Origin of the sequence: Paracoccus wurundjeri (assembly GCF_030678915.1) — a bacterium.
Classification (GTDB): Bacteria; Pseudomonadota; Alphaproteobacteria; order Rhodobacterales; family Rhodobacteraceae; genus Paracoccus; species Paracoccus onubensis_A.
Genome location: NZ_JAUUTZ010000017.1, coordinates 1 through 56,861, shown reverse-complemented (window position 1 = coordinate 56,861; position 56,861 = coordinate 1). Strand labels below are relative to the sequence as shown.

Sequence of the window (56,861 nt, the reverse complement as noted above, 5' to 3'; positions counted from 1 at the left end):
TTCAACAACCTCGTTCCCGGCGCGTCAATGCCAGTGAAAACTTCTGTGTTGGACTCGGACGCCGACTCGCGTATAAATAACTCACTGCTCGATAGGTTTCTTGCCTGTATGAAACCTGCCTCATGACTTGCGCCCGCCTTGTGCGGGCGCTTTTTTTATTGGTTTTTCATTCAACCGAACTGCCAGCCGGTTAACGGGTTCCGGCTTTTTGCGGCAATGCAATTGATCGTGATCCTTGGTGATCCGGCCGGCTGGCGGGGTCCGATTTTTCGGGCTGCAGGCTCGGAGCGAAAGGGCTAAGCTCGAGTCGGGTAAAACACAAGTTCGAGGATTTCGATGTTTGAGAAATTTCTGACAGGCAAGACCGCGATTGTGACGGGATCCAATTCGGGTATCGGGCTGGGCGTGGCGCATCGATTGGCGCGAGCGGGTGCCGATATGGTTCTGAACAGTTTTACCGATCGGGATGAAGATCATGCCCTTGCCGAGGAAATGGCCCGCGAACATGGCGTCACTGTGCGCTATATCAAGGCCGATATGTCGAAGGGTGACGAATGCCGGGCATTGATAGAGCAGGCCGGGACCTGCGATATTCTGATCAATAATGCCGGTATTCAGCATGTCGCGCCAATTCCCGAATTCCCGGTCGAGAAATGGGATGCGATCATTGCGATCAATATGAGCTCGTCCTTCCATACGACGGCTGCGGCCCTGCCGATGATGCGCAAGGCGGGCTGGGGCAGGATCGTGAATATCGCCTCGGCGCATGGCCTGACCGCCAGCCCGTTCAAATCCGCCTATGTCGCGGCCAAACATGGGGTGATCGGTCTGACCAAGGTGACAGGGCTGGAAACCGCCCGGGAAAATATCACCTGCAATGCGATCTGCCCCGGCTATGTCCTGACGCCGCTTGTCGAGGCGCAGATTCCCGACACGATGAAGGAATATGACATGAGCCGCGAGGACGTGATCACGAAGGTCATGCTGGAGCGTCAACCCTCGAAAGAATTCGTGACGGTTGAAGAACTCGGGGATACGGCGGTTTTTCTTTGCAGCGATGCGGCGGCGCAAATTACCGGCACCTCGATCAGTGTGGATGGAGGCTGGACGGCCCTTTGATATCGGTTATGATCGATGCGGGCGTTTTACCCGTCAATGCTGCGATCACATGCGCATCATTGGCCATCGGCGCAGGCCGTCCCGTATGGAAACCCTGAATCGCCTTGCAGCCTTCCCTGACGACAAGACGCAACTGATCCTGGGTTTCGACCCCCTCCGCAACAGTGGTGACGCCCAGCCTTGCGCCGAGGCCCGCGATGGCACCGACGATCGCGGCGGCTTTCTTGCGCTGCACGGCATCCTGTACGAAGCTGCCATCAATCTTGATCTTGTCGAAGGGAAAAGACAGCAGATGCGTCAATGATGAGAACCCGGTCCCGAAATCATCCAGGGCGACCCGTACGCCCAGATCCCGGATCTGCAGCAAATCCCTGATTGCACCGGCTTCGTTGTTGAGTACCGCCGTTTCGGTCACTTCGATCTCCAGCCGGTCATGAGACAGGCCAGATTTGGCCAGGGCTGCCCGAACCATGGATGTAAGCGTGTCACGGCCAAGCTGTGCGGCGGAAACATTCACGGCGACCGGGAGGCCATCATCCCAGTCGGCCGCGTCGCAACAGGCTTTCGTCAGGACAAATTCACCCAGCCGATCGATCAGATCGCTGTTCTCGGCAACCGGAATGAAATCTGTCGGGGATACCCAACCTCGATCCGGCTGATACCAGCGGATCAGGGCCTCTCGTCCCATGGTTTGTCCGGTTTTTACATCGATAATTGGCTGATAATACAAAAAAATATTACGATTATCCCGCAGAGCACTACTTAACCGCTCTTGCAGGCGTAGGCGCTCGTACATGTCGATCCGCATCTTTTCCGAGAACATGCGATAGCACCGTTTTCCGGCCTTTTTCGCAGCATACAGCGCAATATCCGCATTTTTCTGCAACTCTTCGCCGGTTGTGCCATGTGCCGGCGCGTAGGCAATCCCTATTGAAGCGCTTATATGTATCTTCCGGTGATATTCGATACTGCGCGGAGAAGAAAGTTCGGCAATGACGCGACTGGCGAATGCCTCCATCCTTGCCGGATCGTTATACGGGACTAGTATTGCGAATTCATCGCCGCCCAACCGTCCGATGGTGATGTCTTCATCCTCACCTAGATTGCGAAGTTTTTCCGCTACGCATTTCAAGAGTTCATCACCGATATTATGCCCTCTGGTATCGTTGACCAGTTTGAAGCCATCCAGGTCGATATAAAGCAGGCCCGGCCCATCATCCGACGCATTCAGCCGCTCTTTCAGCCGTTCGTTGAAGGTGGTCCGGTTCGCAAGGCCAGTCAGCGTATCGTAATGGGCAAGCTGTCGGATTTTTTCTTTAGCGGCGACCTTTTGGGTTACGATGGCCCAGGTGAGCATTGGTCCAAGGAAACTGCCGTCATCCGCCGTGATCGCGGAGATCTTGAGATCCAGCAATTCTGGTCCGAGTGAAATCCGGGCATTGAATGGAAGGTTTGCCGGGTCGCGCAGGATTTGCCGCTGCCTTTCGGGATTTTCATGAAAGACATCGATCGATGAACCAACCAGATCATCGGTCTTGATCGGCAGAAGATGTTCGATGCTGCGAACAAGTTCTTTTGAAGTTTTGTTTACATAATCAATTTTATAGGTGACAGGATCGACGGTCATGACGGCAAGTGGGATATTGTCGATCATTCGATAAAGCCGATTGTTCGGATCTTCCTTCTGAAGAGGAAATATCTTCGTTTCATCGAAACCTGTGGCTTGCATGGTCATGAACGGCAACTCTCGATGATGGGCGATAAGAACGGTGATTGCCGGGATCATGACCAGCAGAAGTTAATAAAGCCTTGCCGCTCAATGCCGGATATAAGGCATTTGAGACAATATCGACCGACTTGCCCATTGATGGGTAGCGGAATCGCGGATCATATGCAGGAAGCGGGCCGAGCCCCGCCAGAAGCGATCAGCTTCCGGCGATGACGCGGACATAGTTGCGGGTTTCGCGGTAGGGCGGGATGCCGCCATATTTGGAAACTGCCGCCGGACCGGCATTATAGGCTGCCAATGCAAGCCGCCAGTTGCCGAACTGGTTATACATCATGCGCAGGTAACGCGCGCCGCCATTGAGGTTTTCCACCGGATCATGGGGATTAACCCCCAATCTGGCCGCCGTACCCGGCATAAGCTGGGCCAGCCCGGTTGCGCCCTTGTGTGATCTGGCCGCCGGATTCCAGCCGGATTCCTGCTGAACCAGGCGCAGGAACAGATCCTCTGGAATGCCATAGCGCCGGGCGGCAGCACGGGCATGCGGTGTATATTCGCTTTTCCTGCCCTGATAGGCGGGAATATTCGTGGAAAGGCCAAGTTCGATGATGCTGCTGTCGCCATCTCCGGGGCGCAGCCTCGCGGATTGCTGATATTGCGACGCCAGCCGCGAATCCATCAGCCGGGTTTGCCGGGCAAACTGATCCGCCCGCGATTTCGACGAGCTTCCCGAAAGGCGCAATCCCTCAGCCGCGGCGGGAAGTCCGGTTCCGGCAAGCAATACTGCGCCGATCATGGCCTTGATCGCAGTGGTGACCTTCATATTATCCGTCCCTCGTTAACCGGATATTATTTTGTTGCACTATACAGCAAATTTCTCTTATCGCCAGCAAGGCCTTTCTTGTGAATAATGCTTATGCAAGCGACAGCGGAAATCAGCTTATCGCCGGTTGCGTATGGAACCGGAGAAAAAGCGCAAGGCAGTGTGATTTGCTTGCACGCCGGGTTGCCGCTGGGATAGACCGGCGAAACACACGGAAACAGCGGAGAGCCCACCATGGCAGGTAGCGTCAATAAGGTCATTCTGGTCGGAAATCTGGGACAGGATCCCGAGGTCCGGACCTTTCAGAATGGTGGCAAGGTGGTCAACCTGCGGATAGCGACCTCCGAGCAGTGGAAGGATCGCAATAGCGGTGAACGGCAGGAACGGACCCAGTGGCATTCCGTCGCCATTTATTCCGAGCCGTTGGCCCGGGTGGCAGAACAATATTTGCGCAAGGGCAGCAAGGTCTATGTCGAAGGTCAGCTCGAGACCCGCAAATGGCAGGATCAGAACGGGCAGGATCGCTATTCGACCGAAGTCACCTTGCGCCCATTCCGCAGCGAATTGCATATGCTGGATGGCCGCGGTGAAGGTGGCGGTGGAGGTGGTGGGAGCCGTGGCGGCTATAGCGGGGGCGGCTCCGATAACTATGGCGGTTCATCCGGCGGCGGCGCTCCATCGGGTGGCGGACGCAGCGATTATGACGATGAGATCCCGTTCTAGGGGCTGCCTTTCACACAGATACCCGCATCGCCGCACAGGACTCAGGCTTCGGCAGCATCCTCAAGCCGCAGCCGCACCCGGGTCCTGTTGCCCCAAGTCGAAAGTTCCAGCCTGCCCGCCAGATGAAAGCGACGCCCCTTCGCGCCGATCAATCCGGGGCCAAGAGGCGTGTTCATCGCACCCCACGCCACGGCTTCGAGTGCCGGGGCGCCGGGGCTGCGGAATGAAAGCCGCAGATGGCTGTCGCCCATTGTCGAGGCACTGTCGATCAATTGTTGCGCAAAGGCGAAGCGGGGCGCGGGGGAGGCTTGCCCAAACGGGCCGGCGGCTTCCAGTTGATGAAACAACTCTGGTGTCGCGGCGGGGGTTTCGAGCAGCCCTGAAATCCGCAGATCGCTCAACCCGCTGCGTCCGGCGATATCGCGGGCAAGCAATTCGCTCAGTCGCGCCATCGCGGCATTGATATGTTCCCGGGCCACGGTAAGCCCTGCGGCCATTTCATGCCCGCCGCCCTTGATCAGCAATCCTTCACCGGCAAGCCGTTGTATCGCCCGGCCCAGATCGACACCGGGAACAGATCGCGCAGAGCCCTTGCCGATATCGCCATCAATGCCGATGACCACCGAGGGCAAATCCGTCGCTTCCTTGATCCTTGCCGCAACAATGCCGACCACGCCCGGATGCCAGCCATCGCCCGCCGCCCATGACAGAGTGCTGTCGCCGCGCGCTTCCACCTGCGCCAATGCTTCATCGCGAACCGCAGCCTCGATCGCGCGGCGTTCACGGTTCAGCCCGTCAAGCTCACCGGCCAGCCGGACCGCTTCCGCAGGATCGCGTGAGGACAGGCAAAGCGCGCCCAGATCCGCACGTCCGACCCGTCCGCCGGCATTGATCCGGGGCCCCAGCAGAAACCCAAGGTGAAAGGCGTTCGGAGGCCCGTCCAACCGCGCCACATCCGACAGTGCCACCAGTCCCGGCCGTTGCCTGCGCGCCATGACCGCCAGACCCTGACGCACGAAGGCCCGGTTCACGCCGATCAGCGGCGCGACATCGGCCACGGTCGCCAACCCGACCAGATCCAGCATCGCCATCAGGTCGGGCTCCGGCCGTTCCATGCGCCGCAATACGCGCCCAGCCTGCACCAATGTCAGAAACACCACCCCCGCGGCGCAAAGATGGCCAAGCGCGCCATCCTCATCCGCCCGGTTGGGATTGACCACGGCAAGCGCGGGGGGCAGGGTTTCGCCGCCAAGATGGTGGTCCAGTACGATGATATCGGCCCCCGTCGCTGCCGCCAGGGCATCATGACTCAGCGTACCGCAATCGACGCAGATGATCAGGTCATGCCCGCCCGCCAGTTCCGCCATCGCCGGCGCGTTCGGCCCGTAGCCCTCATCGATACGGTCCGGGATATAAAGCGTGGCATTCCGCCCTTGCTGGTGCAGCCAGTCCAGCAACAGGGCGGCAGAAGAACCACCATCCACATCGTAATCGGCGAATATGGCGACGCGTTCGCCGGTCGTGGCCGCGGCGACCAGCCTGCCGGCCGCTTTCTCCATGTCCCGCAAGCTCAGCGGGTCGGGCAGAAGGTCGCGCAGCCGGGGCGTCAGATAGCCTTCGGCCAGTTCGGCCTCCACCCCGCGATCTGCAAGAACCCGCGCCACCGAAAGCGGCAGAGAGCATCGCTGGGCCAGACCTTCGGCCAGCCGTTCGATACCCATATCGGGGCCAAGCCAGCTTCGTCCGGTCAGCGAATTCTCAACCCCCAGGAACGCCACGACTTCCCTTCTTCATGAAAATATCCCGGGAGAGCCGCGCATGGCGCGGCGGGGGCAGAACCCCCATATTCACCGGATCGGATTGCGATAGATCATCCGCCGGACCGATCCGGTCTTGGAACGCATCAGGATCGTTTCGGTTTGCAGATAATGCGGTTCGCGCTTGACGCCTGCCACGATCGAGCCATTGGTGACGCCGGTTGCCGCAAAGATCACGTCCGCGGTCACCAGTTCATCACGCGAATAAATCCGATCCAGATCGGTGATGCCCGCGCCGCGGGCCCGGCCTTTTTCGTCATCGTTGCGGAATAGCAGCCGGCCCCACATCTGGCCGCCCATGCATTTCAGGGCCGATGCCGCCAGAACGCCCTCCGGCGCGCCGCCGCTGCCCATATACATGTCGATCCCGGTCAGTTCGGCTTCGGCGGTATGGATCACGCCCGCAACATCGCCATCGGTGATCAGACGGATCGCCGCGCCGGTTTCGCGCACTGCGGCGATCATGTCTTCATGCCGGGGGCGTTCAAGAATGCAGACAGTGATATCGCTGTCCTTGCAGCCCCGCGCCTTGGCCAGCGCCCGCACCCGCTCGGCGGGGGACATGTCCAGGCTGACCACGTTTTCCGGATAGCCCGGTCCAATGGCCAGCTTGTCCATATAGACGTCCGGCGCATGCAGCAGGGTGCCGCGTGGCGCCATGGCGATCACGGTCAGGGCGTTCGGCATGTCCTTCGCGGTCAGGGTCGTCCCTTCAAGCGGATCAAGTGCGATATCAACTTCGGGGCCCTTTCCGGATCCGACCTCTTCGCCGATATACAGCATCGGAGCCTCGTCACGCTCGCCTTCGCCGATGACGACAACCCCCTTGATGTCCAGCATGTTGAGCTGATCGCGCATGGCGTTGACCGCTGCCTGATCGGCGGCTTTTTCATCACCACGCCCGATCAGGCGGGCCGAGGCATGCGCTGCCGCCTCGCTGACGCGCGCCAGCCCCAGCGAAAGTAGTCGATCGTTGAAATCCGTGCGTCCGCTCATGGAAGGCCCTTCCAAATTACTGTTTCATATTCATTTGACCGGCTTCTACGCGGCGGTCAGGGCAGGGGCAAGACCGAGGGCGCTAACGGTTCAGCTTTCCGCGAGTTCAAGCGCAAGCGCATGGATCCGTGGCACTATATCGCCGAGCGTGTCGTGAATCAGCCGATGTCTCTGCAATCTGCTGAGCCCTGCGAAAGAGGAACTGGCCATTCGGATGCGGAAATGGCTTTGCCCGCCTTCTTGATATCCGGCGTGGCCACGATGACCTTCGCTTTCGTCGATAATTTCCAGTTTCGAAGGGGTCAGCACGGCCAACCTCTCGCGCATTTCATCCGCAATCATACTCATATTCTCCGTCAAGATCTTCCATGTCGCGTGAAATAGCCTAAACTGCCGCCTCCGAGTCGCAAAGGTGCCCTGAACCATGAGCAGTAACGACCCGTTTGGATTTGATATTTCCGCCGCCCGTGACAAGAAGCGGCGCGCAAAAGGACGGCGTGGAATGTCTGGCGCGTTCGAAACCTCGACCCGCATTTGCGAGAAAGAGGGATGCAACGAGCCGGGCAAATACCGTGCCCCGAAAAATCCGCGCAACCTGGATGATTATTTCTGGTTCTGCAAAGAGCATGTGCGTGAATACAACCAGAACTGGAACTACTTTCAGGGTCAGAGCGAAGAGGAATTCCAGAGATTTCTGGACAATGCGACCGTATGGGATCGCCCCACGAAGCCTTTCGGGCGTGCCGGGAAGGAACAGGCCTGGGCGCGGCATGGCGTCAGTGACCCGCTCGAGATATTGGGGGCGAATGGAACCTCGCCGGAAGCGCGTGCGAAAACCGGCCGGAAACTGCCCCCGACCGAGCGTAAGGCGCTGGATATCCTTGAGGCGAAGGATCATTGGACGCGCGGAGAAATTCGCAAGCAATACAAGTCACTGGTGAAGGATCTTCATCCAGATATGAATGGCGGCGACCGCTCGGACGAGGATCGGCTGGCAGAGGTTGTCTGGGCGTGGGATCAGGTCAAGGACAGCCGTAATTTCCGCGACTGAAGCGCGGCGAAATCAATATCAGGCACGACCGTGAAGGAAGAATAGGCGCGAGGCCGGAAGAAAGAAAGGCCGGGCAAATGATGCCCGGCCTTTCTGTTTCTGTCCAAAGTAGCCTGCTCAGTCGAGCGCCTTGTTCAGATACTCGTCGATCTTCTCAAGGAAGCCCATGGTGGTCAGCCATTTCTGGTCCGGACCAACCAGCAGAGCCAGATCCTTGGTCATGAATCCGTCTTCAACCGCCTGCACGGTCACTTTCTCAAGCGTATCCGCGAATTTGGCCAGTGCGGCGTTGTCGTCCAGCTTGGCGCGATGCTTCAGGCCGCCCGTCCAGGCGTAGATCGAAGCGATCGAGTTGGTCGACGTGGCATTGCCCTTCTGATGTTCGCGGTAGTGGCGGGTCACGGTGCCATGGGCGGCCTCGGACTCGACGATTTTCCCGTCGGGCGTCATCAGTACCGAGGTCATCAGGCCAAGCGAGCCGAAACCCTGCGCGACCGTGTCGGACTGGACATCGCCGTCGTAGTTCTTGCAGGCCCAGACATAGCCACCCGACCATTTCAGAGCCGAGGCGACCATATCGTCGATCAGCCGGTGTTCGTAATGGATGCCCTTCTTCTTGAACTCGGCTTCGAATTCCTGTTCGTAGACTTCCTGGAACAGATCCTTGAAGCGGCCGTCATAGGCTTTCAGGATCGTGTTCTTGGTCGACAGATAAACCGGCAAGCCACGGTTCAGGCCATAGTTCAAAGATGCGCGGGCGAAATCCCTGATCGAATCGTCAAGGTTATACATCGCCATGGCGATACCGGAGCCCGGTGCCTGGAATACCTCGTGTTCGATGGTTTCGCCGTCATCGCCGACGAATTTGATGGTCAGTTTGCCTTTGCCGGGGAACCGGAAATCGGTCGCGCGATACTGATCGCCATAGGCGTGACGGCCAACGATGATCGGCTGCGTCCAGCCCGGAACCAGACGCGGCACGTTCTGGCAGATGATCGGCTCACGGAAAATCACGCCGCCAAGAATGTTGCGGATCGTGCCGTTGGGGCTACGCCACATCTTTTTCAGGCTGAATTCCTCGACCCGCGCTTCATCGGGGGTGATGGTCGCGCATTTGACGCCCGCGCCATATTGTTTGATCGCTTCGGCCGCATCGACGGTGATCTGATCGTCGGTCCTGTCACGCTCTTCGATGCCAAGATCGTAATATTTCAGGTCGATATCCAGATAGGGCAGAATCAGTTTTTTCTTGATGAAATCCCAGATGATCCGGGTCATCTCATCGCCGTCGAGCTCGACGACGGGGTTCTCTACCTTGATCTTCGACATGGAGGGTCCCTTCGGCTGTTGGATTCGCTGAGGCGGCTATAATGGATCGCCGGTTAAAAGGAAAGTGTAGTATGCGATTGCATACCGTTGAGGCGATGATGCCGGAAAGCTACGGGCGTCGTCATCACGCGCATAGTTTATGCGAACACCTCGTTTCAGCTGTGCCAGGATTCCAAATAATGCGCCATAACAGCTTGGCATTTTAGAATTTAATTGCGCGGTGTGAATAGCTCATGAGACGTATGCAATGAGTTTCCTCTTGCAGATTTTATCTCCCGGCACTGCTGCTTATCGCGAATTTTCCGTCAGCCGCCTGCGCACATAGGTCTGCACCATGTCGATCATCGGTTTCATATGGGCATCTTCGTCCCGGAAGAAGTGATCTGCGCCCTCGATTTCTTCGTGGGTGATGGTGATGCCCTTCTGCTCGCGCAGTTTGGCGACCAGAGAATGCGTGTCCTTCGGAGGGGCGACGCGATCGGCAGTGCCGTTGACGATCAGCCCGGAATTGGGGCAGGGGGCGAGAAAGCTGAAATCATACATATTCGCAGGCGGCGCCACGCTGATGAAACCGGTGATCTCGGGGCGCCGCATCAGAAGCTGCATCCCGATCCATGCGCCAAAGCTGAAGCCGGCAACCCAGCAATGCTTGGAATTCGGATTCATCGCCTGCAGGTAATCAAGCGCCGAAGCGGCATCCGACAATTCGCCGATGCCCTGATCGAATTCGCCCTGCGACCGACCCACGCCACGGAAATTGAACCGCATCGCCGTAAAGCCCATATTGTGGAAGGCATAATGCAGGTTATAGACCACCCGGTTATTCATCGTGCCGCCATATTGCGGATGGGGATGCAGGATGATGGCGATAGGGGCGTCCGGTATGCCGGGCTGGGGATGGTAACGACCCTCTAGGCGGCCCTCGGGGCCCGGAAAAATCAACTCTGGCATCGTATTCCTTCAGCGGCTTTCTGGGTTTCTTGACGCATTCCTGCGAGGCTTCTAGACGATTATCTGGTAAGCCGGTACCGCAGACGCAAGAAGACGGGCATAAGGGGCATAACGTAGTGTCAAGGGGGCCGTCAATCTGTGGCGGGATTGCCGCAGGGGCACAGGAAGGGAAATAGCGATGAAACTGTCAACAAAAGGCCGTTACGCCATTATTGCACTGGTCGATCTTGCCATCGCCCGAGGTGACGAACTGACCTCGCTGGCCGAGATTTCGAACCGTCAGGATATTTCGCTGCCCTATCTGGAGCAGCTTTTCGTTCGCCTGCGCCGGGCAGAGCTGGTTACCTCGGTACGCGGTCCGGGCGGCGGCTATCGTCTTGCCCGCGCATCTGAAACCATCCGGGTGGCCGAAATTCTCGAGGCGGTGGACGAAACCGTCAGCGCCATGCATGTGGGCGCAGGGGCCTCGGGCGGCGTATCGGGTTCCCGTGCGCAGACGCTGTCGAACCGCCTGTGGGAAAGCCTGTCCGCGCATGTCTATGTGTTTCTTCACAATCATACGTTGGCGGATGTGGCGAAGAATCAGCTGTTGCCCTGTCCGGCATTGCCGCAAATCCTTAACGTGGTGGATGAATAACAGCGGTTCGGTTTTACGCGAGGCCGGAAAGTGCCACGCCGCCCAGCGCACCGGCAATCACCACCTGCCAAGCGGGTCTGCTCCATAAACCAAGCATCAGGAAAAGGGTCACGGCCAGCGCGAGATCCGCATCGCCACGGATTCCCGAGGTGAAAACCGGATCGTAAAGCGCATGTCCCAGGATGCCGACGACTGCAGCATTCGCGCCGGCCATGGCATGGCGCGCATTGCCTATCCGTGACAGCACGGCCCAGAACGGCATTGCGCCGGCCATCAGAAGAAATCCGGGAAGAAAAATCGCGACAAGCGCGATTAATGCGCCGGGCAATCCGCCCGTTACCTGACCCAGCCAGCCCGCAAAGGTGAATAGTGGCCCCGGCATCGCCTGCGCTGCTCCGTATCCCGCCAGAAAGCTTGCGTCGGAAACCAGTCCCTGAGTGCCGTTTTGCAGCAGCGGCAGGACGACATGCCCTCCGCCGAAAACCAAAGCCCCTGCGCGATAAAAGATATCGGCGAGTTTCACCGGCCAGCCGATTGTCGCCAAAAGGGGAAGCCCGATCAGCAGGATGGCAAAAGCCGCAAGACAATATGCCCCGCCTTTCCGGGTCAGTGCGCGCAGGGGCGGGGTGGCCATTTCCCGCAAAGCTGGCGCAACCCGAAAGACGAAGCCAAGCCCCGCACCCAGCAGGATGGCGGCGACCTGCACAACGGCTTCCGCGGGCAGCAATGCGATCATTGCCAGTGCCGCAAGCGCAATCCCGGCACGGGCGCCTGTCGGAGCAAGGCTTCGCGCCATGCCCAGAACCGCATGCGCGACGACCGCCACGGCAGTGATCTTCAGCCCCGCAACCAACCCTCCGGCCAGCCCTGTTTCCGGCGGCGTCGATCCGGCAAACGCCGCAAGCAGGACCATCGTCAAGGCGGATGGCAGCGTAAACGCCAATGTCGCGAGCAATGCTCCGGCAAAGCCGCCGCGCTGCCAGCCCAGCGCAAATGCGACCTGCGAGGATGCCGGTCCGGGCAGGAACTGACTAAGCGCAAGGATTTCGGCATAGCTGTCATCGCTGATCCAGCGCCGCCGCTGGATCAGTTCAGAGCGAAAATAGCCAAGATGCGCAATCGGCCCGCCAAAGCTGGTTACACCAAGCCGCAAAAAGGCCGAGACGATTTCCAGAAGAACGGGGCGGTTGATTTGTGTCATCGGGGTATATTGGCGCATTTATATGACAATGCTACAAAATCCTGTCTCTTGTCATGCGAGATAGGGACATTTCGGCGTCGAGCCTGCGTCGATCGTCCCGATTCCAGCTGGTCATGGCAGAGGCCAGATACAGATTTTCCATGGACTTCACACAATAGGTAGTGGCGCGGCGATGGAAATCGCGCTATGCTTTCTCCCAGATCCGGAAAACCGGACATGGCAGAGGCAGTGACGGCAGGATATCCATGACCGAGATGGTCTTTGGCACGGCTCAGGTGCGGGCAGGCGATCCGATTCTTCCCAGATGGTGGCGAACCGTCGATAAATGGTCATTGGCCTGTGTGCTGGGGCTGTTTGCGATGGGCATCCTGCTGGGACTGGCGGCGTCGGTGCCTTTGGCGGAAAAGAACAATCTGCCCAGGTTTTACTATGTCGAACGACAGGCGATGTATGGCGGTCTTTCGCTGTTCGTCCTGCTGATCTTCTCGATGATGTCGCCCCGGCAGGTGAGGCGTTTCGGCGTCATGGGTTTCGCTGTGGCGTTGCTGATGCTTTTCGTCCTGCCGGTACTTGGGACGGATCACGGCAAGGGCGCGGTGCGCTGGTTGAGTATTGCGGGATTTTCCTTGCAGCCGTCGGAATTCCTCAAGCCGGGTTTCGTTGCGCTCTGTGCATGGTTCATGGCGGCAAGTCAGGAAGTGGGTGGCCCGCCGGGCAGGCTTTATTCCTTCATAACAGCCGGGATGATCGTGCTGCTGCTGGCGATGCAGCCTGATTTCGGGCAGGCGTCGCTGGTGCTGTTCGCCTGGCTGGTGATGTATTTCGTCGCGGGTGCGCCGATGGTGCTGTTGATGGGCGTGGCTGGCATGGCGGTGCTGGGCGGCTTTTTCGCCTATGGCGCGTCCGAGCATTTCGCCCGTCGGATCAACGGCTTTCTGTCGCCCGAGATCGATCCCCGCACCCAGATCGGCTATGCAACCAACGCCATTCAGGAAGGCGGATTTTTCGGAGTCGGCGTGGGCGAAGGTACGGTGAAGTGGTCGCTGCCGGATGCGCATACCGATTTCATCATCGCCGTCGCCGCCGAGGAATACGGGCTGATTATGGTGCTGGCGATCATTGCGCTGTACTGCACCATCGTTGTGCGCAGCCTGTTCCGTCTGCTGAAGGAACGTGATCCTTTCACCAGAATTGCCGGTGCCGGGCTGGCCTGTTCTTTCGGAGTACAGGCGCTGATCAATATGGGTGTCGCGGTCCGGCTGCTGCCGGCCAAAGGCATGACATTGCCCTTTATCAGCTATGGCGGCTCGTCGATCATCGCGTCAGCCGTTACGCTGGGGGCGCTGCTGGCGCTGACGCGCACTCGTCCACAGGGCGAAATCGCTGAAATCCTTCGGCGGAAACGCTGATGTCCGCACCGCTTGCACTGATTGCTGCCGGGGGAACCGGCGGGCATATGTTTCCTGCGCAGGCGCTGGCTGAGTTGCTGCTTGCCGAGGGATGGCGGGTGAGGCTGTCCACCGATGAGCGCGGCGCGCGCTATGCCGAGGGATTTCCTGGGGCAGTCGAGCGTTCGGTGGTGCAATCCGCGACCACGGCGCGGGGTGGGGTCATCGGTAAGCTGACCGCGCCATTCAAGATCGCCGCAGGGATATTGGCGGCACGTGCCGCGTTCCGGCGTGACCGGCCCTCGGTCGTGATCGGATTCGGCGGCTACCCGACCATTCCGGCGCTTGCCGCAGCGGTTAGCATGGGCCTGCCGCGCATGATCCATGAACAGAACGGTGTGATGGGCCGGGTGAACCGGCTGTTCGCGCCACGGGTTCATCGCGTGGCCTGCGGTATCTGGCCAACGCGGCTGCCTGATCGTGTCGAGGCCGTCCATACCGGCAATCCCGTTCGCGCCTCGGTGCTGGAGCGGGCAGGGGCGGTCTATGATGCGCCGGGCGATGGAGAACTGTACCTTCTGGTGATCGGTGGCTCGCAAGGAGCACGGATATTGTCGGATATCGTGCCGGGCGCGATTGCGGCCTTGCCGGCAGAGATGCGCGCGCGGTTGCATGTCAGCCATCAGGCCAGGGCCGAGGATGGGGACAGGGTGACCAAGGCTTATCAGGCTGCGGGTATCCGCGCCGATGTACAGCCCTTTTTCACCGACGTTCCCCAGCGGATTGCACAGGCGCAACTGGTGATCAGCCGGTCGGGCGCCTCTTCGATCGCCGATATGACCGTGATCGGGCGTCCCGCGATCCTGATTCCTCTGGCGACCGCTGCCGGAGACCATCAGACGGCCAATGCACAGGCGCTTGCCGATGCAGGGGCGGCATTCGTCCATCCGGAATCGGCGCTTGATGCCACGACCCTGACACGCGACATCCGCGCCATACTGACGGATCCCGTACAGGCAGGAAAAATGGCCGCTGCCGCAGGCGGACTTGGCCGCCCGGACGCGGCGCGGCGGCTTTATGATATCGTGATGGAGATCAAGGAATGAACGCGGCGACCAAACTGCCCGGAGAACTCGGCCCGATCCATTTCGTCGGCATCGGCGGCATCGGCATGTCCGGCATCGCCGAAGTGTTGCTGACGCTTGGTTATGCGGTGCAGGGCAGTGACCTGAAACGCTCGAAAATCACCGACCGGCTGGAAGGGCTGGGCGCCACGATTTTCGAGGGGCAGGAGGCCGGAAATATCGAGGGCGCCGGTGTGATCGTGATCTCGACCGCGATCAAGAAGGGCAATCCCGAACTGGAAGAGGCCCGCCGCCGTGGCCTGCCCGTGGTGCGCCGCGCCGAGATGCTGGCCGAGCTCATGCGGATGAAATCGAATATCGCCGTCGCGGGCACCCATGGCAAGACGACGACGACGACCATGGTCGCAACTCTGCTGGATGCGGGCGGGCTGGATCCGACCGTAATCAATGGCGGGGTGATTCACGCCTATGGCTCGAACGCTCGTGCCGGTGCGGGCGAATGGATGGTCGTCGAGGCGGATGAAAGCGATGGCAGCTTCAATCGCCTGCCCGCCGATATCGCCATTGTCACGAATATCGACCCCGAGCATATGGAGCATTGGGGCAGTTTCGATGCTCTGCGGAAGGGTTTTTATGATTTCACCTCGGGGATTCCGTTCTACGGTCTGGCGGTGTGCTGTACCGATCATCCCGAGGTGCAGGCGCTTGTCGGCCGGCTGACCGATCGCCGGGTGGTGACGTTTGGCTTCAATACGCAGGCCGATGTGCGCGCGGTCAATCTGCATTACGACAAGGGTATCGCGCATTTCGATATTGCGCTTCAGGCCGAGCGGGACGAGACCGGCGAGGGTTTCCTGACGATCGAAGGCTGCACCCTGCCGATGCCGGGGGACCACAACGTCTCGAACTGTCTCGCAGCGGTTGCCGTCGCGAGACATCTGGGCATGAAGAGATCCGAGATCCGCGAGGCGCTGGCGAATTTTGGCGGGGTGGGACGGCGTTTCACGCGTGTGGGCGAAGTGGACGGCGTCACCATCATTGACGATTACGGCCACCATCCGGTCGAGATCGCAGCAGTGCTGAAGGCCGCGCGTCAGGCAAGCTCGGGCCGGGTCATCGCCGTGCATCAGCCGCATCGCTATTCGCGTCTGTCCAGCCTGTTCGATGATTTCTGCACCTGTTTCAACGAAGCCGATGTAGTCGCGATTGCCGAGGTCTATGCCGCCGGCGAAGATCCGATCCCTGGCGCCACGCGGGACGATCTGGTCGCTGGATTGATTGCCCATGGCCACCGGCATGCCCGCGCAATCCTGAGTGAAGAGGATCTGACGCGGCTAGTCCGGGAACAGGCCCGGCCCGGTGATATGGTCGTCTGCCTGGGTGCAGGTACGATTTCGGGCTGGGCCAATGCCCTGCCTGAACGCCTGCGGGACCAACCGGCATGAACAGCATGTACTCGATCTCGGGCGGGTTGGCATTGCTTTGGCTTTTTCTGGCATGCTTTCTGCCGCGGCGCTCGCCCGTGGGTCAGGCGCGTCTTGTGGCGGGCATGATCGCTATAGGTGTTCCGATCCTGGGCTGGCTGACCCTGCATTGGGGGCCTGCCGTTGGAATATGTGCGTTTGCGGCTGGGCTCGGCGCGATCCTGCATCGCAACCGGCAGGATATGCGCGAAAATATCGATCAAGGGGATGACGGGGCAGATTTGTCGAAAAGAGTGCTTCGCTGAACTTCCGACAGATATCTGGCCCGGGCCATGGCTTGCCGGTGCAGATTGACCTTCGGCAAGGCCCTGTTTACCAGCATGTCATGACATTAGAACTTCCTATCCCCCGCGGTGTCCTCACACCAAACCGCCCCCTGGACAGCCTGACATGGCTGCGGGTAGGTGGCCCGGCAGACTGGCTGTTTCAGCCCGCGGATACGGAGGATCTTGCTGGATTTCTGCGCGATCTCGCCCCGGATATGCCGGTTTTTCCGATCGGTGTCGGCAGCAATCTGATCGTGCGGGATGGCGGGATCCGGGGTGTGGTCATCCGGCTGGGGCGCGGGTTCAACTCCATCACGGTGGAGGATGACCGGGTCATCGCCGGGGCCGGCGCACTGGACGCCCATGTCGCCCGCCGGGCAGCGGATGCAGGTCTGGATCTGACATTTCTGCGCACGATTCCCGGCTCGGTCGGCGGCGCGGTCAGGATGAATGCGGGATGCTATGGCTCCTATATCGCCGATCATCTGCTTGAGGCCCGGGGCGTTTCGCGTGACGGAAGGCCGGTCGTCCTGACCCCGGACGATCTGCGTTTCGCCTATCGCCATTCCGAATTGCCCGAAGGATGGATCATCACCGAGGCGGTTCTTGGGGCCGGGAAGGGCGATCCGGATGCATTGCACGCGAAAATGGCGGCACAGCTGGCCAAGCGGGATGAGACCCAGCCCACGAAAGAACGCAGCGCCGGTTCGACCTTCCGCAATCCGGCCGGGTTCAGTTCGACGGGCAAGGCGGATGATACGCATGAGTTGAAGGCATGGTCGCTGATCGACCGTGCGGGGCTACGCGGCCATAGCTGGGGTGGCGCGCAAATGTCCGAGAAACACCCGAATTTCCTGCTGAATGCGGCGGGGGCAACGGCCGCCGATCTTGAGGCTTTGGGCGAACTGGTCCGTCGTCGCGTGCTTGAGGATAGCGGTCAGGAGTTGCAATGGGAGGTGATCCGCGTCGGAGAACCCGCAGCCGAGCGGGACGAGGCCTGATTTTCCGCTGTTGTCCTGCTGGGATCCTGCCGCGAACAGGCGGCAATCAGATCATTCTTTACACTGACAGGATCATAATATCCGCCCAACCATAAAAAGGCCCTTTTGTGATTCGGTCTTTGCGGTTATCCTGCAGAAACAATGATTACGGGATCGGGGAAAACCCGGCCGCATCGAACCAGACAAGGCCCGGATCAACCGGGTGGCAAGAGGCAGAAACGTGACGGGCAGGTCGAGCAGGACAGCCCATACCGTAGCCGTTCTGATGGGTGGCCCCTCGGCCGAGCGCGAGGTGTCACTGTCATCGGGGCGTGAATGCGCTGCGGCGCTGCGGGTGGCGGGCTATGATGTGATCGAGATCGAACTCGGTGCAAGCCGGGGCGGCGATATCGTTGCCCGGCTGGACGAGGCTCATCCCGATGTCGTTTTCAATGCATTGCACGGCCGCTGGGGCGAGGATGGCTGCGTGCAGGGCATCCTTGAATGGCTGGGGCTTCCCTATACGCATTCCGGAGTGATGGCCTCGGCCATGGCCATGGATAAATCGGTGGCCAAGGCGGCATTCCGCGCAGCCGGTCTGCCGGTGGTCGAAAGCGTGATCGCCGATGCCGTGGATGTCGGCCGCAGACATGTTCTGGTGCCGCCATATGTCGTCAAGCCGAATAACGAAGGCTCCTCGGTCGGGATCTATATCGTGCATGATGGCGCGAATGCCCCGCCGCAACTCGCCGATACGATGCCTGCAAGTGTCATGGTCGAGACTTATGCCCCCGGGCGCGAGCTGACGACGACGGTCATGGGCGACCGGGCGTTATGCGTGACCGAGATCATCACCGATGGTTGGTACGATTATGATGCAAAATACAAGGAGGGCGGATCGCGGCATGTGCTTCCGGCGGAACTGCCGGATGAAATTACCGAGGCCTGCCTTGATTATGCCCTTCGGGCGCATCGCGCGCTTGGTTGCCGCGGTCTGACGCGGACGGATTTCCGGTGGGACGAAGCGCGCGGGCTGGACGGGCTGATCCTTCTGGAGGTCAATACCCAGCCGGGTATGACCCCGACATCGCTGGCTCCTGAACAGGCGGCGCATAAGGGAATCGACTTTCCCGCGTTGATGCGCTGGATGGTGGAGGATGCGTTGTGTCATTCGTGATCGACCATCGTCCCGGGCGTCAGTCAGAACCGCCTTTGCCGCGGCCAAAGCGGGATCCTGCGCCTTCTCGCCTGAAATACCGGCTCGAGCGGATGTGGCTGACACCGCTTTACCGGCGGGTGGTCCGGGTTGGCTTGCCCGCTTTTCTGATCGCCATGACCGCCGGGTTGTGGATGGCGGATGAGGGGCGCCGTGCAATGCTGACTGACGGGATCGCCGGAGTGGTCGAGAAGATCCAGAGCCGCGATGCCTTTCAGGTCAAGATGATGACGATCGAGGGCGCCTCGCCTGCGGTTGACAAGGCGTTGCGGGGAATGTTGCCGATCGATCTTCCCGCTTCCAGCTTTGATATAGATCTGGTGGCGCTGCGCCTGCAGGTTCTGCAACTCGACGCCATTGAAGATATTGATTTGCGGATCAAGCCCGGCGGTGTGCTGTCGGCGGTGGTGAAAGAGCGCGTCCCTGCATTGCTTTGGAGACATCCCCGCGGGATCGAGATGTTGGATGCCACAGGGCACCGGGTGGCCGGGGTTACGTCGCGTGATGTTCGCCGGGATCTGCCATTGATCGCCGGCGTGGGCGCGGATCAGGCCAGCGAGGAGGCATTGGAACTGATCGACGCTGCCGGGCCGATCCTTCCGCGTGTGCGCGGACTGGTACGCCGGGGCGAGCGCCGCTGGGATTTGGTTCTGGACAAGGGACAGCAGATCAAACTGCCTGCGGAAGGCGCGGTAACGGCTTTGGGCGCCGCAATCGCGATGCATCAGGCGGAGGATATTCTGGGTCGGGATATCCGCGTGGTCGATCTGCGGAATCCGTCGCGTCCGATCGTCCAGCTTGGGATCGATGCACAGAACACGATCCGTTCGGCGCGAGGGCAGCCTTTGCTGGGGCCGGATGGAAAGCCATTGGAAGAAGAAAAGGGGGGCTGAACAGTGGCGGAACTGTATCAGACGCAGCGGGCTATGCGGAACATGCGGCGGGCGGCCCTGCAACGCGGGGTGATCGGTATCCTGGATATCGGCACCTCGAAGATCGCGTGCATGGTGCTGAAATTTGACGGTTCAGGAACCATGCGCGAAACCGATGGCGTCGGACCCATGGCCGGGCAGGCGAATTTCCGGGTGATCGGGGCTGCCTCGACCCGTTCGCGTGGAGTGCGCAGGGGCGAGATCGAGACCATGGCCGAGACCGAGCGTGCGATTCGCACAGTAGTGGCGGCGGCGCAGAAGCTGGCCGGCGTTCGGGTTGATCATGTCATTGCCTGCATGTCGGGGGGGCGCCCGTCATCTTATGGGCTGGATGGCCAGATCGTGCTCGAATCCGGCAAAGTGACCGAACATGACGTCGCCTCGGTACTTGCATCCTGCGAGGTTCCCGACTTCGGGCGGGGGCGAGAGGTTCTGCATGCCCAGCCAGTGAATTTCGCAGTGGATAACCGCAGCGGTCTGTCGGATCCGCGGGATCACGCGGGCAATAAACTGGCCTGCGACATGCATGTGCTGACGATCGACGGCGATCTTATCGGCAATCTGGTGCAATGCATTCGCCGCTGCGACCTTGAATTGGCCGGCATCGCCTCGGCTTCCTACGCGTCGGCGCGGGCAAGTCTGGTCGAGGATGAGCAGGAACTTGGGGCCGCATGTATCGATTTTGGCGGTGGCGGTACTGGTGTTTCAATTTTTGTTAAGAAACACATGATCTTCTCGGATAATGTTAGAATTGGCGGGAATCTTGTCACCCAGGATCTTGCTCAGGGGCTGCGGGTTTCGTTGCCGGTGGCAGAGCGCCTGAAGACGCTGAACGGCGGTGTCGAAGCGACCGGGCGAGATGATCGCGACATGATCGAAGTCGGCGGCGATACGGGTGATTGGGAAGCGGATCGCCGTACCGTCAGCCGGGCTGATGTCATTGGAATCATGCGTCCACGGGTTGAAGAAATTCTTGAAAATGTACGCCAAACCCTTGATGCAGCAGGATTTGATCATATGCCCAGTCAGCAGATCGTCTTGACTGGTGGAGGCAGCCAGATTCCGGGACTGGACGGGCTGGCGACGCGAATCCTTGGACCGAATATCCGTTGCGGGCGTCCCTTGCGTATAGATGGGTTGGCGCATCAGCTGACGGATCCCAGTTTTTCAAGCGCGGTCGGGTTGGCCTTGTTTGCCGCCCATCCGCAGGACGAATGGTGGGATTTCGAGATGCCGGCGGACAGCTATCCGGCGCGCAGCCTGCGCCGCGCATATCGCTGGTTCCGCAACAACTGGTAGACGCGCCCGCCTTGATGCGGCGTGGAATTGGTGGAGTGCTGCGCTTAACCACCATATTCGGGTAGTTTGGCAAGATACCGCCGAGAGTTGCGGTAATAACCGCAATATTTTGCGGTCGAATTGTGTTTTTCGGGTGACGGGGAAAGCCATATTCGTTACGATCATCCTAATAACAGGGATTCGGACGGGTGAATTACACCCGCGAAGATCAGCGACAGACAGGCGGAAACCATGAACCTCAATCTGATGATGAACGACGAACAAGAGCTGAAGCCTCGCATCACCGTTTTCGGTGTCGGTGGCGCGGGCGGCAACGCGGTCAACAACATGATCGAGAAACAACTCGACGGGGTCGAGTTCGTGGTTGCGAATACCGACGCGCAGGCGCTTGCCCAGTCCCGGGCGACCAGTCGCGTGCAGATGGGGCCGAAAGTGACAGAAGGTCTTGGCGCGGGCGCTAAACCTGTCATCGGCGCAAAGGCTGCTGAGGAAACGATCGAGGATATCGTCGATCATCTGATGGGCGCGCATATGTGCTTTATCACTGCCGGGATGGGCGGCGGCACCGGCACCGGGGCCGCGCCGATCATTGCGCAGGCCGCGCGCGAGATGGGTATCCTGACCGTCGGTGTGGTGACGAAACCGTTCCAGTTCGAGGGAACGAAACGGATGCGTCAGGCCGAGGAAGGCGTCGAATCGCTTCAGAAGGTCGTCGATACCCTGATCATCATTCCCAATCAGAACCTGTTCCGGCTGGCGAATGAAAAGACTACCTTCACCGAAGCCTTCGCCATGGCCGACGATGTTCTTTATCAGGGTGTCAAAGGTGTGACCGACCTGATGGTTCGTCCGGGCCTGATCAACCTCGACTTCGCCGATGTTCGCGCCGTCATGGACGAAATGGGCAAGGCGATGATGGGAACTGGCGAAGCTTCGGGCGAAAACCGGGCGCAAGAGGCCGCAGAGCGTGCCATCGCCAACCCGCTTCTGGACGAGATCAGCCTGAATGGTGCCAAAGGCGTTCTGATCAACATCACCGGCGGCTATGACATGACCCTGTTCGAACTGGACGAGGCCGCCAATGTCATCCGCGACAAGGTGGATGGCAACGCGAATATCATCGTTGGTTCGACGCTGGATCCGGATATGGAAGGATCGCTTCGCGTATCGGTCGTGGCGACCGGTATCGACGCATCGGCGGCAATCGAGGATGTGCCCGCGCCGCGTCGTAGCATGGCAGAGCCATTGACCCAGAACCCGCCGGTCATGCGCGAGGCGAATGCAGAGGCGGATGCCGATCTGGCCGTGCCGCCGCGCCGCACTCCGGCTCCCGTCGGTGAAAAAACCGAACTTGCCGCGAAGAAAGTCGTCGATGACGACCTTCCGCCTCCGGCTTGGCAGGGTCGTGCGCCGGCCCGTGCGGCGGCGGTTCATATCGACGACAATCCCGATGATTTCGTCGCCCCCAGTCGCCCGGCGGGCCAGCCCCGGCCAGAAGTGCAGGAGCGGCTGCGCAGAGCGGTCGAGCAGCAGGGCGCGCCCATGGCCGAGCGTAAGGAGCGCAAGCCGCAGCAACAGCCCGAAGCCGATTCCAAGGGCATTCAAAGCCGGATGAGCGGTCTGGGCCGGATGCTTGAAAGAATGGCCGGACATCAGGATCAGGGCGGACAAACGAAACCTGCGGCATCCTCGATCGCAGAGCGCGTCAACGAGCGTGTGGCGGCCCGCAGCCGCCAGCAAGAAACGGATTTCGATGACCTTGCCAGCCCCGATCATGCCGAGGACAATGTCGAGATTCCCGCTTTCCTGCGCCGTCAGGCAAATTGAGCGCATCACAAATTTAACCGATAACGATTCAGGAAGAGCCGCAATCAGCGGCTCTTTTTTTATTCTTAATCAGATGGCTAGGAGGGGTATATGTGTCGGTACTTCCGAAGCGGCTGCGAATGTTACAAACGTTCATAATTCGTTAATTGAACCTCTGTGTGGCTCGTCTTAGCTGGGTAGCTACCGGAAGAATTCTGTTTCCGGAAAAGAACAAAGGCAGGCAGACCATGCAGGCAACGCTAAAAACGAATGTGATCTTTGAAGGAGTCGGCTTGCACTCGGGTGCCCCGGCTCGTCTGGAGATTCGTCCCGCACCGGCTGGTCATGGCATCGTGTTTCGCCGGATCGATCTGAAGCCGTCGGTTGATATCCCTGCAAGATGGGATTTCGTGACGCCGTCGAAACTGTGCACTTTGCTTGATAACGGGCAAGGTCAGACGCTTTCCACCGTTGAACATATCATGGCGGCGCTGGCGGGGACGGGTATCCATAACGCTCTGATCGAAGTCGACGGACCTGAAGTGCCGATTCTGGATGGCTCTGCTGCGCCCTTTGTGGCGGGCATCCTGCGCACAGGCATCGAGATGCATCCCGAACCGCTGCGTGCAATTCGCGTCTTGCGCGCTGTCGAAGTGCGCGATGGCGAAAGTTTTGCGAGTCTACGTCCTGCCGATCATCTCGAGATCGAGTTCGGTATCGATTTCGTGGACGAGGCAATTGGTCATCAGGAAAAGCGGCTGGACATGGCCAATGGCGCATTTCTGCGCGAATTGGCGGACAGCCGGACCTTCTGCCGACAATCGGATGTGGATGCGATGCGCAAAAGCGGGCTGGCTTTGGGCGGTACCTATCTGAACGCAGTGGTTGTCGATGGGGCACAGGTGCTGTCGCCTGGCGGATTGCGCCATCGGGATGAGGCCGTACGGCACAAGATGCTTGATGCGATGGGCGATCTGGCGCTTGCCGGCGCCCCGCTTCTGGCGCGTTATACCGGGCATCGGGCAGGTCATGCGATGACTAACCGGCTGCTGCGCGAATTATTCGCCGATCCAACCGCGTGGGAGTGGGAAATCTGCTCACCCTCGCTTGAAGAACGCCTGCCCGGCGCGGGTGTCGCTAATTATCGCTATGCGGCTGAAGGCGAGCTTCTCGTGCGGTGATGCGTGGGTTTTTACGCATGTTTCGACCCCTAATGGCCCTGTCAGCGACAGGGCCATTTTTCACCGGAAAATTCTTTTGTGATTTTCAAAGGATTGCCATTTTGCGCCCCCTGATGTTCTGTGCTAGGAGGTTGCGGCTGCCAGACCTAAAAGGCGGCGGCACAGCAGAATCGTTGGGCAGGTGAAGATGGTGCGCTCGAAATTCTCGGCTTCCTTGATGGCTGCTGTTCTGGCAGGCATGACTCTCGCAGGATGCTCTGTCCTGCGTGATTCGGATGATGACAAGCAGAATCTGGAACGCTTCACTGCCGAGCAGATCTATAAACGTGGCGAATACGAGCTTGAGAACAATCGCAAGCCCGAAGACGCGGTTCATTATTTCAGTGAGGTCGAACGGCTTTACCCCTATTCCGAATGGGCCAAGCGGGCATTGATCATGCAGGCCTATGGGTATCATCGGGCAGGGGATTACGAAGAGGCGCGGGGCGCCGCCCAGCGTTTCATCGCAACCTATCCGGGCGATCAGGATGCGGCTTATGCGAAATATCTGCTGGCGCTGTCCTATTACGATCAGATCGATGAAGTCGGGCGTGACCAGGGACTGACCTTCCAGGCGCTGGTGGCGCTGCGCGAGGTGATCGAGGAATATCCCGATTCGGAATATGCCCGCAGCTCTATTCTGAAATTTGATCTCGCCTTCGACCATCTGGCCGCCAAGGAAATGGAGATCGGGCGCTATTATCTGAAGCGCGGCCATTACACGGCCGCGGTCAACCGGTTTCGCGTCGTGGTCGAGGAATATCAGACGACCACACAGACGCCCGAGGCATTGATGCGCTTGGTCGAGGCCTATCTTGCGCTTGGTCTGACGGATGAGGCGCAGACTGCGGGCGCCATTCTCGGGCATAACTTCCAGTCTTCCCCATTCTATACGGATGCATATCGTCAATTGCGTGGGCGCGGCCTGACGGCCGAGGCGCGCGGGGATAGCTGGCTGACCAATGTCTATCGTCAGGTGGTTCAAGGGAAATGGCTGTGATCTGCTAAGCCACAGCAGCCGGAAAGAAGCCATGCTTCAATCGCTGGATATCCGCGACATGCTGCTGATCGACCGGCTGGCTCTGGGGTTTCAGCCGGGGCTGAACGTACTGACCGGCGAAACCGGTGCCGGCAAGTCGATCCTTCTGGATTGCCTGGGCTTTGTTCTGGGTTGGCGGGGGCGTGCCGATCTGGTTCGACAGGGTGCGGCTCAGGGTGAAGTGACGGCGGTGTTCGACCTTCCGAAGGATCATCCGGCGCGCGGGATACTGGCCGAGGCCGGGATCGATTGCGAAGAAAATGAGCTGATCCTGCGCCGTGTGAATGGCGCGGATGGACGAAAGACCGGCTGGATCAACGACAGGCGAAGCTCTGGCGAGGTATTGCGCAAGCTGTCGGAATATCTTGTCGAGTTGCACGGTCAACATGATGATCGCGGCTTGCTGAATCCACGCGGGCATGCCGCGCTGCTGGATGCGTTTGCGCGGATCGACAAGGGGCCGGTCCGGCAGGCATGGGCGGCCCGGCGCGATGCAGGGCGCAGACTGGCCGAAGCTGAGGCAGCTTTGACCAAGGCCCGTGAGGAAGAGGATTTCCTTCGCCATGCGGTGGCGGAACTGGACGAATTTGCCCCGCAGCCTGGTGAAGAAGCAGAACTGGATACACGCCGACGCAGCATGCAGGCCGCTGCGCGAATCCGGGACGATGTATCCCGCGCCTTGCAGCTGCTTGGGGTCGAGGGCGCCGAATCCGCGATTCTGGACGCAAATCGTTGGCTTGAAGGGGCGGCGGACTCGGCAGAAGGGCGGCTGGATGCCGCGATTTCCGCTCTGTCTCGTACGCTGGTTGAACTGGGCGAAGCTCATGCCGGTGTGGAAGCTGCGCTTTCGGAGATGGAATTCGACCCTCACGAACTGGAAGCCAGCGAAGAGCGGCTGTTTGCGCTGCGGGCTCTTGCCCGAAAGCATGATGTTCTGCCGGACGATCTGGCAGGTCTTGGCGATGAATTGCGTGCGCGGCTCGAGCGAATCGATTCGGGCGCGCAGTCACTGACAGAGCTGCGCAAACAGGCCGAGGCGTCGGAACGTGAATGGCAGGCCGAGGCGGATGCCTTGACGGCGATACGTCGTGAAGCCGTAGTCCGGCTTGACAAGGCCGTGATGGCCGAGCTTGCGCCGCTGAAGATGGAACGCGCGGTCTTCCAGACCGGCATTGCCCAGGGCGATCCGGGCCCCGATGGTCAGGACGAGATCGCGTTTACAGTGGCGACCAATCCGGGAGCGCCTGCCGGCCCCCTGGACAAGATTGCTTCGGGGGGCGAGCTGTCGCGGTTTCTGCTGGCGCTGAAAGTATGTCTGGCGCGGGGAAACGATGCGCTTGTGCTGATTTTCGACGAGATCGATCGGGGTGTCGGCGGCGCAACGGCTGATGCGGTCGGAAGGCGATTGAAAAAGCTGGCACAGGATGCGCAGGTTTTGGTCGTTACCCACTCTCCGCAGGTGGCCGCTCTGGGCGACAGGCATTTCTTTGTCTCGAAATCGGTCGAGGACGGTATCACAACCTCGGTCGTTACAGAGTTGAACCCCAAGGCACGGGTGCAGGAGATTGCCCGGATGCTGTCAGGAGACAAGGTGACCGATGCCGCGATGGCAGCCGCGCGATCCTTGCTGAACGGCTCGGAATGAGCCTCGGCGCGATGCGTGTGGCGCAGAATCGCACGAACATATAGGCCCTTGCCAGGATGTCCCGATCGCGGCTGAAATCTTTGGCCTCAGGCTTCAAATTCGTGATGGATGTCCTTATTGGATGCTCGTCGGATGGAACCATCCATCCGGGCAGGTTGGTGATGAAAGAGATGACTGGGAATATGGTGCATCGTAGGTCTGACTGAACGGCGCGGGAAAAATAGGGTGATCAATTTCCCGAAGGCCCGGCTGTCACTCACTCACGCCGACACATACAGGGGCGATGCATCTTGAATTCTGAACAATGGCTTGAAGTTACGGCATGCGAGGTTTCGAAACCCGCTGAACGCTGAAAGAATCCGATCCGGTTTGTGAAGGAAGATGAAAAATGGACATACAGGCTGAAACCTATCAGGTAACCGCGGACGAGTTGCGGCAATTCGTCGAGCGTATCGAAAGGCTGGAGCAGGAAAAGAAGGATATCGCCGATCAGATCAAGGAAGTGTTCGCAGAAAGCAAAAGTCGCGGCTACGACGCCAAGGCGCTCAAGTCGATCATTTCCCTGAGAAAGAAGGACAAGGATCAAGTGGCCGAGGAAGAAGCGGTGCTGGAACTCTATAAGGAAGCGTTGGGAATGGCTTAGGGGGCGTTCCCCGATCGGCCGGTGTTTCCCGAAATGATCCCGGGAATTGCCCTGCCGGACATGCGTTAGTTCATCGATGCCGTGCGCGTCACCGTTCCGGCGGTGGTCCGGCTTACAGGATCGCGTTGATCCTGAGCCGCGAAAAGCCGCGCCTCTCTGGGCAGCAGTTCCTTCAGCTTGCGCATGGCGCGATAGGCGTTATTCGCAACTGCATGCTCACTTGCTGCGGTCAGGAGAAGGCGGCTGTCACGGTCATCGAAAACCTGGCTAAGCTGTTCTATCGCGACGATCAGCTGCTTGCGACCCTGATCGGGATCCGTGGTGCCGGCGATCAGAAGCTGTGCGATATAGCAGGCGCGGGAAACGGGGGTTTTGGCGTCGTCCGGATGAATTGCGTCTTTCAGGCGCAGAATATGGGTATTTGGCGTCTTGATCGTAAAGCTGGTTCTACGGGCGCCGTTTTCGATGACCGCGCCATTGATCAGGATGCGTTCATTCGGGCTCAGTTTGAGAGTAAGACCGCTCATGCCTGCACCTCGCCACGCAAACCTTTCATGATCGACATATTGATATCGATCAAAACCTCGACCGAAAGCTTTCGAAGCATGACAGCGCGGCCGTGTCGAAGCGAAAAATCGGCAAGCGACAACAGCCCGGCCTTGGCATTATCCGGAAGCTTATTGCCTTCACTGAGCAGATCCGAGGACAGAATGGTCCAGAGACGATTATTGTGATCCACGGCATCGATGATCTTCAGGCGATCGTTATCTGCGGATGCGTTTCGCAAAAGGCGGGTGACGCGGGCAAAGGCGTCGTATTCCGTGTCACGGGGGATGCGCGTAATCTGCGCGCCGTAACCATGCGATGAAGATGTTGCAATCGCGTTCACGTCTGTCGTTCCCCGACTGAAATTTTAGGGGGCCGGGACGCCGATCTGCGTCCCGGACGTTCTTGAGAGGGTTCCGATTAGCGGAACAGGGCCAGAACCGCGCCCGGCGCCTGGTTGGCGATCGACAGCGACTGGATGCCAAGCTGCTGCTGAGTCTGCAGCGCCTGCAGGCGGGCCGAAGCCTCTTCCAGATTGGTGTCGACCAGAGCGCCGATCCCGGCGGTCAGGTTGTCCGCGATTTTTCCGACCGATTCTTCCTGGGCTTCGATGCGATGCTGCTTCGCGCCCAGCTTTGCCGCTTCCTTGATGGCCACATCGATTAGGGTATCGATCGTATCGGTTCCCGTTGCGCCTCCCGTTGCGCCTCCCGTTGCGCCGCCGGTCGCACCTCCGGTCGCGCCGCCGGTTGCACCTCCCGTTGCGCCGCCAGTTGCACCGGCTTCTGAAGTTCCCTCGATGACATTGCCAAGATATTTTTTGGCATCGTCGGAACTGGTCAGGGCCCAATCCTTGATCTTGTCGTAAATCTTCGTCGCAAGATCCGCAGAATCAACGGTAATCGTGGTCGTCGCAGTCTGGGCTTCGCCATAAGTCCGGTTGCTGGAGGCAACAACGGTATAGGAGGTCTTGTCACTGCCACCACCCGCGCCGTCTTTATTCAGCAGATTGACACCATTGATCTGTGCCGAGTCGATCTTTTCCTTGATCCCGGCGATCAGTTCCTTGACCTCGTCCGAGTTCTTGGCTGCATCCTGATCATCCCCCGCCGAAGCCTCAAGGCGCGTTTTGATTTCCTTCAGGTCGTCGACGATACCGCTGGCGAATTCCGCTGCTGTCGAGGTGACCTTGGCGGCGACATTCAGACCCTGCTGAATGGTCTTGAACGAGTCGCGGTCGATTTCCATCGTCTTGGCAACAGCCCAGACAGCGGAACCGTCGGCAGCGGTGTTGATGCGCTTGCCGGTCGAGATCTCACGCTGGGTCATACCCAGCATCTTGTTGGTGTTTTTCAGCGTTTGTAGCGCAACGATGGCGCCATTATTGGTCAGAATGCTGGTCATTCACATGATCCTGTAAAAAAGGCGATTATCCGCCAGAGTTTCGGTAACATGGCCTTCTGACCGGGCTGGGTATCCCCACGACTTCTGTTCGGGATCAGTTCTAACGGGCTGTGATTGACGGTTCGTGAAGAAAACCGCGCCATAAACCCAAGAAACAATACAATTTTATCGAATTCTGGAGTTGCGGTGCCTGCTGGATGCGGTTTGCAACCAAAACGGCCGCGCGCGAGGCACGGCCGTTATGATCCGGTGACTTGAGTGCCGGACCGGCTTTGTAGATTTCATAAATCCTGGACTTGCATCCGTTTGGAGGCTGGCCGGAACGGTTTACTCGGCTTCATCCGCAGGGCTGGCGTTGAGCTGGCCATAATTCTCGGCCCCGATCGTCCCGTAAAGCTCAAGCTGAGTTTCGAGGAAGTCGATATGGCCTTCTTCATCGGCAATCAAATCTTCGAACAACTGCTTGCTGACGTAATCCCCGACTTTTTCGCAGTGATCGCGCGCCTCGATATACAGGGTACGCGCGTCATGTTCGCCCGCAAGGTCGGCCTCGAGCGTCTCCTTGAGGCTCTGACCGATTCGCAGCGGGTCGAGTTTTTGCAGATTCGGGTGACCTTCAAGAAAGATGATTCGTTGGATCAGACGATCCGCGTGGTTCATTTCCTCGATCGACTCGGCACGCGATTTGCTTGCAATCTTGCCGTAACCCCAATCTTCCTGCAGGCGATAATGCAACCAATACTGGCTGACCGCCGTCAGTTCAGACCGCAGTGCGGCGTTGAGATATTCGATGACTTTTGCGTCGCCCTTCATTTGGGTGGCCCTCCATGCTGCCTGATGCTGCCCGCAAAATCGGCGGGGCGACACCTAGACTATCGCAGTGGCGCATGGTGTCCAGAAACAGTGGCATGCAACTGCCACAATCTGCACGTTTTCCCAGGGCGTGGTAGATTTTACCCGGTGTGATGATCGTTTGCGGATCCGAGGCGCGCATCCAGTCGATAGCGGCGTGGATGTCGTGATCCGAAATCTGTGTGCAGTGGCAAACGATCATGAAAGGCTCCTGTACCACAAACACTTATCAAACTTGTCAGGTATGTAAAGACCAAGTTTTTCACTTAGCTTTTCACATTGCCGCTATCGGCTTTGGTCCAGCCATCTTGACCGGGCAGGCATAGCGGCGCAAAAGCCCGGATATGAACTTGTCGGATTTCGATTTTCACCTGCCCGGGCACCTGATTGCGACCCGCCCCGCGCGGCCGCGAAGTTCGGCCCGTCTGCTGCTTGCCGAAGGCGGGAGGATTGCGGACCGGCATGTCTTCGATCTGCCGCAGATCCTGCGTGCGGGTGACCTGCTGGTGCTAAACGACACCAAGGTGATTCCGGCAAGGCTGACGGGCGTGCGCCGGCGTCAGACCGGGCAAGGCGAAGTGGTGGCGAAAGTCGAGGTAACACTTCTGGAACCCGCCGCCGATGGCTGGCACGCGATGGCAAGGCCGCTGCGGAAATTGCGCGAAGGAGAAGTGATCAGTTTCGGCGATGAGCTATCCGCAACGGTTGCCGAGATTGCCGAAGGAAACCTGCGTCTGCGCTTTGATGCCGAGGGTGACGCTTTCGATGCGGCGCTGGCCAAGGTGGGGGCGATGCCGCTGCCTCCGTATATCGCCTCATTGCGGGCACCGGATAAGCAGGATCACCGGGACTATCAGACCGTCTGGGCGCGGCGGCAAGGCGCGGTTGCTGCGCCAACGGCCAGCCTGCATTTCGACACGCCTCTGCTGAAGGCTTTGGAAGAACGTGGCGTCGAATTCGTTCACGTCACCCTGCATGTGGGCGCCGGCACCTTCCTTCCCGTCAAGGTCGAGGATGTAACCACGCACCGGATGCATGCCGAATGGGGAGAGGTCAGCGATCAGGCGGCCGCCCGGATCAATGCCGCGAAGGCCGAAGGACGGCGCGTCATTCCGGTCGGGACAACGGCGTTGCGATTGATCGAATCAGCGGCCGGGACAGATGGCCGGATGGGGGCTTTTGCCAGTTCGACCGAGATTTTCATCTATCCCGGTTATCAATTCCGGGTGAGTGATGGGCTGATGACCAATTTTCATCTGCCGAAATCAACGCTGCTCATGCTGGCTTCCGCGCTTATGGGAATAGATAAAATCAAACAGATTTATATGCATGCCGTTTCCGAAGAATACAGATTCTTCAGTTATGGAGATGCCTCGCTTCTGTTACCTTAGGCGCGAATCCCACTGGCAAACCGGAGCATTCGCAGTTAGGGGCGGTCGCTTGGTCTGATCGATTCGATATTACTGGAGCGGGTGTCGGCATGACGTCGGTAATGCGCAGCACATGGCCCCTGTTGATGGGCGTTCTCTTCCTGATGGTAGGTAACGGGATGCACGGCACCTTGCTGGGTATCCGGGGCGAGATCGAGCATATCGGCACGTTCCATATGTCCGTCGTCATGTCCGGATATTACGGCGGTTTCCTGCTGGGCAGCCTGATCGTACCTAATATCATCCACAATGTCGGCCATGTGCGGGTCTTTGCCGCCCTGGGCTCGATGATCTCGGCGATATTGGTGCTTTTTGCCATCGGGCCGAACTGGATTTCATGGACGATTTTGCGCTTCCTGATCGGGTTCTGCTTTTGCGGTGTCTATATCACGGCGGAAAGCTGGCTGAACGAATCCTCGACCAACGAGAATCGCGGCAAGACGCTGGCCGCCTATATGATCATGCAGCTTCTGGGTATCGTCGCGGCGCAGGCCTTGCTGAATGTCGGCGACCCGGCTGGATTCTTGTTATTCGCCATTCCGTCGGTGCTGGTATCGCTGGCTTTCACGCCGATCCTGCTGTCGGCCAGCCCGGCGCCCCGGTTCGAGACGATCAAACGGATGTCCTTTTCCCGCCTTTACCGCGCATCCCCACTTGGTTGCGTGGGGGTTTTCCTGATGGGAGGGGTGTTCGCGGCACTTGCAGGCATGTCGGCGGTCTGGGGCGCAAGGGTGGGTCTGTCGGTCGCCGAGATCTCGATTTTCGTGGCGGCGATATATGCCGGGGGACTGGTGCTGCAATATCCGTTGGGATGGGTGTCGGATCGCTATGACCGGCGCAAACTGGTGATGCTTCTTGCCGCGACCGGCGCGTTGACCACAGTTTTCGTCGTGGTTCTTCAACCGGGCGGTGCGGGGCTGGTTCTGGCCGGCGCGGTGCTTGGCGGCGTATCGCATCCGATCTATGCGATGTTGCTGGCATATACGAACGATTATCTGGATCAGTCCGATATGGCTGCAGCCTCGGCGGGGCTTCTGTTTATCTACGGGCTTGGCTCGTTGGGCGGTCCGATCATCACCGGCTGGCTGATGGGAGTTACGGGGCCGGACGGATACTGGATTTACATGGGTGTCCTTCTGGTTGCCGTGACCGCTTATGCAGGATGGCGGATGACCCGGCGTCCTGGATTGACCGCAGACGAACAGGGCAGTTATGCCGCCATCGGCACCAACGCCACGGCGCTGGTTGTCGAGGCCGCTCTGGACGAGGCGCAATCCGATACTCCTTCCGACGAAAGCGGGGACGGGCAGGCCGAGCCGATTGCAGAGCGGAAACCGGATGACGCGGAGCCTTCGGATACAGTTTGACGGAACTCTTTCCCGGCTGTGCTTGCCGCCTTTGAGATAATGGTTTAACGCTGAACTATCTTCAGTGATCGGGGGACCGGATGGCTCAGAATTTCGATATGGTGGTGATCGGCGCAGGGCCGGGCGGTTATGTCGCCGCGATCCGGGGCGCTCAGCTTGGTCTGAAAGTGGCCTGTATCGAGCGCGAGCATCTGGGCGGCATCTGCCTGAACTGGGGCTGTATCCCGACCAAGGCCCTGCTGCGCAGCGCTGAAGTATTTCACCTGATGCACCGGGCCAAGGATTTCGGTCTGAGCGCTGAGAAGGTCGGCTTCGATCTGGAGAAGGTGGTTGATCGTTCTCGTGCTGTTGCCAAGCAATTGACGGGCGGGATCGGACATTTGTTCAAGAAGAACAAGATCACGACCATCATGGGTGAGGCGAAGATCACCGGTAAGGGAAAGATCACCGTCAAGACCGACAAGGGTACCGAAGAGGTGACGGCGAAATCCATTGTTCTGGCGACGGGCGCGCGGGCGCGGGAATTGCCGGGGTTGGAACCGGACGGAAAACTGGTCTGGAACTACAAACATGCGCTGAAGCCGCCGCATATGCCCAAAAAGCTGCTGGTGATCGGCTCTGGCGCGATCGGAATCGAATTTGCCAGCTTCTTCAACACGCTGGGTGCGGATACAACGGTGGTCGAGGTCATGGACCGTGTGCTGCCGGTCGAGGATGCCGAGATCAGTGCCTTTGCGAAGAAACAATTCGTCAAGCAGGGCATGAAGATCAAGGAAAAGGCTTCCGTCAAGAAGCTTGACCGTTCCGGGGCGAAAGTCACCGCTCATATCGAGACCGGCGGCAAGATGAAAAAGCAGGAATTCGATACCGTGATCTCGGCGGTCGGCATCGTCGGTAATGTCGAGGGGCTGGGTCTGGAAGAGCTTGGCGTCAAGATCGACCGTAGCCATGTCGTGACCGACGAATATTGCCGCACCGGGGTCGAGGGGCTGTACGCCATTGGTGACGTGGCCGGTGCGCCCTGGCTTGCGCATAAGGCCAGCCACGAGGGCGTTATGGTGGCCGAACTGATCGCCGGACAGCATCCGCATCCGGTCAAACCCGATTCGATTGCCGGTTGCACCTATTGCCACCCGCAGATTGCCAGTGTGGGCATGACCGAGGCGCAGGCAAAAGAGGCGGGGCATGACGTAAAGGTCGGGCGGTTTCCCTTTGTGGGCAACGGCAAGGCGATTGCGCTTGGCGAGCCTGAAGGGATGATCAAGACGGTGTTCGATGCGAAGACGGGCGAACTTCTGGGCGCGCATATGGTCGGCGCAGAGGTGACGGAACTGATTCAGGGCTATGTCATCGGCCGCACGCTTGAGACGACCGAAGTCGAATTGATGGAAACGGTCTTCCCGCATCCGACCCTGTCAGAGATGATGCATGAGTCCGTTCTGGATGCCTATGGCAGAGCGATCCATTTCTGAGCTTTTGTCCTGTTGGTGACGTGGCGGGGGCCTTGCGCCCCCGTTGTCGTTTCAGTGACGACTCCCGCTGCAGGATATTGGCCTGAAAAAGAAATGGATCGAGCGGGATGCATCAGCGACCTGTCAGTTGCGCATGAAAAAGGCCGGGCGATTGCCCGGCCTTTGCGTGTTTGGATAGGGAGCGGTTATTCGCGGTTGCCAAGGAACTGCAGCAGGAACATGAACAGGTTCAGGAAGTCCAGATACAGTTGCAGAGCACCCATGATGGCGGTCTTGGCCAAGAATGAACTGTCCGAATCCGCCATCCGCAGGTAGGTGTTCTTGATGTTCTGCGTGTCGTAGGCGGTCAGCCCCGCAAAGATCAATACGCCGAGGATCGAGATCGCGAATTGCAGCCCGCTGGACTGCAGGAAGATATTGACGATCGAAGCGACAATCAGCCCGATCACGCCCATGATCAGGAAGCTGCCCCAGCCGGAGATGTCTTTCTTGGTCGTATAACCCCAAAGCGACAAGCCAGCGAATGAGATGGCCGTGACAAGGAAGGTCTGAACGATCGAGAAATTCGTATAGGCGATGAAGATCCAGCTGATCGAGACGCCCATCAAAGCGGCGAAACCATAGAAAACCATGGTCGCAGCCTGAACGGACAAGCGGTTCAGGGCGGCGCCGAAGCCGAAGACGACCAGCAGCGGAGCGAACATGATCACCCATTTGAGCGGCGTCTGATAGATCGTCACGCCAAGCGATGTAAGCTGGCCATCGGGCGCGACCGCCAGCATGTTGGTGCCCCAGGCAAGGATGGCGGTCACAAGCATTCCGACCGACATCAGCCCATACACGCGGTTCATATAGGCCCGCAGGCCCTGATCGATCACCGCTGAGCGGGTGCCGACGCCCTGCGCGGTGCGGTAAGTGTTGTAGTCTGCCATCAATATCTCCCCTGTAAGTATGGCATGGAGTTCATGGCAGTTATATTGGCAGGAACCCGCCGTGAATCAACCTCGGAAGGCGCGATATTTGCAGCATTTTACATGCTGATGAGAATTTTACCGACAGCTTTGCGGCTGCGCAGCATCTCATACCCGTCGGCCAGCCGTGACAGCGGCAGGATCTCTCCGGCGACGGGGGTAAGTTTTCCCTTGTCAAACAACGCAAACAGCTCTTCCAGGCTTTGCCGCAATGCTGTTGGGTTCAATTCGCGGTAACCGCCCCAGTAGAAGCCGTGAATGGCGATATTTTTAACGAGCGCATGGTTAAGCGGCAATTCCGGAGGCGTTCCCGACGCAAAGCCTATGACCAGAAAGCGGCCCCCGCGCCTTAACGCCCCGAAGGCCTGTTTTCCTGACATGCCACCTACCGGATCGTAGACGACATGAACGCCGCCTGCCTTGCGCAGCTCGGCCCTGAGATCGGTGCATTCGGCGCTGTCGATCGCCATCTCTGCTCCGGCATCCGTAACGGTCTGCAATTTGTCGGCGCCACGGACTACACCAATGACCCGCGCGCCAAGGGCATGGCCGATTTCGACCGCGGTCAGTCCGACTCCGCCTGCCGCGCCCAGCACCACCAGCGTTTCATCCGGCTGCAATCGCGCCAATCCGGTCAATGCCAGATGACTGGAGCCATAGGCGATCTGGAAGCCGGCGGCCTGTTCGAAACTCATCCGGTCGGGGATCTTCAGGCAGGCGTCCCGTGGTGCCGCGATGATCTGGGCCAGCGTCCCCGGATAGCAGACCGCAACCCGGTCGCCGGCGATCAACCCGCTGCCTTCCGGCGCCTCGAGAACCTCGCCCGCACCTTCCAGCCCCGGAACGAAGGGCGGCTGGATCCGCTCCTGATATTCACCCCGCGCCTGCAGCAGATCCGCAAAGTTCAGCGCGCCGCAACGCATGCGCAGCAGAACCTCGTCCTGTGGGCGAATTGGCGGGGAAAGCTCTTCTATAGCGGGATCCTGCCCATAAGAATTCACGCTTGCGGCACTGATTTTTTCGAGCATACCTGCCTCGGGGAAAAGCTTTATTATTTCATTTAATTACACAGTTATATTCAAGGAAATTCAAGCCGCATAACTTTTTCTGTATTTTCATCCAGCTTTTGGTATGCTTTCCGAACTAACAGCCGTAGATTGCGCGGCTATGTGTAGTTCAATTTGGGATTGTAGTGAGGGTTTACAATGAAACACAGTGTAGATGTCCATGTTGGCAAGCGAATTCGTCATCGTCGGTGGATGATCGGGGTTACTCAGCAACAGCTTGCGGATAAGGTCGGGATCAAATTTCAACAGATCCAGAAATACGAAACCGGGATGAACCGGGTTTCGGCATCCCGCTTGTGGGACATTGGGCACGCACTGGACGTTCCGGTGAATTTCTTTTTCGAAGGACTGCACGAAAATGCGATGGCTGACGTCGAGGGGGATATCCTCGCCGACAAGGAGGCATTGCAGCTCGTGCGTGCATATTATTCGATTCCCGAGGCGCAGCGGCGGCAGATTTTTGAGCTGGCGCGGGTGCTTTCCAATGTGGCCTGATTTGTGAAATTCCGGTGACCGGTGTTTCTCCGGGGCTGGAAGCCATAAGCCATTGATGCTAAACCGTCATTACGGGGCAGAGCGGCGGAGGCATCCATGCAGGACACGCAACGGATCATAGATACGGCGCATGAAATGGCGGATGCGGCAAGGCAGGCGATCCTGCCGCATTTTCGCGACCGGGATCTTGCTGCCGACAACAAGCGTCCGGCGGATTTCGACCCGGTGACGATAGCCGACCGTGCCGCCGAAAAGGCGATGCGCGAGATATTGTCCCGGCGTTGCCCCGATGATTCGGTTTTGGGCGAGGAATATGGTCATAGCGAAGGGCGCAGCGGGCTGACCTGGATCCTCGATCCGATTGATGGCACCCGCGCATTCATCTGCGGCGCAACCAGCTGGGGGGTGCTGATCGGTCTGAAGGATGGCGATTCCATCCGCTACGGCATGATCGATCAGCCCTATATCGGTGAGCGTTTCGAGGGCGGATTGGGTATTTCGCGCTTTACCGGCCCCTCGGGCCAGAAGCCGCTTGCCGTGCGGCGGGGGGTAGAGCTTGGGCAGGCGACGCTGTTGACGACCTTTCCCGCGATCGGCACCCCGCAGGAGGGCGAGGCGTTCCGGCGTGTGGCAAGCCGGGTCAGGCTGACGCGATATGGGCTTGATTGTTATGCCTATGCCCTGCTTGCGCTTGGGCAGGTGGATCTGGTGATCGAAGCGGGATTGCAGCCCTATGATATTGCCGGACCTCTGGCCGTTGTCGAAGCGGCAGGGGGAATCGTCACTGATTGGCAGGGCGGCTCTGCCTCCTCCGGCGGGCAGGTCATTGCGGCGGCATCGGAACTTCTGCATCGACAGGCGCTTGAGTTGTTGAACGCCTGAAATCCCGGCTTTACACGAATTGAAACCCGACATCATTGCCTGACAGGAGATTCCGGATGAGCGAAGACGAGCGTCCCGAAACCGAAGAACTGGTTACCGAGGCGCCGTCGGAGCGCGAGGAGGATGAATTTCTTCCCCGGCGCGAATTGCTGGATCAGATCCACGAAGCGATTGCGACGGGGGACAAGGCGCGGCTGAACGACTTGCTCGAGCCGATGCACCCCGCAGATATCGCCGATATCATCGAGCGGCTGGACCCGTCGCGGCGCCGGGATTTTCTCGAGCTTTATGCGGGTGAGATCGACGGAGAAATCCTGTCCGAAATCGACGAGGCGATCCGCGAGCAGGTGCTTGAGCAGCTTCCGCCCGAGGTTCTGGCCGATGCTGTCCGCGAGATGGACAGCGATGATGTCGTCGATCTGGTCGAAGATCTGGACGAGGAAGACCGCGAAGGGATTCTGGCCGCTCTGGATGATTCCGACCGGGCCGCGGTTCAGCAATCACTGACCTATCCGGAATATTCTGCCGGGCGCCTGATGCAGTCCGAGGTGGTTACCGCGCCCGAGCACTGGACCGTGGGCGAGATGATCGACTTCCTGCGAGCAGAGGAATGGCTGCCCGAACAATTCTATCATGTCGTTCTGGTCGATCCGCGGCGGCATCCTGTCGGCTATGTTCAGCTTGGCCGGATGCTGTCCGCAAAACGCGACGCGCCGCTTGGCACATTGCGCGAGGACAGCTTCCGCACCATCAGCGCCTATGCCGAGGAAGGTGATGTGGCCTATGCCTTTAACCAGTATCACCTGATTTCGGCGCCGGTCGTGGACAAAGATGAGCGGCTGGTCGGTGTCATTACCATTGACGATGCGATGGCTGTTCTGGACGAAGAACATGAAGAGGATATCCTTCTTCTTGCCGGTGTCGGCGAGGATTCGTCCATTACCGACAGCGTGACGGAAACCCTGCGTCGGCGTATTCCGTGGCTGATGGTGAATGTATGTACGGCGATTGTCTCATCACTGGTGATTTCGATTTTCGAGACGACGATCAAGGATTTCGTGGCGCTCGCTGTGCTGATGCCGATTGTTGCCTCGATGGGCGGGAACGCGGGAACACAGACATTGACGGTCGCAGTTCGGGCGCTTGCAACCAAAAGCCTGACCACCGGCAATGTCTGGCGGGTCGTCCGGCGCGAAGCGATGGTGGGTTTGCTGAATGGACTGACATTCGCCGTGGTGATGGGAGTGGTGGCATGGTTCTGGTTCGGCGGCATGTCTCTGGCGGGCGTGATCGGTATGGCCATGATCGTGAATCTGGCGATTGCGGCGCTTGCCGGCGTTCTGATCCCGCTTACACTTGATAAACTGGGTGCCGATCCGGCTCTTGCATCAGGGACTTTTGTAATGACCATGACGGATGTGGTCGGTTTTTTCACCTTTCTCGGTCTTGCTTCGATGGTGCTGGTATGAATGTCACAGATAAAGCTGCGCTGCGTGCCCGGGCATTGGCGGCCCGCCAGCGTGCAGGCGGCGATCAGGCGGGGATCACGCGGCATCTTTCCGCTGCGCTACATCCCCATGACGGCGCGATTCTGTCGGGCTATTGGCCGATGCGGGGCGAGGCCGATCCGATTCCCGCGATGCGGGACCATTCCGGACCGCTCTGTCTGCCTGTCGTTCCGGGCAAGGCCGTTCCGTTGATATTCCGGCAATGGCAAGGCGAACCATTGGACGCCGGACCGTTCGGTACTTCGCATCCTTCCGAATCATCTCCGGTATTGCGGCCTGAAGTGTTGATCGTGCCGCTTGCCGCGTTTGATCGTGCGGGCAATCGCATCGGCTATGGCGGCGGCTACTATGACCGGACCCTCGAACTTCTGCGTTCGCAGGGGAGTGTCATCGCAATCGGGTTGGCTTTTGCCAGTCAGGAATTGCCTCAGGTGCCGGTCGAAGTCTTTGATCAGCCTTTGGATCTGATCGTTACCTGCCGCGAGATTATCCGTCCGCGCGTCGGATGAATTTGCAGCCGTTTCTGTTGCCTGTTTGCATCAGCTGTGCGCAAGCTGTGGATGATCCCGGGATAACCCTGTGGAAAACACGCGAGTATCTATTCGCAATCTTCTGATCTCGCACAAAAAACCATGGTTTGGGGGCCTCCCTGGGTGTTTGGTGTGGCAAAGCTGTGTGCGAATCCCACGGATCACGACTTGGCGATCTGTCAACGCTTAACTACTCAAAGAATGTCAAAAAAAGATGTTGAAAGCGTCACCTAAACGCGGCACTTTGTATGGTGTGGTCATAGCGGCACAAGATGTGGTGGGGTAACCCGGAAAAGCATCGCGGCTATGCCCCGGAATTTGGTTCAATGTGAAATGGCGGCGATCAGCTTGCCGAGCCCGGTCCTGTGGTCGGGTATCGGCCCCGGCTTGCTTGCGTTGTGTGGCGGATTCCGGACGAGGGACAGTGACTGAACAAAGAGACTGAAGGGGCAGGACATGAAGATCGAACGGCGCTTTACCACCGCAAAGAGTGGCGCATATGGCGAGATCGAATTCACCACGACGGTCAGCGAGATCCGGAATCCGGATGGCACGATCGTTTTCCGCAATGAAAATGTCGAGGTGCCGAAGGGCTGGAGCCAGGTTGCCAGCGACGTGATCGCGCAGAAATATTTCCGCAAGGCTGGCATTCCGGCCGCGTTGAAGCGGGTGAAGGAAAAGGGCGTGCCCGAGTTCCTGTGGCGCAGCGTTGCGGATGAGGCTGCGCTTGAGGGCTTGCCCAAGGATCAGCGTTATGTCGGCGAGACCTCGGCGCGGCAGGTCTTCGACCGTCTTGCGGGGGCATGGGCCTATTGGGGCTGGAAGGGCGGCTATTTTTCCAGCGAAGAGGACGCAAGTGCCTATTACGATGAAATGCGCCATATGCTGGCCCGGCAGATGGCCGCGCCGAACAGCCCGCAATGGTTCAATACCGGCCTGCATTGGGCCTATGGCATCGATGGTCCGTCGCAGGGCCATTATTATGTCGATTTCAAGACTGGCAAGCTGGTGAAATCCGACAGTGCCTATGAACATCCTCAGCCGCATGCCTGCTTTATCCAGTCAGTCAGCGACGATCTGGTCAATGAAGGCGGCATCATGGATCTGTGGGTTCGTGAAGCGCGGCTGTTCAAATACGGCTCGGGCACCGGCACCAATTTCAGCTCTTTGCGGGGTGAGGGAGAGGCGCTTTCAGGCGGCGGCAAGTCCTCGGGCCTGATGGGCTTTCTGAAGATCGGCGACCGGGCCGCAGGTGCAATCAAATCCGGCGGCACCACCCGCCGCGCTGCCAAGATGGTGATCTGCGACATGGATCACCCTGATATCGAACAGTTCATCAACTGGAAGGTGATCGAGGAACAGAAGGTCGCAAGCCTTGTCGCAGGTTCCAAGGCGCATGAGGCGAAACTGAACGAGATTTTCGCTGCTATCCGCGAATGGGACGGCAGCATGGAAGATGCGACCGATCCGGCGAAGAATGACGGGCTGAAAACGGCGATCCGCAGCGCCAAGAAGGCGATGATCCCGGAAACCTATGTCAACCGGGTGCTGCAATATGCGCGGCAGGGCTTCGACAGTATCGAATTTCCTACCTATGACACCGACTGGGATTCCGAGGCCTATGTGACCGTTTCGGGCCAGAACTCGAACAACTCGGTGCGTGTGACCGATGCCTATCTGAAGGCGGTGCGCGAGGATGCGCCCTGGGAATTGCTGCGCCGCACCGATGGCAAGGTGGCCAAGACCATCTCGGCCCGGGAGTTGTGGGAGCAGATCGGTCATGCCGCCTGGGCCTGCGCGGATCCGGGCATTCAGTTCCATGACACAGTGAACGCATGGCATACCTGCCCCGAGGATGGCGCCATCAGGGGCAGCAACCCTTGCAGCGAATACATGTTCCTTGACGATACCGCCTGTAATCTGGCGTCGATGAACCTGTTGAAATTCTATGTTGATGGCCGGTTCGATGCGGACGCCTATGTCCATGCCACAAGGCTGTGGACCGTGACGTTGGAAATCAGCGTGCTGATGGCGCAGTTCCCCTCGAAAGAGATCGCGCAAAGATCCTATGACTACCGCACGCTGGGGCTGGGTTATGCCAATATTGGCGGATTGCTGATGAATATGGGCTTTGGCTATGACAGCGCCGAAGGCCGGGCGATGTGCGGGGCACTGACCTCGATCATGACAGGCGTTGCCTATGCGACTTCGGCCGAGATGGCCGGGGAGTTGGGCGCTTTCCCCGGATATGCGCGCAATGCCAAGCATATGCTGCGGGTGATCCGCAATCACCGCGCCGCCGCTTTCGGCACCGATGCCTATCAGGGCGTGAATGTGAAGCCGGTCGAATTGGATGCCAGGAATTGCCCCGATCAGCGGCTGGTGTCGATCGCCCGTGAAGCATGGGACGAGGCGTTGACTCTGGGTGAGGATCACGGCTTCCGCAATGCTCAGGCCACGGTGATCGCGCCCACCGGCACGATCGGTCTGGTAATGGATTGCGATACGACCGGGATCGAGCCGGATTTCGCATTGGTGAAATTCAAGAAACTGGCCGGTGGCGGCTATTTCAAGATCATCAACCAATCGGTTCCTGCCGCGCTTGAAAAGCTGGGTTACCCCTCGAACCAGATCGAAGAGATGATCGCTTATGCCGTAGGGCACGCTTCGCTGGGCAACTGCCCGGGCATCAACCACAGCGCCCTTGCCGGTCACGGTTTCGGCCCGCGCGAACTCGAGAAACTCGAGGCGGCCTTGGCAAGCGCCTTCGATATCCGTTTCGTGTTCAACCAGTGGACCCTGGGCGAGGAATTCTGCCGCGAGACCCTTGGTATTCCCGCCGAAAAGCTGAACGATCCCACATTCGACCTGCTGCGCCATCTGGGCTTTACCCGTGCGCAGATCGAGGCCGCGAACGATCATGTCTGCGGGACGATGACTCTGGAGGGCGCGCCCTTCCTCAAGGACGAGCATCTGTCCGTCTTCGATTGCGCCAATGCCTGCGGCAAGAAGGGCAAGCGCTATCTTTCGGTCGAAAGCCATATCCGCATGATGGCGGCGGCGCAGTCCTTCATTTCGGGTGCGATCTCGAAGACGATCAACATGCCGAATGATGCGACCATCGCAGATACGCTGGCGGCTTACGAATTGTCCTGGTCGCTGGGGATCAAGGCGAATGCGCTGTATCGCGACGGCTCGAAACTGTCGCAGCCGCTGGCTTCAGCCCTAGTCGAGGATGACGAGGAGGCCGAGGAAATCCTTGCCACCGGCAGCCCGCAGGAAAAGGCGGCGATCATTGCCGAAAAGGTGGTCGAGAAGATCATCGTCAAGGAGGCCGTCCGTAGCCACCGCGAAAAACTGCCGCAGCGGCGCAAAGGCTACACGCAAAAGGCCATCATCGGCGGCCACAAGGTTTACCTGCGCACCGGCGAATACGATAACGGCGCTCTGGGCGAGATCTTCATCGACATGCACAAGGAGGGTGCCGGCTTCCGGGCGATGATGAACAATTTCGCCATCGCCGTCTCGGTCGGCCTGCAATATGGCGTCCCGCTGGAAGAATTCGTCGATGCCTTCACCTTCACCCGCTTCGAACCGGCGGGCATGGTGCAGGGCAATGACAGTATCAAGAACGCGACTTCGATCCTTGATTACGTGTTCCGGGAACTGGCGGTATCCTATCTGGATCGCACCGATCTGGCCCATGTGAAACCCGCAGGCGCAAGCTTTGACGATCTTGGCGGCGGCGAAGGGGAGGGCAAGAGCAATGTCGCCCCGATCAGCGATCAGAACGAATTGAGATCGCTGACCATGCTGAAGCAGATCAGCAGTGCGGGCTATCTGCGCAAGCGTCTGCCGCAAGAGCTGATGGTGCTGCAGGGTGGAGTGTCGGCGCGGGCCGTCTCTGGCGGTGCGGTAGAGGCCGCAATCGTACATGAGGTTGCGCCAACCGTTGTCGCATCGACCAGCATCGATGCGCGTACCAAGGCGAAGATGCAGGGTTACGAAGGCGATCCCTGCGGTGAATGCGGCAATTACACTTTGGTGCGTAACGGTACCTGCATGAAGTGCAATACTTGCGGAGGAACCAGCGGATGCAGCTGATGAATGTCATGGGACAGTCCCGATGCGGATTTTAGTCCGAGGCGGTATCAGCTCACAGGTAAGGTCCGGGGCGGGTGCGCTCGCCCCTTGCGCGGATCGGTAAACAGGCAGCAGCCATGTTCGAGCGGTAAACCAACGACCCGATCCGCGATACTGAGGGGGCCATGTGCCCCCTCTTTTTCTTGATAGACTGGCGCCTGGTCACGGGCTCATACTGACTTGACCGTTATGGATCGTGGATTAACATCGCCGTAGCATGTTTGGCTTCCGTGATATCGAGATCATCCGCGCCATCGTCCGGCATGGCGGTTTCCGCGCTGCCTCGGATGCGACGGGGCTGGCACAATCTGCGATTTCACGCCGTGTCCGGCATCTCGAGGATCGGATGAAAATCTCGATCTTCGAACGTGACGGGCGCGGTGTACGCCTGACCGCGGCTGGCCGGCGACTGGTCGACGAGGCCGAGATACTGGTGACTCAACGTGATCGCATTCTGGGTGAGCTGACGCAGGGTGTGATGGCGGGTGTCGTGCGTCTTGGCGTGGCAGAGACCATGACCCATACGATTCTGCCGCGGATGCTGACCGATCTGCGGACCCGGCATCCGCAGCTTCGCTTCGAGATTTCGGTCGATACCTCCTCGCAGATAAGCCAGCTGCTGATCGATGATGGGCTGGACGTGGCGATCATGATGCGCGATCAGCTTCCGCGCGGTATCAGCATGACGCCCTTGCCCTCGGTGACGTTGGGCTGGTTCGCCGCATCTTCTCATTTCCGTCTGCCGCGACCTGCAGGTATCGACGATCTGGCGGCATTGCCCATTGTGTCATTTCCAAAGGGCACCTTGCCCCATCGTCAGGTCGTGAACCTGTTGTCGCCAGGACGGAAAACGGCGGCGGCGATTCATGGCTCGGCCTCGCTGGCCACCGTGCTGCATCTGGTCAGGCAGGGATTCGGCATCGGCACCATCCCGCATGATATCGCGGCCGCATGGCCGCATACCGGGCTTGAGGAAATCGAGGTTCTGCCAGAGGCCCGCTTGCCTGATCTGGATTTTTCGATTTGTTACATGCCTGAAAGAAATGATGAAATCGGGCGCGAAGTTACGCGCGCAGCGGTAGAGGCCGGCGCCGACCGATCTGATAATGAGATCAATACTGCGCATAACTGAACTATTGATCAACTAAGTTCTCTTGCGCAATCCTTGTTTCATCGCAAGGAGACTGTCATGAACAATTCCGGTCTGTCCGATCCGCGTCAGTTGCGCCGTGAAATTCGCGACGGGGGGTTCGGCGGGCCGACTGCAGGACTGGGCGGTGATGCCTTGCAGGCCAATCTGGTGATCCTTGCCGCCAGGGATGCGGGCGATTTCCTGCGCTTCTGCCAAAGCAATCCGCGTCCGTGCCCGTTGCTGGCGGTCGGAGAGCCGGGCGATCCTTCCTTGCCGACGCTGGGGCAGGGGATTGATCTGCGTCACGATCTTCCGCGTTATCGCGTGTGGCGCGACGGGGCACTGACCGATGAGCCTACCGATATCGCCGGTCTGTGGCGGGATGATCTCGTGTCCTTCGCGCTTGGCTGCTCGTTCAGCTTCGAGGATGCGCTAACCCATGCCGGAATCCCGATGCGTCATCATCAGACCGGTTGCAACGTGCCGATGTACCGCACCAATTTGCCAACCCGGGCGGCAGGGCGCTTTTCCGGACCACTGGTCGTCAGCATGCGCCCGATGCGTCCCGCCGACGTGATTGAAGCGGTGCAGATTTGCGCTCGCTTTCCGCTTGCCCATGGCGCGCCCGTACATCTGGGCGATCCGGCGCAGATTGGCATTTCAGATATCACGGCCCCCGATTACGGCGATTCTCCCGATATCCGGGACGGCGAACTTCCGGTATTCTGGGCCTGTGGCGTCACTCCACAAGCCGCCATTGTCGCCGCACGCCCCGCTTTGGCAATCACGCATGCTCCCGGACATATGCTGGTCACCGATATTCCCGCCGGACGGGCCGAAGCCATGCTGACGGGCGTGTCGCCCGCTTAATAAACAAGAAAACCAACAGGAGAGAAATTCATGAAACGTATCGTCCTTATATTTGCTGCCGGAACCGCGCTGCTTTCCGGTCCGGCGTTCGCCGAAGAACTGGCCGTCGTCGGAAGCTGGAGCAACCTGCCGCTTTACCAGGATTTCGAGACTCCATTCTGGACCGAAAAACTACCCGAACTGACCGGCGATGAATTCACCGCGCAACTGACCAGCTTCGACCAGATGGGCGTTGCGGGCGAAGACGTCTACCGGATGTTGGGGGATGGGGTTTTCGATATCGGCGCAACCGTGGCCGATTACACCGTGGGCGATGCGCCCGAATTGGAGGGGCTGGACGTACCGCTGCTGGCCGCGACCGCTGCCGATGCCAGAAAAATGGTCGAGGCGGCGCGCCCGATGGTCGACGATATCATGCGTGAACGCTTTGGCGCTCAGGTTCTGGGTATCGCGCCCTATCCGCCTCAGGTGGTGTTCTGCAAGGGCGAGGTGGCCTCGTTGGCTGATCTGAAGGGCAAGAAAGTCCGTGGCTCGGGCCGGATGACGACGAAATTCCTTGAAGCACTTGGCGCCGAGGGCATCAATATCGACTTTTCCGAGGTACCCGGTTCGCTTGAACGCGGCGTGATCGATTGCGCGGTTACCGGTGCCGGTTCCGGCTACTCCGCCGGCTGGTGGGAGGTGTCGGACCATCTGATGACGCTGCCGCTTGGCGGCTGGGATCCGGTGGTGATTGCCATGAATGGCGATCGTTTCGACGCGCTGAGCCCCGAGCAGCAAGAGATCCTGACCAAGGCCGTGACGAAAAATCTGGAGGCTCCTGCATGGGATGCGCTTGAAGGTGGGCTTACGGATGACATCGCCTGTCTGACAGGTAATGGCGACTGCCCCGAGGGCGAGGCTGCCTCGATGACGCTGGTCGAGCCTTCGGATGCGGATACCGAAACCGCCCGTAAGATCCTGACGGAGGAAGTGTTGCCGGATTGGGCGACCCGTGCCGGTGACGATTGGGTCGGGCGCTGGAACGAGTCGGTCGGTCAGTCGGTCGGCATCACCATCGGCGAATAAGCCAGAAGGCGGGGATTGCTGCCATGATCGAGAATCTTCACGGCGCGTTACGACGCGCCAACCGGTTGATCGCCCTGATCCTGGGCGCGGCGCTGCTGCTGACGGTCGCGTTCATTCTGGTTGATGTGGTGTTGCGCAAATTCGGACTTGGATCGCTGGGAGGATCGGACGAGATCTCGGGCTATGCCATGGCTGCGGTCGCCAGCTGGGGCCTTGCCTGCGGGCTGGTCGAGCGCGCCCATGTCCGTATCGACCTGATCCGCCAGAAACTTGCCAGGCCAGGCCGCGCATTGATGGATATCTTTGCGATGATCGTCACGAATGGCGTCGTGCTGCTGATTGCCTGGCAATGCTGGCCGGTGCTGCAAAAGACGCTGGCGCGGGGATCGCACGCCAATACACCGCTGGAGACGCCCCTGTGGATCCCGCAAGGGATATGGTTCTCCGGCTGGCTGTGGTTCGCGCTGACCGCTACCGGGCTTTCGCTGATCGGCATCGCCTATCTGGCCCATGGCCGCCGTGCGGAGTTCGAGGCCGCGCTGGGAATCGGATCGGAGATCGAGGAATGATCTGGAGCGTCGCGTTTTCCCTTCTGGGCCTGATGGCTTTGACGATCCCGGTTGGTATCGTGTTGTTTCTTCTGGGTATCGGTGTCGGGCAATTCTATTCCGCCTTCCCGCTGCTGCGTGGTCTGGGGCAGGTGGTCTGGTCGTCATCTGCTTCTTCGACGCTGATCGCCATTCCCCTATTTGTTCTGCTGGGCGAACTCCTCGTGCGCGGCGGCGTGGCCGAGCGTACCTATGCTGCGCTTGATAAATGGCTGTCATGGCTGCCGGGCGGGCTGGTGCATGCCAATATCGCCACAGCGACGATGTTTTCCGCCACGTCGGGTTCGTCGGTTGCCACTGCCGCGACCGTCGCCACGGTAGCCATGCCGCAGGCCGAGCGGCTGAATTACGATCCGCGGCTGTTTTCCGGTGCCATCGCGGCGGGCGGCACGCTGGGGATTCTGATCCCGCCCTCGATCAACCTGATCGTCTATGGTTTCCTGACCGAAACCTCGATCCCGAAACTGTTTTCGGCCGGGCTTGTTCCGGGGCTGCTGATGGCCTTGGCGTTCATGGCAGTTACCGCCGCGATTTGTGCTGCCCGTCCGCATCTGGGCGGTCCTTCGCGGAGTTTCGGCTGGAATGAGCGGTTGCAAAGCCTCGCCCAGCTGATCCCGATCGTCATTTTGTTCCTGGTCGTTATCGGCTCGATCTATGCCGGTTGGGCCACGCCCACCGAATCGGCGGCCGTCGGTGTGGTGATGGCGGCGCTGATCGCGGTATTCATGGGGGACGGGTTAAGCCGGGCTGCGATATCCGACGCGCTGCATGGCACCATCCGTATCTCGGCAATGATCATGCTGGTGATCGCCGGCGCTTATTTTCTGAATTTCGCCATGACTTCGGCGGGGCTGGGCCGTCAACTGAGCCAGTTGATCCAGGGCTCGGGCCTGTCCCCGTTCGGCACGTTGCTGCTGGTGGTTGCGCTGTATCTGGTGCTGGGCTTCTTCATCGAGACCCTGTCGCTGATGGTCGCAACCATTCCCATCGTCGTGCCGATCATGGCGGGGCTGGGCTATGACAAGGTCTGGTTCGGCGTGTTGTTGATCGTGCTGATCGAGATGGCGCTTATCACTCCGCCTGTGGGGCTGAATCTGTTCGTCGTCCAAAGTACCCGAAAATCGGGATCGCTGAATGACGTCATCATGGGGGCGATTCCCTATGTATTGGTGATGAGCGCGATGCTTGCCGCGCTGATCGCTTTCCCGGGGCTGGCGCTGTGGCTGCCCTCGATCTTGTGAAAGGAGACCGTATGCGCTTCACCCTTGGCGACACGCCGCTGGATCTGGATCTGTCCCATCTGGTCATTGCCGGCTGGACCGGCCGGGACCGGGATGCCATTCAGCATCATATCGAGGAACTGGCAGAGATCGGCGTCAGCCCTCCTTCGGCGACACCGCTTTTTTACCGCGTGTCAGCGGCGCTGTTGACCACCGCGTCAGGGATTCAGGTGGTCGGCAACGCATCCTCGGGCGAGGTCGAACCGCTGATCGTGCAGCATGGTGAACGGCGCTGGCTGGGGCTGGGTTCGGATCATACCGACCGGGCGCTCGAGGCGCATTCTGTCGCCATGTCCAAACAGGTCTGCGCCAAGCCCTGCGCGACAGAGCTGTGGGCATGGGATGACCTGTCCGACCGGCTGGAGGAGATCCGGCTGGAAAGCTGGATCGAGGAAGACGGCGCATGGTTGCCTTATCAACAGGGAACGCTGGCGGCGATTCTGCCGCTGGCGGAACTGATCGAAGGTGCCTCGCTGTCGCTGCTGGCCGGAGAGGGCGCGGTTGCGATGATGTGCGGCACCTTTGGAGCGATGGGCGGAGTCCGGCCGGCGGCGCGTTTCCGCATGGCCATGACCGATACAGGGACGGGACGACAGATTTCGCATGAATATGTCACGACTGCCTTGCCGGAGGTCGCATGACCGACATGCTGCGCCAGAAAGCCGAAGCTGCGATTGCCCGGGTAGAAGGATTGCCCGACCATATTCGCCGCGCGATTTTCACCGAATTTTCGCCTGATCGTATCCGCGCCGAGCTTGAAATATTGGCTGCGCGTCACGCGAAAGGTGAAAACATGCCACTTTTCGGGACGCTTGTCTCGGTCAAGGATCTGTTCGATGAGGCGGGGCAGGTGACGGGTGCAGGATCGCGATTATTGGCGGATCGCGATGCCGCGGTAACCGATTCCCTATCTGTCCGGCGGTTGCGGCAGGCGGGCGCATTGATGTTCGGTCGGACCTCCATGTCCGAATTCGCTTATTCCGGTGTTGGCCTGAACCCCCATCACGGCACCCCCTCGAGCGCATTGGTCGAGGGGGTGATCCCCGGCGGTTCATCCTCCGGCGGTGCGGTGGGGGTGGCTTTGGGGCTGACCGACGCGGCTATCGGCACCGATACCGGTGGTTCTCTGCGCATTCCTGCGGCCGCGAATGGAATCTGGGGAATGAAGCCCAGCCAGGGGCTTGTCGATGATTCCGGGGTTCATCCGCTTGCGCCAAGCTATGACACGCCCGGCCCTATGGCGCGCGATTTGCCGCTGCTGCAGGCGATGCTGAGGGTCATGGCCGAAGAACCGCTGACTGCACATATGCCCGAGCGCCTGACTCTGGCTGTGCCGCACGGTGCCTTTACCGATGGCCTTTCTTCTGAGGTCGCGGGGCTGTTCGATACCGAACAGGCCCGGCTGCGCGCGGCGGGGCATGTGCTTGAACCGGTGGACATGACCGCGATCGGGCAGGGTGTCGGGCTGAACAAGATCATCGTCGCGGTCGAGGCATATCGGATTTATGCGCAGAGTCTGGCGCAGCTTGACGTGGTCGGCGACCCGCGTGTGCTGGCCCGGATCCGGTTTGCCGAGACCTTGTCATCCGCGCAGATTCAGGATGCCTATGCTGCCCGCACCGAAATCGTCGCGAGGTTCGATCAGATTATGACCGGTTTCGATGCTGCGCTGGCCCCGACCCTGATGCAGATGCCCCCGACCATTGCCGAAACCGAGACCGATTTCGACCGTTTGAACGCCGCGATGCTGCGCAATACGTCGCTGGTCAATCTGGCCGATGGCTGTGCACTGGCGATGCCGACACCGGGGATCGACCCGCCTTGGTCAATGACCATGCTGATCGGTCGCAAGGGTGCTGATGCGGCGCTTCTGGCCGCTGCGGAGCGGCTGCAAGCCTGAAAGCGCGGCGTTTGCGGATCAGGCTGCGCGCTCAATCACGAGCGACAGGAAGCCTGATCGTGAGCCTTGCATTTCCGACGGCCTCCCCGTTACTTCCGCATAGGGGAAGGCGCGGCATCAATGTCCGGGAAGCGCGGCAATCAATTCGGCAAGCTCGGCTTCCTCGGCCCTGGTCGGATCCACGAGCGGGGAACGAACCGGTCCGGCGTCAAAGCCCTGCAGCCTCACACCCGCCTTGATCAGCGACACTGCATAGCCGGGGGCCCGGGAACGAAGCGCCATGAACGGATAGAAGAATTGCCTGAGATAGGACTCGCAGGTATCGGTGTCGACTGCGCGGACGGCTTTGTAGAAATCGACAGCAAGCTCAGGGACGAAATTGAATACCGCCGATGAATAGGTGGTAAATCCTGCCGCCAGATAAGCCTCGGCAAATAATTCTGCCGTAGGCATTCCGCCGAGATAGGTCAACCGGTCCCCGATCGTAGAGGTGATCTGCCGCACCAGACCCATCTCGCCGCTGCCATCCTTGAGGCCGATGAGATTCGGGCAATCATCGCATAGCCGCGCGACCGTATCGGCTTTGTAAATGGCGTTGTCGCGGTTATAGATCATGACCCCGATCGAGACGGCGTCACAGACTGCCCTTGCATGCGCGTAAAGCCCTTCCTGCGGAGCATCTATCAGGTAATGGGGAAGCAAGAGCAGCCCGTCTGCGCCTGCAGCTTCGGCCTCTTTCGCGATGGAGATGGCGATTTCCGTTCCATAGCCGCAACCGGCAATGATTGGCGTATCGCCAGCTGCCTCTTTTGCCGCGCGGGTGATGGCCGGCAGTTCCGCAGGGGTAAGCGAGAAGAATTCGCCTGTGCCGCCCGCCGCAAAAAGCGCGGCCGCATCGTAACCCGAAAGCCATTCGATATGGCGTTTGTAACTATCCTCGGCAAATTTTCCATTCTGGTCGAAATGCGTGACAGGAAAAGACAGCAGCCCGGATCCGAGGCGTGTCTTGAGTTCATCGGGATTCATCGGTGGCGCTCCTTCCAGGCGGAAAATCTCATTGGTCAGATAGACTATTGCGTTCGGTGGAAGTCAACAGTTGTATGATGTCTGTTTTTATGCTGGTCTCGATCAAGCGATGACCGAAACGGCACGCCATATTTCCTTCGGCCATGCAAGCAAAGGCCGACCATCCAAACGGCTCGTGACGGCGGGCTTGCATGTTTTCAGAAAGGCCGCAGGCATGAATTATGAATCGAAGCGCGCGCAGCTTATCAAGCCATCGCCCGCCATCTCGGTGTCGATACAGGCGAAAGAACTGACCCGGCAGGGCATCGACGTGATCGATCTGAGTGTCGGCGAGCCCGATTTCGATACGCCGATGAACATCATTCAGGCCGCTACCGAAGCCATGAAGGAAGGCCAAACGCATTACACGGCGCCCGACGGGACCCCAGAACTCAAGCAGGCGATTGCGGACGCGTTCCGGCGGGATCAGCGGCTGGACTTCGCCAATAATGAAATCACTGCTGGCAATGGCGCGAAACAGATCATCTTCAATGCTCTGATGGCGACCTTGGAGCCGGGGGACGAGGTGATCATTCCGGCTCCTTACTGGGTGTCCTATACCGATATGGTTCTGCTGGTGGGTGGTGCGCCCAAAATCGTCGAATGCCCCTACAACATGAATTTCAAGCTGACGGCTTCGGCGCTTGAAGCGGCGATTACGCCCAGGACCCGCTGGCTGTTTCTGAATTCGCCCTCGAATCCTACCGGCGCAACTTATAGCAGGGAAGAGTTGGGCGCGCTGGGCGATGTGATCAAGCGGCATGAGAACGTGATGGTTCTGGCCGACGAAATTTATGATCAGATCCAATACGGCGATGCCTTGCCTCTGTCTTTCCTGGCTGCCAATCCCGGCCTGAAAGATCGGGCGCTCATCGTCAATGGCGTCTCCAAGGCCTATGCGATGACCGGCTGGAGGCTGGGCTATGCAGCCGGCCCGGCACCGCTGATCAAGGTCATGGGAAAGATCCAGTCGCAATCGACGTCGAATCCCAGTTCGGTGTCCCAAGCGGCGGCGATCGAGGCTTTGTCCGGTCCGCAGGATTTTCTGGCCGAGGCCCGGGCCGAATATGCCGCGCGTCGAGAGATCGTTTTTACGGCTTTGGAAGCAATCCCGCAGTTGCGGGCGCCCCGTCCGGATGGCGCCTTCTATGCCTATGTCGATTGCAGCGCCCTGATCGGACGTATCGCGCCGGATGGCAATGTCCTTGAGAATGATGCCGATGTTGCCCGTTTCCTGTTGAATACCGCCCGGATCGCGGTCGTGCCGGGGGTTGCCTTTGGCATGTCTCCTTATTTCAGGATGTCTTTCGCCACCTCGCGCAAGGCCCTGGAGACGGCATGCAGCCGGCTTGGCCGCGCGGTGCAAGATCTGTTCGCTACTGCGGCAGGCCAATCGGAAAGGGGGGCGAATGCTGGGCAAACGTGAAAGTCTTGCGTCGCAGCTTAAGAATGAGCTGCGCCGGAAGATCGAAGACGGGACCTACAAGCCCGGCGACAGGATTCCTACGGAAGGTGAACTTTGTGCCGAATATGGTGTCAGCCGCACGGTTGTGCGCGAGGCGGTGGCATCCTTGCGGGCGGATGGGCTGCTGTTGCCACGTCAGGGAATCGGTGTGTTTGTCAATGAAACCCTTACGCTTCGACCATTCGCGATCTCGATGCTGCCCGATGCCGCAGTAAAGGAAATCATTCATATCCTTGAATTGCGGCTGAGTGTCGAACTGGAAGCCGCCGCTATGGCAGCCACACGCCGCACAGAGAAGCAACTGGAAGATATCCGGATTGCGCATAACAGGATAGAAGCATTCGAAAGCTCGGACGGGACGAATAGCGGGCAACTTGATTTCAACTTCCACAAGATGATCGCGCGCGCATCCAACAACCCCTATTTCGAAAAATTCCTTGAGTTCCTGGGCCCGCAGATCATTCCACGGCTGCGTATTCATGCCGGAGATGGTGATGCAATGCGCAGGAAATGGCAGGCAGAGCATCTGGCGCTGATCGCGGCAATCGAACGTGGCAATGCCGAGGCGGCGCGCAAGGCGATGCGCGATCATCTTCGCGACAGCCTGGAACGCTATCGCAACTCGAAACCCGCCGGTGCTGTTGTTTAAGTTCGGGCATTATTGGTCATCGCGCTCTACAAATCAGTCGGTGCCAGATTGCGCAGAAACTGTGGGCGGGGCATCGCGATAGCCCATGAAGCCAATTCTCTCAGGCGGTCGGCACAATGGAGGGGTAAAGTGCAGGATTCTGTTGCCAGGCTCCTGCGGGCCCCGCCTGAAGCTGCTAGGCGTCAGGGCTTAAGGTTTCGGTTTGGTTACTGCTTACGCAGCAACGGCCACCGGAGCACGGTTGTCATTGGCAACTGTACATTATGCACCGATAACGGTGGTCGCTCACCGGGACAAAGCAAACCCCTTTAGACGTTCGTCGATCCTGTTTCGGCCCCAAATACCCCCAATGAAGGGTTATATGGTGGAGCCGCCGGGTACCGCCCCCGGGTCCGATCCGCTTATTACGAGCGCGTTTATGTCCATAGCCCGACCGAAGCCGAACAAGATGGATATAGAGCCTCGCACTCGCTGCTGCAAGGTCCGGCTGATGTTGGTCACGGTTTGATATAGGCGAAGCCCTCGGCCTGTAATTTGCCCAGCTCGGCCACGCCTGAGGGCACGATATCTTCTGGCCAGACGTCGAACAGATCAGTTTCCGGGTCGATATTACGCCCGGTCAGGGTATTGTTGCAGACCAGAAACTGCACGCCATCATTTTTCAACCCGGCGATAATGCCCTGCAATTGCTGATCATCCACAGCGGCTTGCAGCAATTCCAGCCCGTCGCCATGCATGATGACGCGCAGATCCAGATTTTCTGCGCCAACCGCGTTGATATGATTTCGGATATTGTTCAGTGCCGGTTTGTATCCCGCGCCGTCTTCGCCGCCATCACTGTTGATGTGATAGACAACCTTTTGTGGGGCATAGGTTGCCTCGGCATGGCTGATGCCGATAGCCGCGATCCAAAGGCCAAGTGTGGCGGCGATGATTGTCAGAATCCGCATGATATCTTTCTTCTCCATCTACTGCCTGGACGGTGATTGCCAGGGACGGGATATGAAACGGGGCGCATCGCTGTCAAAGCGCGCGCCCCGCAACTCCGTTACTTCAACCCTCTGGCTTAGAAGTCCACAGTTACCCCAAGCGAAACGGTGCGCCCCGGAGCATAGATCGGCCGGATGCCACCGCCACGTTCACTATTCGCAGCATAGCTTGAGCGTTCGTAATAGGTCTTGTCGAACAGGTTATCGACATTCAACTGAACCACGACATTCTCGTATTGTTGCGGACGCCATTGCGCATAGGCATTGACGACGCCGTAACCTGCGGGCTCTTCAAAACCGGCTGCGGTAAGATAATCGCCGCTCATCTTGTTGGCCAGTTCGATATTGCCGCCGAGTTTCAGGTTATATTGCGAGAACTCCTGGTCGACATAAATCGACGCGACCTCGCCGATCGGGACGACATCACCGCCCTCGGGCAGGATTTTCTGGCCATCCGCGGTCAGTTTGGCTGCGGTTATACTCGCGCCGACCCGGCCCGAACCCCAGCTGTAATTGCCCTGAAGGGTGATCCCTTTGCTGCGGTATTCCTCTTCGATATTGTCGAGATTGTTGATCTCGCCACCAGCCGTTTCATAATAATACGCGTTGGGCAGGTTTTTCAGCCTGGTATCGAAGAAGGTGATATTTCCGGTCCAGTTATCCTGCGAGGCATTGAAACCGATCTTGTAGTTTTCCGAGCTTGCAGGCTTGAAACCGGGTTCGGTGATCGTGTTGCTGCCACGGGCATGAAGATAACCGTATTCGCCAATGTCATAGCCCAGCCATGTTCTGGATGCGCCGGCAAAAACCTCGTAGCCGGGGGCGAATTCATAGGACACCGTGCCGTTCACGCTAACCCCCGAATCGGTGAAACGCTCGCCATTCCAATCCGTGAAGCGATGATGATCCAGCCGCAGGCCCGTGGACAGGTCGATGCCGTTGGAAAACTCGAACCGGCCCTGAACGAATGTGCCGATCTGCGCGGTTTCCAGATTGTGGATGCGCACATATTCCTCGCCCGTCGGTAATCCATCCCTACCGATGATGGGACCGCTTTCGTAATTATCGATGGTATAATCGGCATAAGAGAAATCGACGCCCGCCGTGATCGTGCCCTGACCAAGCTGAAAGCGGTTCTTGAACACGCCGCCGAACCCTTCGGCCTGCATGTTCATATCGCCATTCGTTCCGCCCTCGATATAGTCCGGCCGATCATATTCATTGCGATTGAGATAGATCAACGCTTCGGGATCCCAACTGGCCGTGGGCGCCGTCTGGGTATAGCGCAGGCTCAGCGAGTCGCGCGTGACTTTCAGCGGATAAACCGCGCCTTCCTCGCGCGGCAGGTCGAAATTCATCTTGGCGGGGCGGTCCCCGTCATCGACGGCATGTTCATAAGCCATTTCGACACGGTGGCCTTCGAATTCATAGCCAAGCTTGACCAATGCGCCGGTGACGCCGGTTTCGGAACCCGCGATTTCATCGCCGTCACCGTTTTCATAATCGTCGCCCTGTGCGCTGTGCAGCATGGCGAACCAGTCAAAGCCATCATAGACGCCATAACCCGCAAGACTGGCCGAAAACCCACGCCCGTTCGAACTATAGGACAATCCGGCTCGCCCGCCCTGACTGCGCCCGTCAGTCAGCAGGTCGCGGGCGCCAAGGGTCTCGTACCGTACCGCGCCGGGGGCCGCGCCCCCCCCCCCCCACCCCCCGGGGGGCCCCGCCAAGCCAAACCCCCCCCGGGGAAAAAGGGGGGGGGGGGCCAAAGGAACCCCGGGGGGGGACGGTT

52 protein-coding genes and 1 other RNA gene are annotated in these 56,861 nt (G+C 59.2%); 34 read left to right on the top strand and 19 right to left on the bottom strand.

The genetic code is table 11. The annotated features are described in order from the left end of the window. The first annotated feature begins 336 nt into the window (after positions 1–336). A complete protein-coding gene (locus tag Q0601_RS16320; protein WP_305290931.1) occupies positions 337–1,119 on the top strand; it encodes a 3-hydroxybutyrate dehydrogenase in 783 nt (260 codons plus the stop codon). Here Q0601_RS16320 and Q0601_RS16315 read toward each other — a convergent pair. Beyond that, on the bottom strand, positions 1,088–2,773 hold the full coding sequence (locus tag Q0601_RS16315; protein ID WP_305290930.1) for a putative bifunctional diguanylate cyclase/phosphodiesterase: 1,686 nt from the start codon (positions 2,771–2,773) through the stop codon (positions 1,088–1,090). The genes Q0601_RS16320 and Q0601_RS16315 overlap by 32 nt on opposite strands. A gap of 271 nt (positions 2,774–3,044) precedes the next feature. After that, the gene (locus tag Q0601_RS16310; protein ID WP_305290929.1) at positions 3,045–3,668 is read right to left on the bottom strand and encodes a lytic transglycosylase domain-containing protein; all 624 of its coding nucleotides are present in this window, start codon (positions 3,666–3,668) and stop codon (positions 3,045–3,047) included. A gap of 234 nt (positions 3,669–3,902) precedes the next feature. On the opposite strand from Q0601_RS16310, the gene ssb reads away from it, so the two are divergent. Further along, complete coding sequence (gene ssb, locus Q0601_RS16305; protein ID WP_305290928.1) at positions 3,903–4,391, top strand: single-stranded DNA-binding protein; 489 nt, start codon at positions 3,903–3,905, stop codon at positions 4,389–4,391. A 41-nt stretch (positions 4,392–4,432) separates the two neighbouring features. Here the strand turns inward: ssb and recJ are convergent, their stop codons facing one another. The 3 genes from recJ to Q0601_RS16290 form a co-directional block, all read right to left on the bottom strand. Further along, complete coding sequence (gene recJ, locus Q0601_RS16300) at positions 4,433–6,112, bottom strand: single-stranded-DNA-specific exonuclease RecJ (RefSeq protein ID WP_305290981.1); 1,680 nt, start codon at positions 6,110–6,112, stop codon at positions 4,433–4,435. 126 nt (positions 6,113–6,238) lie between these two features. After that, positions 6,239–7,204, bottom strand: a complete 966-nt coding sequence (gene glpX, locus Q0601_RS16295; protein ID WP_305290927.1) for a class II fructose-bisphosphatase — start codon at positions 7,202–7,204, stop codon at positions 6,239–6,241. A 90-nt stretch (positions 7,205–7,294) separates the two neighbouring features. After that, positions 7,295–7,546 carry a BolA family protein gene (locus Q0601_RS16290; protein WP_305290980.1) on the bottom strand — a complete coding sequence of 84 codons (252 nt, stop codon included), beginning with the start codon at positions 7,544–7,546 and terminating at the stop codon, positions 7,295–7,297. Positions 7,547–7,628: 82 nt separating this feature from the next. On the opposite strand from Q0601_RS16290, the gene Q0601_RS16285 reads away from it, so the two are divergent. Next, positions 7,629–8,255 (top strand): J domain-containing protein, encoded by a 627-nt coding sequence (locus Q0601_RS16285; protein WP_119747341.1) that lies wholly within the window; start codon positions 7,629–7,631, stop codon positions 8,253–8,255. A gap of 117 nt (positions 8,256–8,372) precedes the next feature. On the opposite strand, the gene Q0601_RS16280 is transcribed toward Q0601_RS16285, so the two are convergent. Beyond that, entirely contained in the window at positions 8,373–9,584 is a 1,212-nt protein-coding gene (locus Q0601_RS16280; RefSeq protein ID WP_305290926.1) for an NADP-dependent isocitrate dehydrogenase, read from the bottom strand. 288 nt (positions 9,585–9,872) lie between these two features. Continuing rightward, positions 9,873–10,535 carry an alpha/beta hydrolase gene (locus Q0601_RS16275; protein ID WP_305290925.1) on the bottom strand — a complete coding sequence of 221 codons (663 nt, stop codon included), beginning with the start codon at positions 10,533–10,535 and terminating at the stop codon, positions 9,873–9,875. 178 nt (positions 10,536–10,713) lie between these two features. Here Q0601_RS16275 and iscR point away from each other — a divergent pair, with 178 nt between their 5' ends. After that, on the top strand, positions 10,714–11,172 hold the full coding sequence (gene iscR / locus Q0601_RS16270; RefSeq protein WP_305290924.1) for a Fe-S cluster assembly transcriptional regulator IscR: 459 nt from the start codon (positions 10,714–10,716) through the stop codon (positions 11,170–11,172). Positions 11,173–11,185: 13 nt separating this feature from the next. Here iscR and chrA read toward each other — a convergent pair whose 3' ends face one another. Further along, a complete protein-coding gene (chrA, locus tag Q0601_RS16265) occupies positions 11,186–12,373 on the bottom strand; it encodes a chromate efflux transporter (protein WP_305290923.1) in 1,188 nt (395 codons plus the stop codon). A 245-nt stretch (positions 12,374–12,618) separates the two neighbouring features. Between chrA and ftsW the strand changes: the two genes are divergently transcribed. From ftsW to Q0601_RS16200, 13 genes are all read left to right on the top strand, one after another. Further along, positions 12,619–13,782, top strand: coding sequence for a putative lipid II flippase FtsW (ftsW, locus tag Q0601_RS16260; RefSeq protein ID WP_305290922.1), 1,164 nt, complete (start codon positions 12,619–12,621; stop codon positions 13,780–13,782). Next, positions 13,782–14,867, top strand: coding sequence for a UDP-N-acetylglucosamine--N-acetylmuramyl-(pentapeptide) pyrophosphoryl-undecaprenol N-acetylglucosamine transferase (locus Q0601_RS16255; RefSeq protein ID WP_305290921.1), 1,086 nt, complete (start codon positions 13,782–13,784; stop codon positions 14,865–14,867). Before ftsW ends, Q0601_RS16255 begins: the two co-directional genes overlap by 1 nt. Further along, a complete protein-coding gene (gene murC, locus Q0601_RS16250; RefSeq protein ID WP_119747325.1) occupies positions 14,864–16,291 on the top strand; it encodes a UDP-N-acetylmuramate--L-alanine ligase in 1,428 nt (475 codons plus the stop codon). The genes Q0601_RS16255 and murC overlap by 4 nt, the downstream gene beginning before the upstream one ends. Next, positions 16,288–16,575 (top strand): DUF2484 family protein, encoded by a 288-nt coding sequence (locus tag Q0601_RS16245; RefSeq protein ID WP_305290920.1) that lies wholly within the window; start codon positions 16,288–16,290, stop codon positions 16,573–16,575. The genes murC and Q0601_RS16245 overlap by 4 nt, the downstream gene beginning before the upstream one ends. An 80-nt stretch (positions 16,576–16,655) precedes the next feature. Continuing rightward, on the top strand, positions 16,656–17,597 hold the full coding sequence (gene murB, locus Q0601_RS16240) for a UDP-N-acetylmuramate dehydrogenase (RefSeq protein ID WP_305290919.1): 942 nt from the start codon (positions 16,656–16,658) through the stop codon (positions 17,595–17,597). A 265-nt stretch (positions 17,598–17,862) separates the two neighbouring features. After that, a complete protein-coding gene (locus tag Q0601_RS16235) occupies positions 17,863–18,753 on the top strand; it encodes a D-alanine--D-alanine ligase (RefSeq protein WP_305290979.1) in 891 nt (296 codons plus the stop codon). Continuing rightward, positions 18,741–19,685, top strand: a complete 945-nt coding sequence (locus Q0601_RS16230) for a cell division protein FtsQ/DivIB (protein WP_305290918.1) — start codon at positions 18,741–18,743, stop codon at positions 19,683–19,685. The genes Q0601_RS16235 and Q0601_RS16230 overlap by 13 nt, the downstream gene beginning before the upstream one ends. Positions 19,686–19,688: 3 nt before the next feature. After that, on the top strand, positions 19,689–21,023 hold the full coding sequence (gene ftsA / locus Q0601_RS16225; RefSeq protein ID WP_305290917.1) for a cell division protein FtsA: 1,335 nt from the start codon (positions 19,689–19,691) through the stop codon (positions 21,021–21,023). Between the two features lie 231 nt (positions 21,024–21,254). Next, the gene (ftsZ, locus tag Q0601_RS16220) at positions 21,255–22,850 is read left to right on the top strand and encodes a cell division protein FtsZ (protein WP_305290916.1); all 1,596 of its coding nucleotides are present in this window, start codon (positions 21,255–21,257) and stop codon (positions 22,848–22,850) included. Positions 22,851–23,077: 227 nt separating this feature from the next. Continuing rightward, complete coding sequence (gene lpxC / locus Q0601_RS16215) at positions 23,078–24,010, top strand: UDP-3-O-acyl-N-acetylglucosamine deacetylase (protein ID WP_305290915.1); 933 nt, start codon at positions 23,078–23,080, stop codon at positions 24,008–24,010. 187 nt (positions 24,011–24,197) lie between these two features. Beyond that, positions 24,198–25,049: an outer membrane protein assembly factor BamD gene (locus Q0601_RS16210; RefSeq protein ID WP_305290914.1), complete on the top strand. Its 852-nt coding sequence runs from the start codon at positions 24,198–24,200 to the stop codon at positions 25,047–25,049. A 31-nt stretch (positions 25,050–25,080) separates the two neighbouring features. Further along, positions 25,081–26,733: a DNA repair protein RecN gene (gene recN, locus Q0601_RS16205; protein WP_305290913.1), complete on the top strand. Its 1,653-nt coding sequence runs from the start codon at positions 25,081–25,083 to the stop codon at positions 26,731–26,733. Positions 26,734–27,121: 388 nt separating this feature from the next. After that, positions 27,122–27,376, top strand: coding sequence for a DUF2312 domain-containing protein (locus Q0601_RS16200; protein WP_305290912.1), 255 nt, complete (start codon positions 27,122–27,124; stop codon positions 27,374–27,376). 65 nt (positions 27,377–27,441) lie between these two features. Here Q0601_RS16200 and flbT read toward each other — a convergent pair whose 3' ends face one another. The 5 genes from flbT to Q0601_RS16175 form a co-directional block, all read right to left on the bottom strand. Then, entirely contained in the window at positions 27,442–27,903 is a 462-nt protein-coding gene (gene flbT / locus Q0601_RS16195; RefSeq protein WP_305290911.1) for a flagellar biosynthesis repressor FlbT, read from the bottom strand. Then, a complete protein-coding gene (gene flaF / locus Q0601_RS16190) occupies positions 27,900–28,265 on the bottom strand; it encodes a flagellar biosynthesis regulator FlaF (protein WP_305290910.1) in 366 nt (121 codons plus the stop codon). Before flaF ends, flbT begins: the two co-directional genes overlap by 4 nt. A gap of 77 nt (positions 28,266–28,342) precedes the next feature. Beyond that, positions 28,343–29,326, bottom strand: coding sequence for a flagellin (locus tag Q0601_RS16185; RefSeq protein WP_305290909.1), 984 nt, complete (start codon positions 29,324–29,326; stop codon positions 28,343–28,345). 327 nt (positions 29,327–29,653) lie between these two features. Further along, positions 29,654–30,139, bottom strand: coding sequence for a bacterioferritin (gene bfr / locus Q0601_RS16180; RefSeq protein WP_305290908.1), 486 nt, complete (start codon positions 30,137–30,139; stop codon positions 29,654–29,656). Then, positions 30,087–30,380: a (2Fe-2S)-binding protein gene (locus Q0601_RS16175; RefSeq protein ID WP_305290907.1), complete on the bottom strand. Its 294-nt coding sequence runs from the start codon at positions 30,378–30,380 to the stop codon at positions 30,087–30,089. Before Q0601_RS16175 ends, bfr begins: the two co-directional genes overlap by 53 nt. Positions 30,381–30,522: 142 nt before the next feature. Between Q0601_RS16175 and queA the strand changes: the two genes are divergently transcribed. The 3 genes from queA (at position 30,523) to lpdA (ending at position 34,447) form a co-directional block, all read left to right on the top strand. After that, positions 30,523–31,569, top strand: a complete 1,047-nt coding sequence (gene queA, locus Q0601_RS16170; protein ID WP_305290906.1) for a tRNA preQ1(34) S-adenosylmethionine ribosyltransferase-isomerase QueA — start codon at positions 30,523–30,525, stop codon at positions 31,567–31,569. 89 nt (positions 31,570–31,658) lie between these two features. Continuing rightward, complete coding sequence (locus tag Q0601_RS16165; RefSeq protein WP_305290905.1) at positions 31,659–32,975, top strand: MFS transporter; 1,317 nt, start codon at positions 31,659–31,661, stop codon at positions 32,973–32,975. Positions 32,976–33,055: 80 nt separating this feature from the next. Continuing rightward, positions 33,056–34,447: a dihydrolipoyl dehydrogenase gene (gene lpdA / locus Q0601_RS16160; protein ID WP_305290904.1), complete on the top strand. Its 1,392-nt coding sequence runs from the start codon at positions 33,056–33,058 to the stop codon at positions 34,445–34,447. Positions 34,448–34,632: 185 nt separating this feature from the next. Here lpdA and Q0601_RS16155 read toward each other — a convergent pair whose 3' ends face one another. Beyond that, positions 34,633–35,379, bottom strand: coding sequence for a Bax inhibitor-1/YccA family protein (locus Q0601_RS16155; RefSeq protein WP_305290903.1), 747 nt, complete (start codon positions 35,377–35,379; stop codon positions 34,633–34,635). Positions 35,380–35,477: 98 nt separating this feature from the next. Beyond that, positions 35,478–36,446, bottom strand: coding sequence for an NADPH:quinone oxidoreductase family protein (locus Q0601_RS16150; RefSeq protein WP_305290902.1), 969 nt, complete (start codon positions 36,444–36,446; stop codon positions 35,478–35,480). Between the two features lie 177 nt (positions 36,447–36,623). Between Q0601_RS16150 and Q0601_RS16145 the strand changes: the two genes are divergently transcribed. From Q0601_RS16145 to Q0601_RS16090, 12 genes are all read left to right on the top strand, one after another. Then, positions 36,624–36,980, top strand: a complete 357-nt coding sequence (locus Q0601_RS16145) for a helix-turn-helix domain-containing protein (RefSeq protein WP_305290901.1) — start codon at positions 36,624–36,626, stop codon at positions 36,978–36,980. A gap of 96 nt (positions 36,981–37,076) precedes the next feature. Beyond that, a complete protein-coding gene (hisN, locus tag Q0601_RS16140; protein WP_305290900.1) occupies positions 37,077–37,862 on the top strand; it encodes a histidinol-phosphatase in 786 nt (261 codons plus the stop codon). A 56-nt stretch (positions 37,863–37,918) separates the two neighbouring features. Next, positions 37,919–39,331, top strand: coding sequence for a magnesium transporter (mgtE, locus tag Q0601_RS16135; protein ID WP_305290899.1), 1,413 nt, complete (start codon positions 37,919–37,921; stop codon positions 39,329–39,331). Continuing rightward, positions 39,328–39,879 (top strand): 5-formyltetrahydrofolate cyclo-ligase, encoded by a 552-nt coding sequence (locus tag Q0601_RS16130; RefSeq protein ID WP_305290898.1) that lies wholly within the window; start codon positions 39,328–39,330, stop codon positions 39,877–39,879. The genes mgtE and Q0601_RS16130 overlap by 4 nt, the downstream gene beginning before the upstream one ends. A 477-nt stretch (positions 39,880–40,356) precedes the next feature. After that, on the top strand, positions 40,357–44,004 hold the full coding sequence (locus Q0601_RS16125) for a vitamin B12-dependent ribonucleotide reductase (protein WP_305290897.1): 3,648 nt from the start codon (positions 40,357–40,359) through the stop codon (positions 44,002–44,004). Between the two features lie 256 nt (positions 44,005–44,260). Then, positions 44,261–45,175: a LysR family transcriptional regulator gene (locus tag Q0601_RS16120; RefSeq protein WP_305290896.1), complete on the top strand. Its 915-nt coding sequence runs from the start codon at positions 44,261–44,263 to the stop codon at positions 45,173–45,175. Between the two features lie 57 nt (positions 45,176–45,232). Next, on the top strand, positions 45,233–46,045 hold the full coding sequence (locus Q0601_RS16115) for a putative hydro-lyase (protein WP_305290895.1): 813 nt from the start codon (positions 45,233–45,235) through the stop codon (positions 46,043–46,045). A gap of 30 nt (positions 46,046–46,075) precedes the next feature. Continuing rightward, positions 46,076–47,113 (top strand): TRAP transporter substrate-binding protein, encoded by a 1,038-nt coding sequence (locus tag Q0601_RS16110; protein WP_305290894.1) that lies wholly within the window; start codon positions 46,076–46,078, stop codon positions 47,111–47,113. 23 nt (positions 47,114–47,136) lie between these two features. Next, positions 47,137–47,682, top strand: coding sequence for a TRAP transporter small permease subunit (locus Q0601_RS16105; protein WP_305290893.1), 546 nt, complete (start codon positions 47,137–47,139; stop codon positions 47,680–47,682). Further along, the gene (locus tag Q0601_RS16100) at positions 47,679–48,962 is read left to right on the top strand and encodes a TRAP transporter large permease (RefSeq protein WP_305290892.1); all 1,284 of its coding nucleotides are present in this window, start codon (positions 47,679–47,681) and stop codon (positions 48,960–48,962) included. Before Q0601_RS16105 ends, Q0601_RS16100 begins: the two co-directional genes overlap by 4 nt. Positions 48,963–48,973: 11 nt before the next feature. Then, a complete protein-coding gene (locus Q0601_RS16095) occupies positions 48,974–49,642 on the top strand; it encodes a DUF2848 domain-containing protein (protein WP_305290891.1) in 669 nt (222 codons plus the stop codon). After that, positions 49,639–50,901: an amidase gene (locus Q0601_RS16090; RefSeq protein WP_305290890.1), complete on the top strand. Its 1,263-nt coding sequence runs from the start codon at positions 49,639–49,641 to the stop codon at positions 50,899–50,901. Before Q0601_RS16095 ends, Q0601_RS16090 begins: the two co-directional genes overlap by 4 nt. A gap of 117 nt (positions 50,902–51,018) precedes the next feature. Here Q0601_RS16090 and kdgD read toward each other — a convergent pair whose 3' ends face one another. After that, the gene (kdgD, locus tag Q0601_RS16085) at positions 51,019–51,927 is read right to left on the bottom strand and encodes a 5-dehydro-4-deoxyglucarate dehydratase (protein WP_305290889.1); all 909 of its coding nucleotides are present in this window, start codon (positions 51,925–51,927) and stop codon (positions 51,019–51,021) included. A 214-nt stretch (positions 51,928–52,141) separates the two neighbouring features. Between kdgD and Q0601_RS16080 the strand changes: the two genes are divergently transcribed. Together Q0601_RS16080 and Q0601_RS16075 are read left to right on the top strand one after the other, a co-directional pair. Further along, positions 52,142–53,392: an aminotransferase class I/II-fold pyridoxal phosphate-dependent enzyme gene (locus tag Q0601_RS16080; RefSeq protein WP_305290888.1), complete on the top strand. Its 1,251-nt coding sequence runs from the start codon at positions 52,142–52,144 to the stop codon at positions 53,390–53,392. Beyond that, positions 53,376–54,080, top strand: coding sequence for a FadR/GntR family transcriptional regulator (locus Q0601_RS16075; RefSeq protein ID WP_305290886.1), 705 nt, complete (start codon positions 53,376–53,378; stop codon positions 54,078–54,080). Before Q0601_RS16080 ends, Q0601_RS16075 begins: the two co-directional genes overlap by 17 nt. A gap of 128 nt (positions 54,081–54,208) precedes the next feature. Here Q0601_RS16075 and ssrA read toward each other — a convergent pair. The 3 genes from ssrA to Q0601_RS16060 all read right to left on the bottom strand — a co-directional run. After that, positions 54,209–54,564: a transfer-messenger RNA gene (gene ssrA / locus Q0601_RS16070) on the bottom strand. Positions 54,565–54,577: 13 nt separating this feature from the next. Next, a complete protein-coding gene (locus tag Q0601_RS16065; protein WP_305290885.1) occupies positions 54,578–55,030 on the bottom strand; it encodes a DsrE family protein in 453 nt (150 codons plus the stop codon). Positions 55,031–55,146: 116 nt separating this feature from the next. Then, positions 55,147–56,861 (bottom strand): TonB-dependent receptor domain-containing protein (locus tag Q0601_RS16060; RefSeq protein ID WP_305290884.1); only part of this gene is annotated, 1,715 nt, incomplete at its 5' end.

Excerpts from the sequence above, each read along its gene's own strand:
- chrA (WP_305290923.1), bottom strand. The coding sequence starts at position 12,373 with ATGACACAAATCAACCGCCCCGTTCTTCTGGAAATCGTCTCGGCCTTT.
- Q0601_RS16115 (WP_305290895.1), top strand. The coding sequence starts at position 45,233 with ATGAACAATTCCGGTCTGTCCGATCCGCGTCAGTTGCGCCGTGAAATT.
- Q0601_RS16185 (WP_305290909.1), bottom strand. The coding sequence starts at position 29,326 with ATGACCAGCATTCTGACCAATAATGGCGCCATCGTTGCGCTACAAACG.
- Q0601_RS16245 (WP_305290920.1), top strand. The coding sequence starts at position 16,288 with ATGAACAGCATGTACTCGATCTCGGGCGGGTTGGCATTGCTTTGGCTT.
- Q0601_RS16290 (WP_305290980.1), bottom strand. The coding sequence starts at position 7,546 with ATGATTGCGGATGAAATGCGCGAGAGGTTGGCCGTGCTGACCCCTTCG.
- Q0601_RS16130 (WP_305290898.1), top strand. The coding sequence starts at position 39,328 with ATGAATGTCACAGATAAAGCTGCGCTGCGTGCCCGGGCATTGGCGGCC.
- Q0601_RS16105 (WP_305290893.1), top strand. The coding sequence starts at position 47,137 with ATGATCGAGAATCTTCACGGCGCGTTACGACGCGCCAACCGGTTGATC.
- Q0601_RS16090 (WP_305290890.1), top strand. The coding sequence starts at position 49,639 with ATGACCGACATGCTGCGCCAGAAAGCCGAAGCTGCGATTGCCCGGGTA.
- Q0601_RS16235 (WP_305290979.1), top strand. The coding sequence starts at position 17,863 with ATGGGTGGCCCCTCGGCCGAGCGCGAGGTGTCACTGTCATCGGGGCGT.
- Q0601_RS16315 (WP_305290930.1), bottom strand. The coding sequence starts at position 2,773 with ATGATCGACAATATCCCACTTGCCGTCATGACCGTCGATCCTGTCACC.
- queA (WP_305290906.1), top strand. The coding sequence starts at position 30,523 with ATGAACTTGTCGGATTTCGATTTTCACCTGCCCGGGCACCTGATTGCG.
- Q0601_RS16310 (WP_305290929.1), bottom strand. The coding sequence starts at position 3,668 with ATGAAGGTCACCACTGCGATCAAGGCCATGATCGGCGCAGTATTGCTT.
- Q0601_RS16210 (WP_305290914.1), top strand. The coding sequence starts at position 24,198 with ATGGTGCGCTCGAAATTCTCGGCTTCCTTGATGGCTGCTGTTCTGGCA.
- ftsW (WP_305290922.1), top strand. The coding sequence starts at position 12,619 with ATGACCGAGATGGTCTTTGGCACGGCTCAGGTGCGGGCAGGCGATCCG.
- hisN (WP_305290900.1), top strand. The coding sequence starts at position 37,077 with ATGCAGGACACGCAACGGATCATAGATACGGCGCATGAAATGGCGGAT.
- Q0601_RS16100 (WP_305290892.1), top strand. The coding sequence starts at position 47,679 with ATGATCTGGAGCGTCGCGTTTTCCCTTCTGGGCCTGATGGCTTTGACG.
- Q0601_RS16280 (WP_305290926.1), bottom strand. The coding sequence starts at position 9,584 with ATGTCGAAGATCAAGGTAGAGAACCCCGTCGTCGAGCTCGACGGCGAT.
- Q0601_RS16075 (WP_305290886.1), top strand. The coding sequence starts at position 53,376 with ATGCTGGGCAAACGTGAAAGTCTTGCGTCGCAGCTTAAGAATGAGCTG.
- bfr (WP_305290908.1), bottom strand. The coding sequence starts at position 30,139 with ATGAAGGGCGACGCAAAAGTCATCGAATATCTCAACGCCGCACTGCGG.
- murB (WP_305290919.1), top strand. The coding sequence starts at position 16,656 with ATGACATTAGAACTTCCTATCCCCCGCGGTGTCCTCACACCAAACCGC.
- Q0601_RS16120 (WP_305290896.1), top strand. The coding sequence starts at position 44,261 with ATGTTTGGCTTCCGTGATATCGAGATCATCCGCGCCATCGTCCGGCAT.
- recN (WP_305290913.1), top strand. The coding sequence starts at position 25,081 with ATGCTTCAATCGCTGGATATCCGCGACATGCTGCTGATCGACCGGCTG.
- Q0601_RS16200 (WP_305290912.1), top strand. The coding sequence starts at position 27,122 with ATGGACATACAGGCTGAAACCTATCAGGTAACCGCGGACGAGTTGCGG.
- Q0601_RS16255 (WP_305290921.1), top strand. The coding sequence starts at position 13,782 with ATGTCCGCACCGCTTGCACTGATTGCTGCCGGGGGAACCGGCGGGCAT.
- flbT (WP_305290911.1), bottom strand. The coding sequence starts at position 27,903 with ATGAGCGGTCTTACTCTCAAACTGAGCCCGAATGAACGCATCCTGATC.
- Q0601_RS16110 (WP_305290894.1), top strand. The coding sequence starts at position 46,076 with ATGAAACGTATCGTCCTTATATTTGCTGCCGGAACCGCGCTGCTTTCC.
- murC (WP_119747325.1), top strand. The coding sequence starts at position 14,864 with ATGAACGCGGCGACCAAACTGCCCGGAGAACTCGGCCCGATCCATTTC.
- recJ (WP_305290981.1), bottom strand. The coding sequence starts at position 6,112 with ATGGGTATCGAACGGCTGGCCGAAGGTCTGGCCCAGCGATGCTCTCTG.
- Q0601_RS16175 (WP_305290907.1), bottom strand. The coding sequence starts at position 30,380 with ATGATCGTTTGCCACTGCACACAGATTTCGGATCACGACATCCACGCC.
- ftsZ (WP_305290916.1), top strand. The coding sequence starts at position 21,255 with ATGAACCTCAATCTGATGATGAACGACGAACAAGAGCTGAAGCCTCGC.
- iscR (WP_305290924.1), top strand. The coding sequence starts at position 10,714 with ATGAAACTGTCAACAAAAGGCCGTTACGCCATTATTGCACTGGTCGAT.
- Q0601_RS16095 (WP_305290891.1), top strand. The coding sequence starts at position 48,974 with ATGCGCTTCACCCTTGGCGACACGCCGCTGGATCTGGATCTGTCCCAT.
- Q0601_RS16155 (WP_305290903.1), bottom strand. The coding sequence starts at position 35,379 with ATGGCAGACTACAACACTTACCGCACCGCGCAGGGCGTCGGCACCCGC.
- Q0601_RS16150 (WP_305290902.1), bottom strand. The coding sequence starts at position 36,446 with ATGCTCGAAAAAATCAGTGCCGCAAGCGTGAATTCTTATGGGCAGGAT.
- kdgD (WP_305290889.1), bottom strand. The coding sequence starts at position 51,927 with ATGAATCCCGATGAACTCAAGACACGCCTCGGATCCGGGCTGCTGTCT.
- lpdA (WP_305290904.1), top strand. The coding sequence starts at position 33,056 with ATGGCTCAGAATTTCGATATGGTGGTGATCGGCGCAGGGCCGGGCGGT.
- Q0601_RS16080 (WP_305290888.1), top strand. The coding sequence starts at position 52,142 with ATGAATTATGAATCGAAGCGCGCGCAGCTTATCAAGCCATCGCCCGCC.
- Q0601_RS16320 (WP_305290931.1), top strand. The coding sequence starts at position 337 with ATGTTTGAGAAATTTCTGACAGGCAAGACCGCGATTGTGACGGGATCC.
- Q0601_RS16125 (WP_305290897.1), top strand. The coding sequence starts at position 40,357 with ATGAAGATCGAACGGCGCTTTACCACCGCAAAGAGTGGCGCATATGGC.
- ssb (WP_305290928.1), top strand. The coding sequence starts at position 3,903 with ATGGCAGGTAGCGTCAATAAGGTCATTCTGGTCGGAAATCTGGGACAG.
- Q0601_RS16275 (WP_305290925.1), bottom strand. The coding sequence starts at position 10,535 with ATGCCAGAGTTGATTTTTCCGGGCCCCGAGGGCCGCCTAGAGGGTCGT.
- mgtE (WP_305290899.1), top strand. The coding sequence starts at position 37,919 with ATGAGCGAAGACGAGCGTCCCGAAACCGAAGAACTGGTTACCGAGGCG.
- Q0601_RS16145 (WP_305290901.1), top strand. The coding sequence starts at position 36,624 with ATGAAACACAGTGTAGATGTCCATGTTGGCAAGCGAATTCGTCATCGT.
- lpxC (WP_305290915.1), top strand. The coding sequence starts at position 23,078 with ATGCAGGCAACGCTAAAAACGAATGTGATCTTTGAAGGAGTCGGCTTG.
- Q0601_RS16285 (WP_119747341.1), top strand. The coding sequence starts at position 7,629 with ATGAGCAGTAACGACCCGTTTGGATTTGATATTTCCGCCGCCCGTGAC.
- Q0601_RS16065 (WP_305290885.1), bottom strand. The coding sequence starts at position 55,030 with ATGCGGATTCTGACAATCATCGCCGCCACACTTGGCCTTTGGATCGCG.
- glpX (WP_305290927.1), bottom strand. The coding sequence starts at position 7,204 with ATGAGCGGACGCACGGATTTCAACGATCGACTACTTTCGCTGGGGCTG.
- Q0601_RS16165 (WP_305290905.1), top strand. The coding sequence starts at position 31,659 with ATGACGTCGGTAATGCGCAGCACATGGCCCCTGTTGATGGGCGTTCTC.